Origin of the sequence: Sinorhizobium sp. KGO-5 (genome assembly GCF_036245905.1) — a bacterium.
Taxonomy (GTDB): Bacteria; Pseudomonadota; Alphaproteobacteria; order Rhizobiales; family Rhizobiaceae; genus Sinorhizobium; species Sinorhizobium meliloti_A.
Genome location: NZ_BDIZ01000001.1, coordinates 1151337 through 1204740 on the forward strand (window position 1 = coordinate 1151337; position 53404 = coordinate 1204740).

The 53404-nt window shown below is 62.1% G+C and carries 58 protein-coding genes, 1 tRNA gene and 5 pseudogenes (2 of these 64 only partly in view); 39 read left to right on the forward strand and 25 right to left on the reverse strand.

What is annotated here, in order from left to right:
* The 6 genes from BHD07_RS05405 to BHD07_RS05430 form a co-directional block, all read left to right on the forward strand.
* A protein-coding gene (locus BHD07_RS05405) for an ABC transporter permease subunit (protein WP_338278279.1) crosses the window boundary here: on the forward strand, positions 1-526 show its 3' portion. The gene continues 479 nt to the left of window position 1, outside the view; 526 of the gene's 1005 nt are visible here — the last part of the coding sequence; its start codon lies beyond the left edge, outside the window; the stop codon is at positions 524-526.
* 10 nt (positions 527-536) lie between these two features.
* Complete coding sequence (locus tag BHD07_RS05410; RefSeq protein ID WP_018094283.1) at positions 537-1445, forward strand: ABC transporter permease subunit; 909 nt, start codon at positions 537-539, stop codon at positions 1443-1445.
* A 1-nt stretch (position 1446) separates the two neighbouring features.
* Entirely contained in the window at positions 1447-2301 is an 855-nt protein-coding gene (locus BHD07_RS05415) for an ABC transporter ATP-binding protein (RefSeq protein ID WP_018094284.1), read from the forward strand.
* Positions 2298-3125, forward strand: coding sequence for a dipeptide ABC transporter ATP-binding protein (locus BHD07_RS05420; RefSeq protein ID WP_018094285.1), 828 nt, complete (start codon positions 2298-2300; stop codon positions 3123-3125). The genes BHD07_RS05415 and BHD07_RS05420 overlap by 4 nt, the downstream gene beginning before the upstream one ends.
* Before the next feature lie 64 nt (positions 3126-3189).
* A complete protein-coding gene (locus BHD07_RS05425; protein ID WP_338278282.1) occupies positions 3190-3534 on the forward strand; it encodes a RidA family protein in 345 nt (114 codons plus the stop codon).
* Between the two features lie 410 nt (positions 3535-3944).
* Entirely contained in the window at positions 3945-5075 is a 1131-nt protein-coding gene (locus BHD07_RS05430) for an AI-2E family transporter (protein ID WP_338278284.1), read from the forward strand.
* Between the two features lie 247 nt (positions 5076-5322).
* Here BHD07_RS05430 and rsiB2 read toward each other — a convergent pair whose 3' ends face one another.
* On the reverse strand, positions 5323-6120 hold the full coding sequence (gene rsiB2, locus BHD07_RS05435; RefSeq protein WP_018094288.1) for a PhyR-type response regulator RsiB2: 798 nt from the start codon (positions 6118-6120) through the stop codon (positions 5323-5325).
* Positions 6121-6367: 247 nt separating this feature from the next.
* Between rsiB2 and BHD07_RS05440 the strand changes: the two genes are divergently transcribed.
* Positions 6368-6556 carry a NepR family anti-sigma factor gene (locus tag BHD07_RS05440; RefSeq protein WP_018094289.1) on the forward strand — a complete coding sequence of 63 codons (189 nt, stop codon included), beginning with the start codon at positions 6368-6370 and terminating at the stop codon, positions 6554-6556.
* A gap of 77 nt (positions 6557-6633) precedes the next feature.
* On the opposite strand, the gene BHD07_RS05445 is transcribed toward BHD07_RS05440, so the two are convergent.
* On the reverse strand, positions 6634-6882 hold the full coding sequence (locus tag BHD07_RS05445; protein ID WP_003527142.1) for a YMGG-like glycine zipper-containing protein: 249 nt from the start codon (positions 6880-6882) through the stop codon (positions 6634-6636).
* 172 nt (positions 6883-7054) lie between these two features.
* On the opposite strand from BHD07_RS05445, the gene BHD07_RS05450 reads away from it, so the two are divergent.
* From BHD07_RS05450 to BHD07_RS05460, 3 genes are all read left to right on the forward strand, one after another.
* Positions 7055-7444 carry a hypothetical protein gene (locus tag BHD07_RS05450; protein WP_234819184.1) on the forward strand — a complete coding sequence of 130 codons (390 nt, stop codon included), beginning with the start codon at positions 7055-7057 and terminating at the stop codon, positions 7442-7444.
* Positions 7445-7590: 146 nt separating this feature from the next.
* A complete protein-coding gene (locus BHD07_RS05455) occupies positions 7591-7755 on the forward strand; it encodes a DUF1328 domain-containing protein (RefSeq protein ID WP_003527150.1) in 165 nt (54 codons plus the stop codon).
* Positions 7756-7995: 240 nt separating this feature from the next.
* Positions 7996-9249 (forward strand): NAD(P)/FAD-dependent oxidoreductase, encoded by a 1254-nt coding sequence (locus BHD07_RS05460; RefSeq protein WP_100669483.1) that lies wholly within the window; start codon positions 7996-7998, stop codon positions 9247-9249.
* A gap of 157 nt (positions 9250-9406) precedes the next feature.
* On the opposite strand, the gene BHD07_RS05465 is transcribed toward BHD07_RS05460, so the two are convergent.
* The 4 genes from BHD07_RS05465 to BHD07_RS05480 form a co-directional block, all read right to left on the reverse strand.
* The gene (locus BHD07_RS05465) at positions 9407-10366 is read right to left on the reverse strand and encodes a substrate-binding domain-containing protein (protein WP_338278293.1); all 960 of its coding nucleotides are present in this window, start codon (positions 10364-10366) and stop codon (positions 9407-9409) included.
* Positions 10367-10396: 30 nt separating this feature from the next.
* The gene (locus tag BHD07_RS05470; RefSeq protein ID WP_338278294.1) at positions 10397-11440 is read right to left on the reverse strand and encodes an ABC transporter permease; all 1044 of its coding nucleotides are present in this window, start codon (positions 11438-11440) and stop codon (positions 10397-10399) included.
* Entirely contained in the window at positions 11437-12204 is a 768-nt protein-coding gene (locus BHD07_RS05475; protein ID WP_100669477.1) for an ATP-binding cassette domain-containing protein, read from the reverse strand. Before BHD07_RS05475 ends, BHD07_RS05470 begins: the two co-directional genes overlap by 4 nt.
* Before the next feature lie 137 nt (positions 12205-12341).
* Positions 12342-13685: a M20 family metallopeptidase gene (locus tag BHD07_RS05480; RefSeq protein ID WP_338278295.1), complete on the reverse strand. Its 1344-nt coding sequence runs from the start codon at positions 13683-13685 to the stop codon at positions 12342-12344.
* Positions 13686-14114: 429 nt separating this feature from the next.
* Between BHD07_RS05480 and BHD07_RS05485 the strand changes: the two genes are divergently transcribed.
* Positions 14115-14363 carry a hypothetical protein gene (locus tag BHD07_RS05485; RefSeq protein WP_018094292.1) on the forward strand — a complete coding sequence of 83 codons (249 nt, stop codon included), beginning with the start codon at positions 14115-14117 and terminating at the stop codon, positions 14361-14363.
* Positions 14364-14387: 24 nt separating this feature from the next.
* Here BHD07_RS05485 and BHD07_RS05490 read toward each other — a convergent pair whose 3' ends face one another.
* Positions 14388-14957 carry an MgtC/SapB family protein gene (locus BHD07_RS05490; protein WP_100669473.1) on the reverse strand — a complete coding sequence of 190 codons (570 nt, stop codon included), beginning with the start codon at positions 14955-14957 and terminating at the stop codon, positions 14388-14390.
* A gap of 125 nt (positions 14958-15082) precedes the next feature.
* Positions 15083-15505 carry a hypothetical protein gene (locus BHD07_RS05495; protein ID WP_338278298.1) on the reverse strand — a complete coding sequence of 141 codons (423 nt, stop codon included), beginning with the start codon at positions 15503-15505 and terminating at the stop codon, positions 15083-15085.
* Between the two features lie 304 nt (positions 15506-15809).
* Between BHD07_RS05495 and BHD07_RS05500 the strand changes: the two genes are divergently transcribed.
* Both BHD07_RS05500 and BHD07_RS05505 read left to right on the forward strand, forming a co-directional pair.
* A complete protein-coding gene (locus BHD07_RS05500; protein WP_338278300.1) occupies positions 15810-16466 on the forward strand; it encodes a hypothetical protein in 657 nt (218 codons plus the stop codon).
* Between the two features lie 199 nt (positions 16467-16665).
* A complete protein-coding gene (locus BHD07_RS05505; RefSeq protein ID WP_018094296.1) occupies positions 16666-17031 on the forward strand; it encodes a hypothetical protein in 366 nt (121 codons plus the stop codon).
* On the opposite strand, the gene BHD07_RS05510 is transcribed toward BHD07_RS05505, so the two are convergent.
* Together BHD07_RS05510 and BHD07_RS05515 are read right to left on the reverse strand one after the other, a co-directional pair.
* Positions 17015-17302, reverse strand: coding sequence for a hypothetical protein (locus BHD07_RS05510; protein ID WP_338278302.1), 288 nt, complete (start codon positions 17300-17302; stop codon positions 17015-17017). The genes BHD07_RS05505 and BHD07_RS05510 overlap by 17 nt on opposite strands.
* Positions 17303-17309: 7 nt before the next feature.
* A complete protein-coding gene (locus BHD07_RS05515; RefSeq protein ID WP_275596720.1) occupies positions 17310-18122 on the reverse strand; it encodes a DUF899 domain-containing protein in 813 nt (270 codons plus the stop codon).
* A 121-nt stretch (positions 18123-18243) separates the two neighbouring features.
* On the opposite strand from BHD07_RS05515, the gene BHD07_RS05520 reads away from it, so the two are divergent.
* From BHD07_RS05520 to BHD07_RS05530, 3 genes are all read left to right on the forward strand, one after another.
* The gene (locus tag BHD07_RS05520) at positions 18244-19467 is read left to right on the forward strand and encodes a helix-turn-helix domain-containing protein (RefSeq protein ID WP_338278304.1); all 1224 of its coding nucleotides are present in this window, start codon (positions 18244-18246) and stop codon (positions 19465-19467) included.
* Between the two features lie 34 nt (positions 19468-19501).
* Entirely contained in the window at positions 19502-20146 is a 645-nt protein-coding gene (locus tag BHD07_RS05525; protein ID WP_275596718.1) for a Vgb family protein, read from the forward strand.
* A gap of 270 nt (positions 20147-20416) precedes the next feature.
* Entirely contained in the window at positions 20417-20785 is a 369-nt protein-coding gene (locus tag BHD07_RS05530; RefSeq protein ID WP_100669463.1) for a DUF1236 domain-containing protein, read from the forward strand.
* 12 nt (positions 20786-20797) lie between these two features.
* Here BHD07_RS05530 and BHD07_RS05535 read toward each other — a convergent pair whose 3' ends face one another.
* The 3 genes and pseudogenes from BHD07_RS05535 to BHD07_RS05545 form a co-directional block, all read right to left on the reverse strand.
* A complete protein-coding gene (locus tag BHD07_RS05535) occupies positions 20798-20980 on the reverse strand; it encodes a hypothetical protein (RefSeq protein ID WP_275596717.1) in 183 nt (60 codons plus the stop codon).
* A gap of 171 nt (positions 20981-21151) precedes the next feature.
* Positions 21152-22573 carry a chromate efflux transporter gene (gene chrA, locus BHD07_RS05540; protein WP_275596716.1) on the reverse strand — a complete coding sequence of 474 codons (1422 nt, stop codon included), beginning with the start codon at positions 22571-22573 and terminating at the stop codon, positions 21152-21154.
* Between the two features lies 1 nt (position 22574).
* A pseudogene (locus BHD07_RS05545) lies at positions 22575-22766 on the reverse strand (chromate resistance protein ChrB domain-containing protein); the annotation flags it as partial.
* Between the two features lie 4 nt (positions 22767-22770).
* Between BHD07_RS05545 and BHD07_RS05550 the strand changes: the two are divergent.
* The 3 genes and pseudogenes from BHD07_RS05550 to BHD07_RS05560 all read left to right on the forward strand — a co-directional run.
* Positions 22771-22872 (forward strand): annotated as a pseudogene (locus BHD07_RS05550) (LysR family transcriptional regulator); the annotation flags it as partial.
* A gap of 204 nt (positions 22873-23076) precedes the next feature.
* Positions 23077-24585 (forward strand): ATPase domain-containing protein, encoded by a 1509-nt coding sequence (locus BHD07_RS05555; protein ID WP_338278310.1) that lies wholly within the window; start codon positions 23077-23079, stop codon positions 24583-24585.
* On the forward strand, positions 24569-26614 hold the full coding sequence (locus tag BHD07_RS05560) for an ATP-binding protein (protein WP_338279323.1): 2046 nt from the start codon (positions 24569-24571) through the stop codon (positions 26612-26614). The genes BHD07_RS05555 and BHD07_RS05560 overlap by 17 nt, the downstream gene beginning before the upstream one ends.
* A 190-nt stretch (positions 26615-26804) precedes the next feature.
* On the opposite strand, the gene BHD07_RS05565 is transcribed toward BHD07_RS05560, so the two are convergent.
* Positions 26805-27389, reverse strand: coding sequence for a helix-turn-helix domain-containing protein (locus BHD07_RS05565; RefSeq protein WP_338278312.1), 585 nt, complete (start codon positions 27387-27389; stop codon positions 26805-26807).
* A gap of 161 nt (positions 27390-27550) precedes the next feature.
* Between BHD07_RS05565 and BHD07_RS05570 the strand changes: the two genes are divergently transcribed.
* The 4 genes from BHD07_RS05570 to BHD07_RS05585 are packed head-to-tail and all read left to right on the forward strand — an operon-like array spanning position 27551 to position 29343.
* Complete coding sequence (locus BHD07_RS05570; protein WP_338278314.1) at positions 27551-28036, forward strand: fasciclin domain-containing protein; 486 nt, start codon at positions 27551-27553, stop codon at positions 28034-28036.
* A gap of 29 nt (positions 28037-28065) precedes the next feature.
* Positions 28066-28290: a DUF378 domain-containing protein gene (locus BHD07_RS05575; protein ID WP_338278317.1), complete on the forward strand. Its 225-nt coding sequence runs from the start codon at positions 28066-28068 to the stop codon at positions 28288-28290.
* 58 nt (positions 28291-28348) lie between these two features.
* A complete protein-coding gene (locus tag BHD07_RS05580; RefSeq protein WP_338279325.1) occupies positions 28349-28837 on the forward strand; it encodes a TspO/MBR family protein in 489 nt (162 codons plus the stop codon).
* A complete protein-coding gene (locus BHD07_RS05585; protein WP_324762975.1) occupies positions 28834-29343 on the forward strand; it encodes a hypothetical protein in 510 nt (169 codons plus the stop codon). Before BHD07_RS05580 ends, BHD07_RS05585 begins: the two co-directional genes overlap by 4 nt.
* A 694-nt stretch (positions 29344-30037) precedes the next feature.
* Here BHD07_RS05585 and BHD07_RS05590 read toward each other — a convergent pair.
* On the reverse strand, positions 30038-30949 hold the full coding sequence (locus BHD07_RS05590; RefSeq protein WP_324762977.1) for an AraC family transcriptional regulator: 912 nt from the start codon (positions 30947-30949) through the stop codon (positions 30038-30040).
* A gap of 93 nt (positions 30950-31042) precedes the next feature.
* Between BHD07_RS05590 and BHD07_RS05595 the strand changes: the two genes are divergently transcribed.
* The 6 genes and pseudogenes from BHD07_RS05595 (at position 31043) to BHD07_RS05620 (ending at position 34866) form a co-directional block, all read left to right on the forward strand.
* The gene (locus BHD07_RS05595) at positions 31043-31870 is read left to right on the forward strand and encodes an oxidoreductase (protein WP_324762978.1); all 828 of its coding nucleotides are present in this window, start codon (positions 31043-31045) and stop codon (positions 31868-31870) included.
* Between the two features lie 55 nt (positions 31871-31925).
* Positions 31926-32516 carry a TetR/AcrR family transcriptional regulator gene (locus tag BHD07_RS05600; RefSeq protein ID WP_100669451.1) on the forward strand — a complete coding sequence of 197 codons (591 nt, stop codon included), beginning with the start codon at positions 31926-31928 and terminating at the stop codon, positions 32514-32516.
* 69 nt (positions 32517-32585) lie between these two features.
* Positions 32586-33212 carry a hypothetical protein gene (locus tag BHD07_RS05605; protein WP_338278321.1) on the forward strand — a complete coding sequence of 209 codons (627 nt, stop codon included), beginning with the start codon at positions 32586-32588 and terminating at the stop codon, positions 33210-33212.
* Positions 33213-33320: 108 nt separating this feature from the next.
* Positions 33321-33548: pseudogene (locus BHD07_RS05610) on the forward strand (cytochrome b/b6 domain-containing protein); the annotation flags it as partial.
* A 295-nt stretch (positions 33549-33843) separates the two neighbouring features.
* Positions 33844-34431 (forward strand): DUF308 domain-containing protein, encoded by a 588-nt coding sequence (locus BHD07_RS05615; protein WP_338278323.1) that lies wholly within the window; start codon positions 33844-33846, stop codon positions 34429-34431.
* A gap of 138 nt (positions 34432-34569) precedes the next feature.
* Positions 34570-34866 carry a chorismate mutase gene (locus tag BHD07_RS05620; protein WP_100669445.1) on the forward strand — a complete coding sequence of 99 codons (297 nt, stop codon included), beginning with the start codon at positions 34570-34572 and terminating at the stop codon, positions 34864-34866.
* A 41-nt stretch (positions 34867-34907) separates the two neighbouring features.
* Here BHD07_RS05620 and BHD07_RS05625 read toward each other — a convergent pair.
* Positions 34908-35201: pseudogene (locus BHD07_RS05625) on the reverse strand (LysR substrate-binding domain-containing protein); the annotation flags it as partial.
* Between BHD07_RS05625 and BHD07_RS05630 the strand changes: the two are divergent.
* Positions 35196-35548, forward strand: a pseudogene (locus tag BHD07_RS05630) (SDR family NAD(P)-dependent oxidoreductase); the annotation flags it as partial. The pseudogenes BHD07_RS05625 and BHD07_RS05630 sit on opposite strands and share 6 nt — an antisense overlap.
* On the opposite strand, the gene BHD07_RS05635 reads toward BHD07_RS05630, so the two are convergent.
* The gene (locus tag BHD07_RS05635; protein WP_338278326.1) at positions 35458-35799 is read right to left on the reverse strand and encodes a DUF6538 domain-containing protein; all 342 of its coding nucleotides are present in this window, start codon (positions 35797-35799) and stop codon (positions 35458-35460) included. The pseudogene BHD07_RS05630 and the gene BHD07_RS05635 overlap by 91 nt on opposite strands.
* 158 nt (positions 35800-35957) lie before the next feature.
* Positions 35958-36031: transfer RNA gene (locus tag BHD07_RS05640), tRNA-Gln, on the reverse strand.
* Between the two features lie 317 nt (positions 36032-36348).
* Here BHD07_RS05640 and BHD07_RS05645 point away from each other — a divergent pair.
* Genes BHD07_RS05645 through BHD07_RS05655 form a run of 3 tightly spaced genes read left to right on the forward strand, consistent with a single transcriptional unit; the run spans position 36349 to position 39075 of the window.
* Positions 36349-37953, forward strand: coding sequence for a Ppx/GppA phosphatase family protein (locus BHD07_RS05645; RefSeq protein WP_198516606.1), 1605 nt, complete (start codon positions 36349-36351; stop codon positions 37951-37953).
* Positions 37950-38687 carry an RlmE family RNA methyltransferase gene (locus tag BHD07_RS05650; RefSeq protein WP_100669377.1) on the forward strand — a complete coding sequence of 246 codons (738 nt, stop codon included), beginning with the start codon at positions 37950-37952 and terminating at the stop codon, positions 38685-38687. The genes BHD07_RS05645 and BHD07_RS05650 overlap by 4 nt, the downstream gene beginning before the upstream one ends.
* A 4-nt stretch (positions 38688-38691) precedes the next feature.
* Entirely contained in the window at positions 38692-39075 is a 384-nt protein-coding gene (locus BHD07_RS05655) for a VOC family protein (RefSeq protein WP_100669375.1), read from the forward strand.
* An 80-nt stretch (positions 39076-39155) separates the two neighbouring features.
* On the opposite strand, the gene BHD07_RS05660 is transcribed toward BHD07_RS05655, so the two are convergent.
* Positions 39156-40568: a DHA2 family efflux MFS transporter permease subunit gene (locus BHD07_RS05660; protein WP_100669373.1), complete on the reverse strand. Its 1413-nt coding sequence runs from the start codon at positions 40566-40568 to the stop codon at positions 39156-39158.
* Between the two features lie 253 nt (positions 40569-40821).
* Between BHD07_RS05660 and BHD07_RS05665 the strand changes: the two genes are divergently transcribed.
* The 4 genes from BHD07_RS05665 to BHD07_RS05680 all read left to right on the forward strand — a co-directional run bounded on the left by BHD07_RS05665 (position 40822) and on the right by BHD07_RS05680 (position 44961).
* A complete protein-coding gene (locus BHD07_RS05665; RefSeq protein WP_100669371.1) occupies positions 40822-41802 on the forward strand; it encodes an MBL fold metallo-hydrolase in 981 nt (326 codons plus the stop codon).
* A 190-nt stretch (positions 41803-41992) separates the two neighbouring features.
* Positions 41993-43495, forward strand: coding sequence for an IMP dehydrogenase (guaB, locus tag BHD07_RS05670; protein ID WP_018094312.1), 1503 nt, complete (start codon positions 41993-41995; stop codon positions 43493-43495).
* Between the two features lie 59 nt (positions 43496-43554).
* Positions 43555-43971: an MAPEG family protein gene (locus tag BHD07_RS05675; RefSeq protein ID WP_100669369.1), complete on the forward strand. Its 417-nt coding sequence runs from the start codon at positions 43555-43557 to the stop codon at positions 43969-43971.
* Between the two features lie 114 nt (positions 43972-44085).
* Positions 44086-44961 carry a dienelactone hydrolase family protein gene (locus tag BHD07_RS05680; RefSeq protein WP_100669367.1) on the forward strand — a complete coding sequence of 292 codons (876 nt, stop codon included), beginning with the start codon at positions 44086-44088 and terminating at the stop codon, positions 44959-44961.
* On the opposite strand, the gene oxyR is transcribed toward BHD07_RS05680, so the two are convergent.
* The gene (gene oxyR, locus BHD07_RS05685; protein WP_198516571.1) at positions 44962-45915 is read right to left on the reverse strand and encodes a hydrogen peroxide-inducible genes activator OxyR; all 954 of its coding nucleotides are present in this window, start codon (positions 45913-45915) and stop codon (positions 44962-44964) included. It abuts the gene before it with no gap.
* A 174-nt stretch (positions 45916-46089) separates the two neighbouring features.
* On the opposite strand from oxyR, the gene katA reads away from it, so the two are divergent.
* Positions 46090-47574, forward strand: a complete 1485-nt coding sequence (gene katA, locus BHD07_RS05690) for a catalase KatA (RefSeq protein ID WP_100669365.1) — start codon at positions 46090-46092, stop codon at positions 47572-47574.
* 81 nt (positions 47575-47655) lie between these two features.
* On the opposite strand, the gene BHD07_RS05695 is transcribed toward katA, so the two are convergent.
* Positions 47656-48606 (reverse strand): LysR substrate-binding domain-containing protein, encoded by a 951-nt coding sequence (locus BHD07_RS05695; protein WP_003527211.1) that lies wholly within the window; start codon positions 48604-48606, stop codon positions 47656-47658.
* Between the two features lie 210 nt (positions 48607-48816).
* On the opposite strand from BHD07_RS05695, the gene BHD07_RS05700 reads away from it, so the two are divergent.
* Positions 48817-49113, forward strand: a complete 297-nt coding sequence (locus BHD07_RS05700; RefSeq protein ID WP_018094318.1) for a DUF1127 domain-containing protein — start codon at positions 48817-48819, stop codon at positions 49111-49113.
* Between the two features lie 360 nt (positions 49114-49473).
* On the opposite strand, the gene BHD07_RS05705 is transcribed toward BHD07_RS05700, so the two are convergent.
* From BHD07_RS05705 to BHD07_RS05720, 4 genes are all read right to left on the reverse strand, one after another.
* Positions 49474-50307 (reverse strand): DUF937 domain-containing protein, encoded by an 834-nt coding sequence (locus BHD07_RS05705; protein WP_338278341.1) that lies wholly within the window; start codon positions 50305-50307, stop codon positions 49474-49476.
* A gap of 140 nt (positions 50308-50447) precedes the next feature.
* Positions 50448-51821: a glutamate--cysteine ligase gene (locus BHD07_RS05710; protein WP_338278343.1), complete on the reverse strand. Its 1374-nt coding sequence runs from the start codon at positions 51819-51821 to the stop codon at positions 50448-50450.
* Between the two features lie 135 nt (positions 51822-51956).
* Complete coding sequence (locus BHD07_RS05715; RefSeq protein WP_324762990.1) at positions 51957-52694, reverse strand: 16S rRNA (uracil(1498)-N(3))-methyltransferase; 738 nt, start codon at positions 52692-52694, stop codon at positions 51957-51959.
* A gap of 16 nt (positions 52695-52710) precedes the next feature.
* Positions 52711-53404: the final stretch of an inorganic phosphate transporter gene (locus BHD07_RS05720; RefSeq protein ID WP_338278346.1), read on the reverse strand. 812 nt of this gene lie beyond the right edge of the window; the window shows 694 of its 1506 coding nt (coding positions 813-1506); its start codon lies beyond the right edge, outside the window — the gene reads right to left on this strand; it ends in the stop codon at positions 52711-52713.

The window sequence follows — 53404 nt, forward strand, 5'->3', positions numbered from 1 at the left end:
GCAGTGGACGCCGGTGTCCGGGCGTATCTCGTTGATGTTCTTCTTCCCGTCGGTCACCGGCTTCATGCTGATCGACTCGCTATTGTCCGGCCAGGAAGGGGCGTTCCAGTCGGCCTTCAATCACCTCATCCTGCCGACGATCGTTCTCGGCACCATTCCGCTCGCCGTCATTGCGCGCCAGACCCGCTCTGCAATGCTTGAAGTGCTTTCCGAGGACTATGTGCGCACGGCACGTGCCAAGGGGCTCTCCACCTTCCGTGTGGTCGGCATTCATGCGCTCCGCAATGCGATGATCCCTGTCGTCACCACCATCGGCCTGCAGGTCGGTGTGATGCTGGCGGGCGCGATCCTGACGGAGACGATCTTCTCCTGGCCGGGGATCGGCAAGTGGATGGTCGATTCGGTCTTCCGGCGCGACTATGCCGTCATACAGGGCGGGCTTCTGATCATAGCCGCGGTCATCATGCTGGTGAACCTCGCCGTTGATCTGCTCTACGGCCTGATCAACCCCCGCATCCGGCACTGAGGAGAGCGATATGACCGAAGTTACCGCGACAACCGCCATATCGACCGATCCGACGCGCCGGGCGCGTCTCGCCGAATTCTGGTACTATTTCTCGGAGAACCGCGGCGCCGTTATCGGCCTGTTCTTCTTCCTGTTCCTGGTGCTGCTCGCCATCTTCGCTCCGCTGGTGGCACCCCATAACCCGACCATCCAGTTCCGCGAGGCGGTGCTGCTCCCGCCCGTCTGGCAGGAAGGCGGCCGCGCGACTTTCCTGCTCGGGACCGACGCCGTGGGCCGCGATATGCTCTCCCGTCTCATCTACGGCACACGTTTCTCGCTCTTCGTGGGCGTCATCGTGACGGTTCTGTCCCTGACGGGCGGAATCCTCGTCGGCGTCATCGCCGGCTATTTCCGCGGGTGGATCGACACGGTCATCATGCGGATCATGGACATCATCCTGGCCTTCCCGTCGCTCCTGCTGGCGCTCGTCCTGGTTGCGGTGCTGGGGCCGGGCCTCACCAATGCGATGATCGCGATCGCGCTGGTTTTCCAGCCGCATTTCGTCCGCCTGACGCGGGCGGCGGTGATGACGGAGAAAACGCGCGACTACGTCGTGGCGGCGAAGGTCGCCGGAGCCGGACATGCGAGGCTGATGTTCAAGACCATCCTGCCGAACTGCATGGCCCCGCTCATCGTCCAGGCGACGCTCTCGTTTTCGAGTGCGATCCTCGATGCGGCGGCACTCGGCTTCCTGGGTATGGGTGCGCAGCCGCCGACGCCGGAATGGGGAACGATGCTGGCGGAAGCACGCGAATTCATCCTCCGTGCCTGGTGGGTCGTGACGCTTCCCGGCCTCGCTATCCTCGTGACCGTTCTGGCAATCAATCTGATGGGCGACGGCCTGCGCGACGCGCTCGACCCCAAGCTGAAGAGGTCCTGACATGGCGCTTCTCGAAATCGAAAACCTCGTCGTCGAATTCCAGACGGCGTCCGGGCCGTTCCGAGCCGTCGACGGCGTCTCGCTCAAGGTGCATGAGGGCGAGGTCCTGGCGATCGTCGGGGAATCGGGCTCCGGCAAATCCGTGTCCATGCTTGCCGCCATGGGGCTTCTGCCCTGGACCGCCAAGGTGACCGCGGACAAGCTCGCCTTCAACGGACGGGATCTTTTGAAGATGCCGGCCTCCGACCGTCGCAAGATCGTCGGCAAGGACATTGCGATGATCTTTCAGGAGCCCATCGCCAGCCTCAATCCGTGCTTCACGGTCGGTTTCCAGATCGAGGAAGTGCTGCGCATACATATGGGTCTCGACCGGGCAGCGCGGCGCAAGCGCGCGATCGAGCTGTTCGATGCGGTCGGCATTCCCGACCCCGCCGAGCGCCTCGGGCACTTTCCGCACCAGATGTCGGGCGGGCAGTGCCAGCGCGTGATGATCGCCATCGCGCTTGCCTGCAACCCGAAACTGCTCATCGCGGACGAGCCGACGACCGCACTGGACGTGACGATCCAGAAGCAGATCCTCGATCTCCTGATGAAGCTGCAGCAGGAATACCGCATGGGCCTCATCATGATCACCCATAACATGGGCGTCGTAGCGGAGACGGCGGATCGCGTCATCGTGCAGTACAAGGGCCGGAAGATCGAAGAGGCGGATGTCCTTTCGCTGTTCGAGTCGCCGAAGAGCAATTATACCCGCGCGCTTCTCTCGGCCTTGCCGGAGAATGCGACGGGAGACCGGTTGCCGACGATTTCCGAACTTTTCAATGAGCAACAGATGCTCGAGGGAGCTGCTCGATGACCCATGTTCTCGAAGCCCGCAACCTGGTGCGCGACTATCATATTCCCGGAAACCTGTTCCGTGCGGCGCGCACCGTTCATGCGCTGAAGGGCGTAAGCTTCACGGTCGACGAGGGCAAGACGCTCGCGATCGTGGGCGAAAGCGGCTGCGGCAAGTCTACGCTCGGACGCATCATCACGCTCATCGACCCGGCGACGGCGGGCGAGCTGTCGATCGACGGCAAGACGGTCGACATCGCGCGCGAGGGGCTGACGGCGGAGATGCGCCGCAAGGTTCAGATCGTCTTTCAGAACCCTTACGGCTCCCTCAATCCTCGCCAGAAGATCGGCGATATTCTCGCGGAACCGCTCATCATCAACACCAAGGTTCCGGCAGGCGAACGCCGAGAGCGGGCAATGGCGATGTTGAAGAAGGTCGGCCTCGAGGAGAAGCACTACAATCGCTATCCGCACATGTTCTCCGGCGGCCAGCGGCAGCGCATCGCGATTGCCCGTGCGCTGATGCTCAATCCCAAGCTTCTGGTTCTGGATGAGCCGGTTTCGGCGCTCGACCTCTCCGTACAGGCGCAGGTTCTGAACCTGCTCGCCGATCTGCAGGACGAATTCAAGCTCACCTATGTCTTCATCAGTCACGATCTGTCGGTGGTGCGCTACATCGCCGATGACGTAATGGTGATGTATTACGGCGAAGCGGTCGAGTATGGCAGCCGGGACGCGGTATTCTCCGACCCGCAGCACGATTATACGAAGACGTTGTTCGCGGCGACGCCGCGGGCGGATGTCGCCAGCATCAAGGCCCGGCTCGCCCGGAAGAATGCCGCCTGAGCGGAAATACGTATCACCCAAATGCCGGCAGACCGTTGTTCGGCCCAACACCAGGATGAGGATTATGGAAATCAAGCGTTTCGAAAGCGGCTCGAGGATGAGCCAGGCCGTGGTCTACAACAACACGGTCTATCTCGCCGGCCAGGTCGGCAATGCCGGCGACGACGTCGTCACCCAGACGAAGCAGGCACTGGCGGAGGTCGATCGTCTGCTGGCGCTCGCAGGCACGGACAAGACGCGCATTCTTTCCACGACCGTCTGGCTCGCCGACATGGCGGACTTCGCCAAGATGAACTCGGTCTGGGACGCCTGGGTGCCTCAGGGGGACGCGCCGGCGCGCGCGACCGGCGAAGCGAAACTCGCAACCCCGGAATATCTCGTGGAAGTCATCGTGACGGCAGCTCTCTAAGCCGTTTCACGCAAGCAGACATACGCTCCACTTTCCCCGCCGTCGGCCCCTGGGCCGGCGGCGTTTTGCTGCCGTCCTTACACGCTTGTCGCGCAGGAACGATTTCCGCAGTTGCGGCGTTTATGGGTGCGTTCCGCAAGGAGGATGAGACATGCTCTACCGGGTGCCACGACCCGTCGTGACGTGCCGGTATTCGGCATGGATCTCTTCCCGCGCACGCCGAAGGGCGTGGCCTATACATTGCTGATCATCATCGGTGGGCCTGGCCTGCTTTCCGCCACGCTTCACCTGTCCCGCTTGAGCGACATTGAGCAAGGCTTCGCGGGGGCATCCGCGGTGGAGTGCGCCACCTCCGTCCCGCATTCGCGAACGAGCTGTTCGCCGCATGAGCGTTTGAGAGGTAGGTGCCGATGGACATAGTCGGGCGGACGACGGCCGAGCGTCGACGAAAGCGCGAAGCGGAGAGGGAAATCGCGCTAGCCGAGGCATCGGCGATCGTCGCCCGAAAACGCGACAGCATCGATCTCGCCGGCGCGTGGAGCGTCATTGGACTGTTCGTGATCGCCTGCGCGACAGTCGTCTATGCGATGGAAGCGATCCTCCTGCCGATCACGCTCGCCGTCGTCATCGGCATCGTTCTCGGCCGTGCTGCCGATGAACTGGCCCGGTTCGGGCTGCCGCCCATGTTCGGCGGCCTTTTGCTGGCACTTTGCTTTCTGCTTGGCCTGTCATACCTGGTCAATGCCATCCTCTGGCCGATCACCGAGGTCGCGCGCGAGGCGCCGCGGCTGGTCGAAGGCCTCATGGAGCGGATACTGCCCTATCTGCAGCGCTTCGAATGGATAAACGTAGCGCTTGCCCGCGGCAGCGGAGAAGAGGCTTTCGCCGACGTCATCGTCAAGAATGCGGGACCGCTGATCGGCGGCGCGGCGGCAAGCCTGACGCCCGCTTTGGTGCAGACCCTGATCTTCCTGGCCGCCCTTGTGCTCTTCCTGCTGGGGCGCGTTCAGTTGCGCAGCACGATCATTCTCGCTTTTCCCAGCCGCGAAGGTCGCCTGAGCGCGATCCGGATCATGAACGCCCTGGAGGATGCGCTTACGCATTATTTCTCGACCGCCAGCCTGATCTATCTGGCGCTGGGCTTCATAACCATGGTCATTGCGCTGGTCGGCGGATTGGCGATGCCCCCGCTTTGGGGGCTGTTCGCCTTCGTCTCGAGTTTCATTCCCTATCTCGGGGTCACCTTCATGACCCTCTCTTTGCTCGTCGGCGGGCTGATGACGCATGATGCGCTCATCGTGGCCATCGCCCCGGCGGTCGCCTTCTTCACCGTTCACCTCGCCATGGAAAATCTGCTGGTGCCCGCCATCCTCGGCCAACGCTTCGATATCAACCCGTTCCTGGTCTTCGTCGCGATCATTTTCTGGACGTGGATGTGGGGTGCTGTCGGGGCGCTCCTCGCCTTTCCGCTTTCGCTGATCGCGATGATCATATTCGAGCAGACCCTGCTGCCGCAGCCGGAGCGCCAGTTGCCGGGCTGATCCTTCATGCGCGCGTCTCATAAGACGCGCGGCGCTGTAGGAAAATGTTCGGAGGACTGCAATCTCTCCTCACCTCATCCCTGTGACGAGCACAGGAATGAGGGAACCAAACAAGCGGCGGCGGGTGGCCCGAATCTCAACAGGCCTTAGAGCACTTCCAGGAAAAGCGTGTAACGGCTTTCCGTCCGGAAGCGCGTTGGACCAAAGGGTTGGAGCATTTCAGCGTTTCCATGAAACATGAAGTGCTCTAGCTCGCTCCGGCCTGCGCATGTTCGTCGAAGAAAAGAGCCTGACTGATCAGCGCCTTCACGGTTTCCGGGTTGAAGGGTTTGGTCACCAGAAAGGCCGGCTCGGGTTTCTTGCCGGTCAGTAGCCGTTCGGGAAAGGCGGTGATGAAGATGACCGGTACGGCCGCCTGCGTCAGGATGTCGTTGACCGCGTCTATGCCCGAACTGCCGTCGGCCAGCTGGATATCCGCGAGCACCATTTTCGGCGATGTCTGGTGATAGAGATCAAGCGCCTCGCGGCGCGTGCGGGCGATGCCGGTGACCCGGTGACCGAGGCTCGTTACCATGTCCTCGATGTCCAACGCGATGAGAGGCTCATCCTCGATGATCATCACGTCGGTCGCGATCTGGCGCGAAATCTCCTCCGAGGCGCTGGTCAGCAGCTTGCCGAAGGCGCCGTGGTCCAGCCCCATGATTTCCGCTGCCTCGCCGGTCGAGAAACCCTCAAGGGCGACGAGAAGGAATGCCTGCCTCTGGGGCGGCGCGATGAGGGAGAGATTGGAAGCCGCCTTCTGCTCCCATGCGAAAGGCGAAGCGAGCTGAGTTCGGTCGATCTTGAGTTTTCCGAACAGGGAACAGAACAGCTTGTAAAGACCGATGCGATCGTTCGACGCGGCCGGGAAAAGCCCCAGATCGTCGATCAGCGCTTCGAGCACGGCAGAGACATAGGCATCGCCGGCTGCCTGCGAGCCGGTGACGGCACGGGCGTAACGCCGAAGATAGGGGAGGTGGGGCGCAATCCTTGTGGAAAGTGGCATTTAGACCTTCCTAAACTATTGTGCATATCTTGCCGACGGCGCAAGCAGGATACCTCAAATGTTTTGAGCACGTATTCCGGTTTATGGAAAGCCTTGAGAAACGATCGCGGCAAATGAATTGGGCGACCGGCTGCTGCGACCTTGGATGGGATTGGCTGAAGCTTATTCCGACAGGCACGAAAAGCGCCGCATCAGGGTACCGCGGATCTGAAATGGCGCGGAACTGCAGCCCGCACGGAACGGGAAGATGAAGAAGTCCTCAAAGAAAGGCGCCGTGCCAGCGGGGATCGACCGCGCCGAGACGACGCAACCTCACGGTCAAATCGCTTCGAAGCTGAAGGCGCTCTACCAGGCGGTGGAGAACGAACCCGTGCCGCAGCACTTTCTGGACCTTCTGCACCGTCTGGATGAGGCCGAAGAACGACCGCGTGAGTGACGCCGCAGCTTTCACGCTGGCGGCCACCGACAAAACGAGCCGCGCCGGCAGGAGCGCGGCTCGGAGAGCTATCCGTATCAGCAGCGCGCCGTGTAGCGGCGGCCGTAGCGGTCGCGATAGACGCAATAGCCGGGCTCGTTCGCACGACCGATAAGGGCACCGGCGACACCGCCGACAGCGGCACCTACCGCAGCTCCCCTGACATCATTGGATATGGCACCGCCGATGATACCGCCGGAGGCAGCGCCGATTGCCGCACCTCGTTCCGTTTGCGTGCAGGCAGCCAAGGGAAGGATCAGGCTTGCGACGACGAGTAACTTCTTCATGACGCGTTCCTATTCAGGGTTGACACAGAACTGCTGGAGATGCCGAGCATAGTCTTCGTTGGAAATGCGCACCGAGGCATGGCTGGAGCCGCTGCGATGCTCATCTGAGCGTCGGTCCCCACTGGAGGGGTGGTCACAACAGGCGCCGCCAAGGCTTGCATTCCCATCTCCCATGGATGCCGCCGCCGCGGCGCTTGTTATTGTCGCCAAAACGCCGATTGGCGCCTTTTGTTCCGCGCGCGATGACGCCGGCGCGCATGCCTGTTGCCGGAGGGACACGGAGCGGTCGTCATTTATGCGACTGGCGTTCGGCACGTTCCAGAGTTTCGAGCAGCGCCTGGATCCGCTTGTTGTACTTTTCCTCGGAGTGCCGCTGAAGGTCGCGCATCGTCCTGCCGATATGGAGATTCCGATCACGCAGATCGGCCTGATAACGGCCCGCATCGTTTACGGTCTTCCAGATATGTCGCGATGGTATCTTCATTGTCTTCCTGGAGATTCTTTCAATCCGAACAACGCCAAGCGCTTTCGAAGGTTCCTCTCGCTTGCACGCGAAATATAAGTTCCGTTCTATTTGCGGTTCTCTTGGTTAATCAATGCTTTCTGAACCGGGCAGACACCCTCGCACCGCGCAGCCACGGCCGGCCCGGGAACAAAGGCGAGCCGACACGCGTTTCGATTTCGATAACGCAGACAAGGAGATAGCAGATGCTCTATTACGCTCTCGTGTTCCTGATCGTCGCGATCATCGCCGGCGTCCTCGGCTTCGGCGGAATTGCCGGCGCTTCGGCGGGAATTGCGCAAGTCCTGTTCTTCCTGTTCCTCATATTCCTCGTGATCTCGCTCGTAGCGGGTCTCATCCGCCGAACGTGAGCCTCCAGGCGGGGCCTGCCGCCCGCAAAATTGGTGCCGATCGAAAAAGGGGTGGAGCTCTCGTCTCCACCCCTTTCCAGTTGTGGCGTGACGCTCTGTTCCCTTGCCCTGTCGGGTCCGCTTGGCTATTCATGCGAATATCCGCCGCGCATGTCAGGACACCATCTCCCATGAAATCCCTGGAAGTTGTCGTCGTGAAGTGACGCGGCACGGCGGCATGACGGATAGGAGCATCTGCACATGAAGACGGACGTAGTGGTTCTCGGTGCCGGCATTGTCGGCATTTCCAGCGCGATCCATCTGGCTAGGCTTGGAAAGTCGGTGGTGCTTCTGGATCGGCGCGGCGCCGGGGAGGAAACGTCCTTCGGCAATGCAGGCCTGATACAGCGCGAGGGCGTCTTCCCCTACGGCTTCCCGCACAATTTCGGAGCGCTTTTCCGTTACGCCCTGAACAACACGATCGACGCCAGCTATCACTTCCGTGCGCTGCCCAGTCTCGTGCCGTTCCTCGCGCGCTACTGGTGGCACTCGGGCTTCACCCAGCACCAGAAGATAGCCCATCTTTATGCACCGCTTATCGAACATTCGATTGCGGAACACCAGGACCTGATCGACGCGTCCGGCGCCGGCGACCTCATTCGCAAGGATGGTTGGATGAAGGTTTTCCGCACCGAAAAGGAGCGGGACGCGGCCTATAAGGACGCAGAACGGCTTTCCGCCGGGTTCGGAGTCAATCACCAGAAGCTTTCGACCAGCGAGCTGAAGACGATCGAACCATCCATCCAGGTCGAACTCGCCGGCGGCCTGCGCTGGACGGATCCGTGGTCGATCCGCGATCCGCACAGCCTGAACAAGGCATATCTCGCCTACTTCCAGTCGCTCGGCGGCCGGCTCGTTTCCGGCGATGCCGCGACACTGGAGCACATTCTGGAAGGGGCGGGCTGGCGTGTCGCCACACCGGACGGCCCGTTGGAGGCGCGGGAGGTCGTCGTCGCGCTCGGGCCGTGGGCCGATACGGTGACGCGAAAGCTCGGCTACCATTTCCCGCTCGCCGTGAAGCGCGGCTACCACATGCATTACGGCGCCCGGGAGGGCGCTCAACTCAACAACTGGGTGCTCGACGCCGAGAAGGGATATTTCCTGGCGCCGATGCTGCGCGGTATCCGGCTGACGACCGGCGCCGAGTTCGCACTGCGCGATGCGCCGAAAACGCCGGTGCAGCTGACGCGGGCAGAGCGGGTCGCTCGCGAATTCTTCCCGCTCGCCGAGCGGCGCGACGAGGAGCCGTGGATGGGCGCGCGGCCCTGCACGCCCGACATGATGCCCGTTATCGGCAAGGCTCCGCGACACGAAGGCCTCTGGTTCGCCTTCGGCCACGCGCATCACGGCATGACGCTAGGGCCGGTCACCGGCCGCGCGCTGGCACAGGCGATGACGGGTGAGAAGCCCGTGATCGACATCGCGCCGTATCGGCCGGAGCGCTTCCTCGCATAGAGGATGAGGAGGAGTGTGTTCGATGGTCTTCGCTTTAGCCGAGCCAAAACCATCGTGATCTGGAGTGCCCTTTGTGCCTCCGACTGGACCACGGGCTCACCAAAGGCATAAGACGGGGGCGAGATTGTCGGCCCCCGCCTGTCGCCTGAACTTTCGATCAGATGCAATTTCCCTTGTAGAGGTATTTGGCGACGTCCGGCTCGGCGATGTTCGCCTTGGTCGCGGTTACGGTGCCGGTGCCTATCGGCGTCTCGACGGGCTCGCCTTTGACGGCAGCGACGGCCTGCTTGAAGCCAATATAACCCATCTCGAAGGGCTGCTGGATGACGAGAGCGTCGAGCAGACCTTCGTTCAGGGCCTCGATCTCGGCATCGTCGGCATCCACTGCGACGGCGACGACGCTGTCGGCGGTGTCGGTTGAACGAATGCCGCCGGCGACGCCGATCGCCGGGTTGTTGGACTGTGATACGACGCCGATGAGGTCGGGATGGGCGCTCATAAGCGACACGAAGGCCTGCTGCGCCTTCGGTATGTCTTCACTGGCAAACTGATTTCCGATGTAGGTAAGGTTCGGATGATTTTTGATCTCTTCCTCGAAGCCCCTGATCCGGGCATCGACGGTGGAGATGCCGGGAATGCTGTTGATCTGCGCCACCTTGCCGGGCTTTCCTTCCAGTGCTTTCGCCAGCGCCTTGGCGGTTTCCCGGCCGACACTTTCATTGTCGGTGCCGACCACGGCAGCCAGTACAGACGGGTCATCAAGGGTGGTGTCGACGGCAACGATCTTGGCACCGTTGGCCGCCGCCTCCATAAGCGGCGCGATCAGTGCGGTCGAGCTCGTCGGATCGAGCACGATGGCGGAAGGACTCGTCGCCATGACGGAGTTCAATACGGGGATTTGTTCGGAAGCTGAGTAAGTCGGGGCGGCCTGGATGTTGACCTTCACGCCTAGCTCCTCAGCGGCGGCGCGGGCGCCGCAGGCGATGGCCTCATGGAAGCCGCTGTTCCGCTGGCCGAGAACCAGCGACACGCTGATGTCGTCCGAAGCCGCGGCGACTGTTGCCGACAGCGTGGTGGCGGCAAGCAGGAAAGCAAGTCTCTTGGTCATCTTCGTCATTGTGTTCCCTCTTGTGGTTGTGGTTGGAGGTCAGGAGGAGCGGGAGCGGCGTCGGTACTGGTCGAGCAGCACGGCCGCGAGAAGGACGATGCCCACGGCGACTTCCTGCCAGAAGCTCGGCAGGCCGACGATGATCAGGCCCGAAGCCAGGACGACAGGGATGAACACCCCGGCTGCCGTACCGTACATGGAGCCGACGCCGCCGAAGAGGCTTGCGCCACCGAGGACGACAGCCGTGATCGCCTTCAGATTGTCCATGGCATGGCCCGAAATCGTCGTGGACGAGAAGCGGGCGAGGGTGAGATAGCCGGCCAAGCCGGCACAAACGCCGGAAATCACATAGATCGATACGATATGCCGATCGACCTTGATGCCGGCGCGGCGCGCGCCTTGCTCGTTGGATCCGACTGCATAGGTATAGAGGCCGAAGCGGGTCATATGCAGAGCGATGCCGGCGATGGCCGTAAAGACGCAGGCGATCAGCACGATGACCGGAATGCCCCCGAGACGGCCGATGCCGATCGAGGTAACGATTGATCGAGGCACCCCGGTCAGGTCGACGCCGCCGGTCATCAGCCGGGCCAACCCGAGCGCGATGCCCATGCTGGCAAGTGTGACGATCAGCGGCGTAAGCCGGGCTCTGGCGATGAGGAGGCCGTTGACGAGCCCCCAGATCGCTCCGGAGGCAAGCGACACGACAAGCCCGAGCACCGGCACCCAGGACGCATCCGAGCCAGTTGCACGCATGGCGATCAGCGACGCGACGCTTGAGAAGACAAGCACGGCGCCAACCGACAGATCGATACCGGAGGCGATGATGACATAGGTCATGCCCACGGCGAGGATCATCATCATCGAAGCCTCGATCGCCATGTTCCGCAGGTTGATACCGCTCAGAAACGCGGCGGGCGCCATGACCGTGAAGATCGCTATGATGATGATAAGCGAACCGAAGATCATCAGTTCCGGACCGTCCAACAGCCGGCGGATCAGGGGCTTTGGCGGCGAAGTGTCATGCAGCATGGAAGGCTGGTCCTTGGTCGTCGTGTGGTCGGATGCGGTTTCGACGGTCATGCCGCGGCTCCTTCGCGTTCGAGGGCGCCGGTCATCGCTGCGACGAGCTCGTCGGAGGTAACCGCACCGGTGGCATAGGTCGCAACGCGACGACCGTGGCGAAGCACGGTGACGCGGTCCGACACCGCAAGGACATCCGGCATGCTGTGGCTGATGAGCACGACGGAGATGCCGGTGTCTCGAACGCGGCGGATGAGGTCGAGCACGTTGCGCGTCTGCGCAACGCCGAGCGCTGCGGTCGGTTCGTCCATGAACACCACCCGTTTCGCCCACATCAGCGCGCGTGCAACCGCGATGCCCTGACGCTGTCCGCCGGAGAAATTGGCGACGGCCGCGCGCAGGTCGGGAACGCGCACGCCCAGACGGGTAAAGGACTCTTGGGCCCTGCGCCGCATCAGCGTCTTGTCGAGAAAGCCGAGGCGGCCCATCAGTCCGGGGGCGGCGATCTCGCGGCCGAGATAGAGGTTCTGCACCGCATTGAGATCGACCGCCAGCGATAGGTCCTGGTAAACGGTTTCGATGCCGTGTGTGCGTGCGTCGAGCGGGCTGTCGAAATGGACCGGCTTTCCATCGACAAGGATCTCGCCGCTGTCCGGCTGGAGCACGCCGGAAAGAATCTTGGTCAAGGTCGATTTGCCGGCACCGTTGTCGCCGATGAGGGCGACGATTTCGCCCTCATGGACATCGAAACTTGCGCCTTGCATGGCGCGCATCTGCCCGAAGCTTTTTTCGATATTGCGAGCAGCGAGGATCGGGGTTGTCATGGCAGTCTCCAGACTAGAAAAGCGATCATGGTTCGTCGGGCTCCAACAACGTTCAGGTGCGCGTTGCACGGTCGGCGCCACCCGACGGTGCTTTCCGCTCGCCTCCATGGCGGGTGTCGGTTCGAAAGCAGCAGCAGTCAGTTGGCGAGTCCACACCACTCGACGATGGCGCGGGCATAGATGCGGGCGCATTCTCGCCATTCGCGCATGTTGATGCGTTCATCGACAGCATGAGCGTAGCGGATGTTCCCGGGGCCGAGCACGATCGCTGGAATGCCCTGAGCCTGAAGGAAGGACGCATCGCTTACGGCATTGAAGGAAGCGGTTTTGGCCCGCCCTGGGGGGAGGGCACCCAGCACTGCGGAACGGGCCTCGACGAGCACGTCTATAAGTGGGTGATCCGTCGGAACGTCTGCAGCAGGCCAGTGGCTGCGCCAGGTGAATCTCGGCGGGTTGTCGCGAAGCCAGGGGTCGAGTTGGGCCGCGTGGTGCACATGGCGCTCGATTTCAGCCTTCACCGCCTCGGGGTCTTCTTGCGGCGCGTACCAGACGAGGTAGCCGACATAGGCATGGTCGGCCATGTAGCCGACGCTCGGAACACCGACATCGCCGTGGAACACGCCCGGCACGAGCGAAAACAGCCCCGGCGGAAAGGCCGGATGGCGTTTGCTGATACCCCACTCCTGTTCGAGATCCTGTAGCGCTTGCACGACCTTGATCAGTTTCTCGACGGCGTTGACGCCGGCGCTCGAGCCTTCGCCGCCGGCGCGGATAGCGGCCCCGCGGTTGCCGGCATGGGTGCCATGACCCTTGACCGAAATTTCAAGGTTGAAGTTGCCGGCCGAGACGGGAGCGATCGTCAGCGGCTCGGGTTGGGAGGAGGGTTCGGCAACGATGGCCGCATCGGCCCGGAAGCCGGCTTTGATCACGGCTGTCGTGCCGTTTTCGTGGTCCATCGTCTCTTCGCCGACGACGGCATGGACCTGCAGGTCGCCCTTCAGCAGGACGCCGGCCTCCTTGAGCGCCGCGATGGCGAGACAGGCAGCGGCAAGGCCGCCCTTCATGTCGGTGGACCCGAGAGCGAAGAGCTCCTCTCCGCGCCGTACCGGCTTCCACGGATCTCCGGAAATCCAGGCTTCGGGCTTGAACGGAGCGACCGTGTCGACATGGCCGTTGAAGAGCAGGGAGCGCCCGCCGCCGGTGCCCTTCAATACTGCCGCCAGATTGACCCGCTGCGGATCGACTGCGATGTCATGGAGTTCGAAGCCGAGGTTGAAGAGATAGGCGCCGATGAGGCGCGTACAGGCCGTCTCTCCGCCGATCACGGTTTCACAGGCAATGCCGGGAAAGCCCGGATTGATGCTGTTGACCGACACAAGCTGCTCAAGAAGGTGCTCCGCGCCGGGGGCGAGGCGGGCAATCGCGTCGTCGATGCGTTGAGAAAGTGCAGAAGCCTGCACGCCTATTTTGGGTGAGTGCATATCCGGTCCCAAGTTTTCGTTCCCGCAGGCCGTTTCTTGTTCTCGGCCGGCGCCAGGAGGCTTGCCGGCCGCTCGCCCTAGGCGCGGTCCTGTCGAATGAAAAATTGCGCAATTGTCAGACATCTGTCAACAAAAAATATGAGCGACCGATCTCAGGAACGCGCAAACGGGCGCTGCGTTAAGCCGGCCGGGCCTGCCTCGGCTGCAACGGCAAGTGATTTATTCGGGCGGAGACGAAAGCTAAGGTGAATGTCAGTTGTCTTACAACAAGGTGATTTGAGGCCGCGCCTTTATGAGGAGAGGCGATCGTCATAGCTTTTTTTGTTCTGGCGCCGGAACCAACCTGGTCTTCGCGTGTTTCTCCTCCGGCTGACCGCGAGAGTCGGCCGGCTTGGGCTTTGCCCGGCCGCGGGAGGAGTTTCAAACACGATGAGCAAGCACACGGTGGAGTTTGCCGGCGAGGCTGTCGGTGCGCTGATCCCGGAGAACGGCCGATTGCGGTTCATGGCCGTGAAATTCAGCGTCTGGTCCCTGGAAGGCCAGTTGTTCGCGACGCCGGACGAAGCCCGTAAGGCCGTTGCTGTCATTCATGGCCTGAAGGAGGGTAGGTCGGTCTTCGACAACCGTCCGCTCCCCTTGGGTGGGTATCAGACAACCCCAATTTCCGAACTGCGCTGATCGGGCGGCCATTGGCGGCTCCGATCATCGTTCGCGCACATCGACCCGGTCTCGTGGCCGGTCTTCTCCTGGATCTTCATTCTTCTGCGACGTAGCGTCCGCGTCGAACTCGTCCGGCGCCTTCCACTGCAACGCCACCTCCAGCCGGCCGAGGACAAAGAGCACGACGAGGCTCGCAATGGCGGCGAAGGCCGCTATCAGCCAGAAGCCGAACCCAACCCCGAGACCGACGGCGCCGGCAAGCCACATGCCAGCGCCGGTCGTCAGGCCCTTCACCTCACCCTTCGAAAAGACGATCATGCCGGCGGCGAGAAAGGCCACTCCCGCGGTTACGGCTTCCACGACGCGAATGGGATCGATGCGCACCTCGGGGCCGGAAAGGCTTTTCATGTGCACGCTTTCGATGGCGACCACCGCGAAGATCGCGGAGGCGAGGCTGACGAGAATGTGGGTCCTGAGCCCGGCCGGCCGCTGCCGCTTTTCACGCTCGACGCCGATCATTGCACCGAGCAGGATGGCGCCGAAGAGCCGCGCGAATATCACTGAATAAGGTGTTTGGGTATCGACAAGGATGTCGTTAAAGACTTCGTTCATGAAAGACGAACGCGCTCCGTCACTCGACCGCTCGGGGCGGATCTGATTGCAGAAGTGCGGGATGGCGCGGCAAAGCGCGTCATCCCGCTCGACTTCATCCCGCTCGACAAGAGGCGTTCGTCGATCTACTGCGCAGGAGTGCTCTGCGGCTGGGCCGGCGTGGCAGGTGCTGCCGGTGCAGCGGGCGTCTCGGGCGCTGCGGGGGTCTGGGTCTCAGGTGCTGCCGGTGCCGTCGTTCCGGCGGGCGGCGTCGCCTGGTCCGTAGGTGCGGTCTGATCCGTAGGCGCGGCAGCCGGCGGGGTGGCGTCGGGAGTCGTCTCGGATTGGCTCGGCGCGACCGGCTCGTTCTCGGCGTCCCTTGTCAGCTCTGCCGGCAGCCAGGCGATCAGCGCGAGTATCAGGCCAGCAAGAATGATGACCAGCAAAGGCCAACTGCTACGGCGCGATCTGGTCACGGGCGCTTCCGGGTCCCGCGGCGTCGGTTGGCCGGTGGCAGGATCGAGCGGCGGTTTCTCCCGCAATTCTTCGTGCTGGTTCATGACGTACATCCTTTCTCTCCGTCACCCCGCCTGCAAATCGCCTTTGCATAGATCCCCAAATCAGCATGACCTAAGGGGAGGGGTTCCGTACCACCGCAAGTAAATTGCGGCCTCATCGCGCCCCGGTAGGCACACGACGCAACGATTAACGTCCGAAAACCTGCAAGGTTCCGTTGTGTTCGGAACCGTGCCGCCCGTCTCCGGCAACCTCGCCGGGAGATCCGCAACCGCCGGTCGCGTCTTGTCATAAAACTGTCACAAAGGCAGCTGACCGTCCCCGGTGGCATGGCTGGGGCTGTTGCGGAGGATCGAGATGGATGTCGAAGGCATCACCACGGCCAAAGCCCTGACACGCGACAGGCGAATACAGGGTGATTTCCACTACGCCCTTCTCGTCATCTGCTCCTGCATCGTGCTGTTGACGTCGATGGTCATCGCCGATCGGCTTTTCGGCATCGACTACTACGACCTCGTACGCGACCCCAACGCGATTGCCGGGCAGCCGAAGTATTTCGGGCTGGTCTCCAATCTCGGCGTCATTCTCTGGTTTACGGGAGGGATTGCGGCTCTCCAGGCCTATTGGTCCGGCGCAGGCTTCGGCGCGCCGCATCTGCGACGCACGCTTCTCGCCGGCGGGCTCTTTTCCGGCTTGATGGGCATCGACGATCTCCTGATGCTTCACGAGGCGATTGCCACGGCGGGCGTCCCGGAGCCGCTTGTCCTTGTTCCCCATATGCTGTTGCTGGCGACGCTCTGTTATCACGCCTGGTTTGTCCGCCGGGATATTCAGTGGGTCCTTCTTGCCGCCGCCGTCGCCTCGCTCGGCTGTTCCTTCCTGGTGGACGCGGTCTCGGAGCACTTCGCCGGACTGGTTTTCGTCGAGGAGGGCTTCAAGATCCTCGGCATCATGTTCCTGGCCGTCTTCCTCAGCCTCACGAGCCATGCGGCACTGAAAACGAAGCGCCGCTGAAACGCAGCCGCTAGGGGGAATGCGGGCCTGTTGCAGGAGCTTCCAAATCTGCTAGATCATAACGACCTTGGGCCGCGTCGGCCTAAAGTCACGAGCATGCTCGATTCGAACAGGTTGTGAAGCGGGATTCGGGCTGAAAAGCGCACACACTTTTCCTCGTCCCGCTCTACACCATCCTCTGGGATAGGGGCTGAAGACGATGCAGATGGCGAGATTGGCTTGCACTGGTCTGATCCTTGCCGTGTCGGGGGCTGAAAGGCTCCATGCCGAACCGCTTTATACGGTGGCCGACCTTGGAGCCGCGCTTGGCAGATGCTGGACTCCGCCGCAAGGCTTCACGGATTCCTTCGTCACCCTTAGGTTCGGGTTCCGCGGCGACGGTACGTTGATGGGCCCGCCCCGGCCGACTGCGATCAAGGTGAACGGCGACGAAAAGCAGCGGCAGGCATTCGTGACCGCCGCCACCGAGGCGCTGCAGAATTGCGTGCCGCTGGAATTTTCGAAATCACTCTCCGACGAGATCGCAGGCAACGTGTTCACGTTGCAGTTCAAGTCGGCGGAGTGATCCGCGGAAGCGCCGGATCAGCAGCTGGCGCTTCCCGTCTTGCGGAAATCAGCTTCAGCCATGGCGCCAGGTGAAAAACCGACATCAGCAAATACATGCTACTCATTCCGTTCAGCAGCGAAGCGCCCTGTCTCGAAGCGCCCTGTATCGATGAGCAGATATCCGCATCGCCGCCGGCGGCCAGAAGCGCCATAACCGCGAAAGTCGGTGCGGCGGCGAAGCCCAGCCAGTCGCCGAGGCTTCGCACGACGGTACCCGTTGCGAGCCGCATCGGACGGTCACCTTTGGGCATATTCGTCGTGGCGGCGCCACCAGATGCCGTTCTCGTTGCGTCCGAGGGGAGCCCGGTCGAGCCACTGATACATGCCCCATAGCCCATCCAGTCCACGCGCATAGCTGGAATAGGTGTGATAGACGATTCCGTCCTCGAGCGCGAAGGCGCTGACGCCGGGCCTGTCGCGTGTATAGGTGGCGACGTCGGTTCCCGTCATGGCTGCGATCTGTGCGACCGGCCCCTCGCTGCCGCTCGGGTCCCAATCCCGGACTGTCCTGCCCGCGAGCGGCTCAGATGCCGGTTGTTCGGGGATTGGCGGCTCGCGGCGAAAATTATACTCGATGCCGCCCTCGCGCTGTTGTTGTTCGGTGAACCAGACGCAGAAATCGCGGTTGAAGTCGCCATCGTCCGAAGAAGCCCAGGGGAAGCTCCATCCCAGCCGCTGCTTATAGGCCTTGAGCTTCGCAAGCGGCGCGCGCGAAACCGCGGAGAAGGCGACGTCGTGGTTTTCGAGATGAGCGACGATCCCGTTGAACCCATCGGCGATCGCAGAGCAGGACGGGCAGCCGGCCGTATAGTCGGGGCCGAACATGAAATGATAGACGAGGAGTTGCGAGCGCCCCTTGAAGAGGTCGCGCAGCGAGGCCTCGCCCTCGTCGGTTTCGAACCGGTACGCCTTGTCGATCCGTACCCAAGGCAATTCCCGGCGCCACCGCGCCAGCTCGTCGCTTCGCCGCGTCAGGTTCTTTTCGGCCTCGAGCAGGTCGAGCCGCGCTGCCAGCCATTCTTCCCGTGTTCCGATTGCATGTGCCGTCATCATTCTTCTCCTTTGGCCATTTGTCGTCGTACATTGCCCGGGGGCGGGCTGCTCGACCGACAGGAACCCAGACTAGGGCCGGAGATCGAATGGTGAGAGTGACAAGTGTGACGGGATTTCGATGGACTCGCTGATCACCGCTGCGGCACGGGCGCTCGCGGCCGGCGATCTCCTCGGCGTACTGAACCGCGTGGCTTTGCGCGACGACGCGCATGCGCTCGCGCTTCGGGGCATTGCGATGGCGCAGCTCGGAGATTTCGGCCGGGCGAAGACTCTTCTCAGAAGCGCTGCGCATGCCTTCGGCCAGAGACAGGCGGTGGCGCGCGCGCGCTGCATCGTCGCCGAGGCCGAGATTGCGCTCGTCTCGCGGGATCTCGGCTGGCCCACGAAAACGCTCGAAGCGGCGAGGTCGACGCTCGAAGCGCATGGCGATCACGTCAATGCAGCGCATGCGCGCAATCTCGAGGCCCGGCGCCTGCTTCTCATCGGCCGCCTGGACGAGGCAGAACGCGCGCTTGCAGAGCTGGACTCCGGCATGACGCTCCCCCCGGCGACGCGGGCGGCCCGCGAACTCGTCGTCGCCGGCATCGCCATACGGCGTCTGCAGGCGAAAGCCGCGCGGATAGCGCTCGCCCGAGCCGAACGCGCCGCGCGCGAAGCCAATATCCCGGCACTGACGGCCGAGGTCGAAAGCGCATCGCTCGTGCTCGATGCGCCCGTCGCGCGCCTGATCGGCAGCGGTGGCGAGCGCTCTCTCCTCATCGAGGAAGTGGAAACGCTGCTCGCGTCGGGAGCGCTCGTGGTGGATGCCTGCCGCAATGTGGTGCGGGACGAAAGGCTGGTCGTCTCGCTCGCCACGCGCCCGGTGCTCTTCGCGCTTGCCCGCGCGCTCGGCGAAGCCTGGCCGGCAGACGTGCCGAGAGCCACGCTCCTCGCACGCGCCTTCCGGGCGAGACATGCGGACGAATCGCACCGCGCCCGGTTGCGCGTGGAGATCGGACGGCTCCGCACGGAACTTCGTGCGCTGGCGCAGGTGTGGGCGACGAAACAGGGCTTTGTGCTTTCGCCGCGCCGCGCGGGCGAGGTCGTCGTGTTGACGCCACCGGTAGAAGAGCAGCATGCGGGGGTCCTTGCCCTGCTGGCCGACGGAGAGTCGTGGTCGAGCTCGGCACTGGCGATTGCGCTCGGGGCGAGCCCGCGCACCGTGCAGCGCGCACTCGAGCAGCTTGCGTCGGCCGGCAAGGTACAGTCCTTCGGCCGCGGACGGGCGCTTCGCTGGATGACCCCGCCCGTCCCGGGCTTCCCGACAGTCTTGTTACTCCCGGGCCCGCTACCGAGCGACTAGGATGCGAGGCACCTACAGCGACGAGGATGGAAAAATGAAACGATCGAAAGCCGAAATTCTCCAGGAGTACGGACCTTTCCCGAATACCGAGCAGGTGGCCGGCGTCACCTTCGACGGCAGGCACGTCTGGTTCGCGTCCGGCGACAGGCTGAACGCCCTGGATCCGGAGAGCGGCAAGACGGTGCGCTCGATCGATGTCGCCGCACATGCGGGAACGGCCTACGACGGTCGGCATCTGTTCCAGATTGCGGAAGATCGTATCCAGAAGATCGATCCGGAGACCGGCCGCGTGCTTGCCACCATTCCGGCGCCTGCCGAGGGCGGCGATTCAGGCCTGGCCTGGGCGGAAGGAACGCTTTGGGTGGGCCATTATCGAGGGCGAAAGATCCACCAGGTGGATCCCGACACCGGGAAGATTCTCCGCACCATCGAATCCAACCGGGTCGTCACCGGCGTCACCTGGGTCGATGGCGAGCTCTGGCATGCCACATGGGAAGGCGACGAGAGCGACTTGAGACGCCTTGACCCGGAAACGGGAGAAGTCCTCGAAACGCTCGAAATGCCCCCGGGTGCAGGCGTTTCCGGCCTTGAATCCGATGGCGGCGATCGCTTTTTCTGTGGCGGAGGAAGCAGCGGGAAGGTGAGGGCCGTGCGCAGGCCAAGCCGGGTTTCCGCATAGAGGGTCACGGAGATGGGCGGCAATGAAGGTCCCAGAGCGTTTAGAAGGGACAATCGCGTTGACTCTGGGACCTTCAGACGACGTGGACGGCTGACGAGGATGCCGCGTGGTCGTCTCAGAGCGATATGCGTCACAAGGAGCAGCGTGCAATGGTTCTAGGACCTTTAACCTTCCCGTGTAGGACCAAGGTCCGATACCGCCAACACGCCGGAACAAAGCTCGCGGCAGGCGATTCTTCACGAGAAGGGATTCGTAGCTGGAGTAGCTCTCATGACAATTGTCCTCGTCAAGAGCTCCGTTGCATTGGGTGTTGCGGTTTTCTTGACCGCGGCTCCTGTCCAAGCGCAAAGCACAAACGAAATCGGCGCTGCCGGTACGACGGTGGTCGCTGCCGCAGGACCCGTCGAGGGTGCAGCGATCGACCCACCGCCGCCAGGCGTGACGCAATACGTCGAACTGCAGCCGCTTCCGCAACGGCCGCTTGTGCTGCAGGAGCAGATATCCGTTGGCAAGCCGGTGCCTGAAACAGTCTTTCTCAATACGGTTCCGGCCGACAGGCGCTATGGCTTTGCGGTGGTCAACGAGAAGCGCGTCATCGCGGATGTGAAGAGCCGCACCGTCGTGCAGGTGGTCAAATAGGCGCGGCGAGCGCTAGAGCGCCCCGCCGGTGACCGGGTTCACTTCGGGTTTCTCACTCGTGTCCTTTGCCCCGGGAGGCTGGACCGTTGGTGGTGCGATCGACTCCTCGTCCCGGTGCTTCTTTCGGTTTGCCGGCTGACGAATATCGGCTGGTTCAGACTGTTCTGGGGTCGCATTGGTATCCTTGGTACTCATCGTCTTCTCCTTTCGGCAGAATGAAAACGGGCCAGCCGCGGCGGGGTTCCTGATGCCGGGCGCCTGGGTACGGCGATTATAGCGACGTCTTCGAGGAAGCGGTCGGCTCAGTATTCCTCAGGTGGTTTGCAATTTCGGAACTGCAGCACGAGCAGCACGTCATAGTTCGCGTTACAGGAGCTGGATCCACTCCATGAACAATCCATAGACAAGGCCGATGAGGGAGCAGCCGGCTAAGACTGTCAGCATGCCGATTTTGAACCGGAACACCGCGACCATCGCGCCGACGGTCAGAAGGAGAGAGGCCAGGTTCACGGAACTCAAAACCGGCACATCGACCGTCATGCCGAATCCGCGCGCTTCATAGAGTTCGCGAAAGAGCACGTGCAGCGCGAACCAGACCGCCAGATTCAGGATGACCCCGACGACCGCCGCGGTGATTGCCGCCAGCGCGGCGGACAGCGCCCTGTTGCTGCGCATCGTTTCCATGAACGGCGCGCCGAGGAAAATCCAGAGAAAGCAGGGCACGAAAGTCACCCAGGTCGTGAGCAGCGCGCCCAGCGTGCCAGCGAGCAACGGATGAAACAGACCGGGGTCGCGGTAGGCGCCCATGAAGCCCACGAACTGGGTGACCATGATCAACGGGCCTGGCGTTGTCTCAGCCATGCCGAGGCCGTCCAACATCTCGCCGGGCTTCAGCCAATGATAGTGCTCGACGGCTTGTTGAGCGACATAGGAGAGAACCGCATAGGCGCCGCCAAAGGTGACCATCGCCATCTTCGAAAAGAAGATCGAGATGTCGGTAAAGACATTGCCTGGGCCAAAAAACGCGGCAAGTGCAAGCACCGGAGCGAACCACAAAAAGAGAGCGACACCGGCAACCTTGATCGACCAACTAATTGGGGGGCGTGCATGGGGCGGAATCTCTTCGCCAAGCGCGGTCTCGATATCAGCGACTTGCCTGCTGCCGACTTTTCCGTGTCCGTTGCCCGCCTGAAAGGCAGCCCAGCCGGCTCTACCGCCGACAAAGCCGATGAGACCCGCAGCGAGGACGACCAGTGGGAAGGGGGCGCGGAACAGGAAAAGCGCGATGAATGCCCCGGCAGCAAGCGCTACCATGGCGCTGTTCCTGAGCGCCCGACGGCCGATACGAAGAACCGCTTCGAGCACGATCGCCAGAACCGCGGCTTTCAATCCGAAGAACAGCGCCTGAACGGCGCCGACATTTCCGAAGAGGGCGTAGATCCAGCTCAGCACCATGATGGCAACGGCGCCGGGGAGCACGAATAGGGCCCCTGCAACCAGACCACCCTTGGTCTTGTGCATGAGCCAGCCGATATAAATCGCAAGCTGCTGCGCCTCCGGCCCTGGCAATAGAGTGCAATAGTTCAGCGCATGCAGAAATCGGGTCTCGCCGATCCAGCGCTTCTCCTCGACAATGATGCGATGCATCATCGCAATCTGCCCGGCTGGGCCACCGAAGCTCAAAGCCGCCACGCGTGCCCAGACCCGGAGCGCCTCGCCAAAGGAAATACCGTGGCTCAAAGACTGACCTTGAGCGGATGTGGTCGTGTTCTTCGCAGTTTCGGTCAATTCACGCTCCCTTCTTCGGCGACAGCCATTGTGTATCTCATCAGTCGCGTCACGGCACCACGATAGAAGGCGTCGTACGGAAGTAAGCCTGCCTCAACTTGTTCATTGTCGCCCGCGTTCATGCGCGACAGCCCCAGCGAGCGGCGAGAAGGCCCGGTGCTTGCGGAGAAAGATCGAGGCGAGCCGCGTCGGCGCCGGATTACCCTGACATCAAGGTGGAGCTCTACAGCGACAACGGGATGCGCAACATCGTGGAGAAGCGCTTCGATGCCGGCGTTCGTTTGGGAGAGAGCGTAGACCCGCCAAGGACCTGCTGCGGCGTCACTTCACCTGCTGCCACTCTCGAACCGACCGCTCTGCCTCAGGCTCAACGGACGCTCACAACCGCTCGCCGCCCCGGCTGAGTTTGGCTGCGATGGCGGAACGAATCTCCTGGCTTCAACGTCTTCCCCTCTAGGAAACCAGCGCGTTTACTCTACTTCATAGGCCGCCATGGAGGATGTATGACAGACAGTTCAAGTGCAAAAGCGAAGACCGGGGTGGAGGGCCTCGACGACATTCTGTCCGGCGGGCTCTCACGCCGCCACGTCTTCCTGCTCGAAGGGGCTCCCGGTTCGGGGAAGACGACGGTCGCATTGCAGTTCCTCCTCGAAGGCGCCAGCATTGGCGAGCGCTGTCTCTACATTACGCTTTCGGAAACCGAGGAGGAACTGCGCGACAGTGCCCTCTCGCATGGGAAGGACATCGGCGATCAGGTCGAGATTTTCGAGCTCGTTCCACCGGAAAGCCTTCTTGATGCCGACCAGCAGCAAAGCCTCCTGTACTCCTCCGACCTGGAGCTCGGGGAGACTACAAAGCTTATCTTCGAAGCCTTCGAGCGGGTGAAGCCCCATCGGGTGGTGATCGACAGCCTCTCGGAAATCCGGCTGCTGGCCCAGAGTTCGCTGCGCTACCGCCGCCAGATCCTTGCGCTGAAGCACTTTTTCTCGCGCTCGGACGCAACAGTTCTGCTTCTCGACGACATGACCTCCGACGCCATGGACAAGACTGTCCATAGCGTGGTGCATGGTGTCATCCACCTTGAGCAGCTTGCTCCGGACTACGGGTCTGAGCGTCGCCGGTTGCGGGTTCTCAAATATCGGGGGCAGGCGTTCCGCGGTGGCTATCATGACTTCATCATCAAGACCGGCGGCGTGGCGGTCTTCCCGCGGCTGCGCGCCTCGGAGCACAGGTCGGGCTTTCAGCGGACCGTACTGGCGAGCGGCATCAGTGAATTCGACGATCTCCTCGGCGGCGGTATCGCACGCGGCTCCAGCACCTTGCTGATCGGCCCTGCCGGCACCGGCAAGAGCCTGTTTGCACTTCAGTTCGTAGAGGCTGCGATCCGGCGCGGCGAGCGGGCGGCGATCTTCGTCTTCGACGAGGAACTGGGGCTGCTGTTTGCCCGCACGAAGGAGATGGGGCTCGACCTGGAGGCCCTGCGCGAGGAGGGCCTGATCCACATCGAACAGCTCGACGCCGCCGAACTGTCACCCGGCGAGTTCGCACAGCGCGTAAGGGACAGGGTAGCCAGTTTCGACGCCAAGACAGTCGTCATTGACAGCATCAACGGCTATCAGGCTGCGATGCCTGAGGAGAATGCACTTATCCTGCACATGCATGAGCTGCTGCAATATTTGAACAGGCAGGGTGCCAACACCTTCATCACCGTCGCGCAGCACGGCCTCGTCGGCGACATGAAGTCGCCGGTGGACGTGACGTACCTTGCAGATACAGTCATCCTGCTGCGCTACTTCGAGGCGGAGGGTCGGGTTCGCCGGGCAATCTCGGTGATCAAGAAGCGCACCGGACAACACGAGGATACGATCCGCGAATACAAGATCGGAACAAAGGGGTTGACGCTCGGCGAACCCCTTTCCGGGTTCCAGGGAGTCCTGCGTGGTGTTCCTGTTTTCGTGGGAGACCGACAGCCCCTTTTGCAAACACTTGACGAGGATGGCACCCATTCCTGAGCGAGATGTGTTTGGCCTGATCCACGCCCCGCTGGGCCGCGACGGGCAGATTGCGGCGGCGTTGCTGCAGGAAGCGGGCTTGGTTGCGAAAATTGCCTCGACCCTGGACGCGCTGGTGGCGGACTTGAACGAGAACGCCGCCTTCGCCGTGATGACGGAAGAGGCGTTGCGGTCGGTCGACCTGCGTCCGCTTGTCTCGTGGATCGAGACGCAGCCGAGTTGGTCCGACCTTCCCTTCATTATACTCACCACGCGCGGCGGCGGTCCTGAGCGAAACCCAGCCGCCGCCCGACTATCGGAAGTCCTCGGCAATGTCAGTTTCGTCGAGCGGCCCTTCCACCCGACGACATTCATCAGCGTCGCGCGTTCCGCGATGCGCGCGCGACGCCGGCAATACGAGGCGAGTGCCCGTATGGAGGCACTGGACGAAGGGGAACGCCGCCTTCAAACGGCGCTGCAGGCCGGCCGCCTCGGGGCCTGGGAACTCGATCTCGCCACAAACGGCTTGACCACCTCGCCCACCTGCAGGGAAATCTTCGGCCGCGCGCCGGAGGACGGCTTCACCTACGAGGACTTGCTGCAAGCGATCCACCCGGATGACCTGGCACGCATGACGGAGGCGGTGCGCAACACGATTGAAACGGGGGCCGACTACGCCATCGCCTACCGGACTGTCTGGCCTGACGGCTCTGTGCACGGCGCTGAAATCCGCGCGCAACTTCACCGGGACCGCACCGGGCGGCCGATCAAGCTGGTCGGGGTCTCAGCCGACATAACCGAGCGCCTGCAGGCCGAAGAACAGCAGCGGCATCTCAACGAGATGCTCGAGGAACGCGTGGCGGAGCGGACGCGCGAGCTGCAAGAGGCGCACAGACTCGTGCTGGCGGAGGTCAGTCAGCGGGAACGGGCAGAGGAGCAGCTTCGCCACGCGCAGAAGATGGAAGCGATCGGCCAGCTCACCGGCGGAGTGGCGCACGACTTCAACAATCTCCTGATGGCGGTGCTCGGCAACCTTGAACTCATCCGAAAGCATGTTGCCGGCGATGCGAAGGCTACGCGGCTGATCGACGGAGCCTTGCAGGGCGCACAGCGCGGCGCGTCGCTCACCCAGCGGCTGCTTGCCTTCGCCCGCAGGCAGGACCTTCAGGTGGGCCCGGTAAACCTCGCCGGACTCGTGACAGAGATGGAGGATCTTTTGCAGCGCTCGGTCGGATCGCGGATCGCCATAGAGGTGGCCGTTCCGGAGCACCTCCCGCCCGTGTCGGCCGATGCCAACCAGGTGGAGCTCGCCCTCCTCAACCTGGCCGTCAATGCCCGCGACGCGATGCCGGATGGCGGAACGATCCGGATCGAGCTGAAGGAAGCGGAGCAGCCGGCGGTATCGGAATCCCTTGCACCCGGACGCTATGTCCTCCTGTCGGTTATCGACCAGGGCCAAGGCATGGACGCAGCAACTCTAGAGAAGGCGATCGAGCCGTTCTTTTCCACCAAGGAACTCGGCAAGGGTACAGGCCTTGGTCTTTCCATGGTTCACGGACTGGCCTTGCAGTTGGACGGCCGGTTGAAGCTGACAAGCGCCCTTGGTCAGGGGACCACTGCGGAACTATGGATTCCGGTGTCGACATCTGAGAGTCACGAAAAAAAGCAGGAGGTCGCGGCAGTAGGCCCTCGGAATGAAGCCGGCCCCAAGCGGATCCTTCTCGTCGACGACGACGTCCTGATTGCCATGAGTTCGGCTGACATGCTGGCTGACCTCGGCCACGAGGTCGTGGAGGCCTATTCAGGAAAGGAGGCGCTCGCCTTGATTGATGGCGGCGCCACCTTCGACCTGTTAATCACGGACTACTCGATGCCGGGCATGACGGGAGCGGAACTGGCGAAAGCGGCGCGTGACCGTATGCCGGGGTTACCCATCGTGCTGGCCTCTGGCTACGCGGACTTACCGTCGGGCGTGGAAATCGACGTGGCCAGGTTGCCAAAGCCGTATTCCCAGGACCAACTGGCTCACATGCTTGGAAAGCTATTGTAGCTTCTCGACAGTACGAACTGTCACAGGCGTGACCTTTATGGCCTGAGTCGGTGCCATGCTTGCGGCTCGCGCACCGCAACAGCTCCTTGGGATCGCCTGTCCATAGCAGACCGGCAGCTTTCGGCCTCCGTGAATCCTTATGTTGGCAATGCATGGGGATGAGTTTCTGGAGTATTCAGTCGACGGCCGCCTATGAAGAAGTCACAACGATAGCCGTTGACATTCCCTTGCCTTCACGGCGGTAACTGTGCGGAACGCTAGAGTCAAAATACATAGCGTCCCCCGTATCCAGCGCTGCCTCCTTACCATCCACATTGACTATAAGCCGACCGCTGAGCACGTAGATGAATTCGGCGCTGCCATGTTGATGCGGCTCTGACGGCGGCGCATCGACCGGAAACTCGGCGTAGAACGACTCCATGCGGCGGTCGGAAGCGGGATAGTCCAGGCTTTCGAATAGAAAGGCGGGGGTCTTTTCGCCCGGCGGGCTTGGAAGTTTGAGACGCTGCCGCTTTCGGACGACCGCGATGAGCGGCTCCTCCTTGTCGACATTGAAGAAGTGATCGAGGCCGACGCCGAAAACCATGGCGATCCGAAGCAGCGTGGGCAGCGTTGGAAACATCTGCCCCCGCTCGATCTTTGAGAGCATCGCAGGCGAGAGCCCCGTGTGCCCGGCCAACTGCACCAACCCCAGCTTCTTTCTCAGACGCAGTGCCTTGATGCGAGGGCCGATTGCGTAGCGCTGGAGCTCATTGGACAGCGTGTCAGAGAGCACGTCTCAAACTCCTTTTCATGTCGTGAAACTATCACAACGAGAATTATCTTCACAAGAGAATTTGCGTTCTTCTCACGAAAATTTGAGTAGAAAGAAAAATCGTTTGCTCCACATGAAAAGGTGCGGTGCATTTCGCACCCCCTGATCGAGAGGAGATTGCCATGAAGTTGAGAAGCCTTTTGTTCGCGGCAGCGATCACGCTCGGAAGCAGCGTCAGCGCGTTCGCCGCGGAGAAGGACGTCGTCGACACCGCCATTGCGGCGGGTCAATTCGAGACGCTGGCTGCAGCGCTCGAGGCGGCAGGTCTGGTCGCCACTCTCAAAGGGACTGGTCCGTTCACGGTCTTTGCTCCCACCGATGAAGCTTTCGCCAAGTTGCCGGCCGGTACCGTCGAAAACCTGCTGAAGCCGGAGAACAAGCAAAAGCTTACTGCCATCCTCACCTACCATGTGGTCGCGGGGAAGGTGATGGCCGCGGACGTGGCCGGTCTCGACCAAGCGAAGTCGGTAAATGGCAAAATGATCGACATCGAAGTCGAGGGCTCCACCGTAAAGGTCAACGACGCCGCCGTCACTGCTGCCGACATTGCTGCCTCGAACGGGGTCATCCACGTCATCGACGAGGTGATCATGCCGCCGGAGGGCTGACCTTTCATCCCTCGACCTGGAGAAGAACCATGAAGTTAATCAACGTTTTCACTCTCATCCTCCTGATCGTAGGTGGCCTGAACTGGGGGCTGGTCGGATTATTCAGCTTCGACCTCGTGGCCGCGATCTTTGGGGCTGGCTCGGGGCTCGCCCGGATCGTTTACATCCTGGTGGGGCTGTCGGCCGCCTGGCAGATCATCCCCCTCTTGTCTACGATGGGCTCCGGCAATTTCGCTGCCGGGCAGAACCGATAGGACTTGGAAGGGACCCGCTTTCCTCGTCGGCGGCTCCCTCCATCTTTTGCCGATGGACATGTCCTCCCTCCTTCTGCTGGCCGTCTTCGAGGTTGCGAGCTTTGCTGCGGCGGCTCCCGGCGTGATCTTCAGGCCGGGCGCCTGGTACCAGCAGCTCGACAAGCCAAGATGGCGCCCGCCCGATTGGCTGTTCGCTCCGGTCTGGACCGTTCTCTATGCATCGATCGGACTGTCGGGCTGGCTCGTACTGATTGAGGAAGGCATTGCCGGCGCAGCACTGCCTCTAGGTGTCTATGCAGTACAACTTCTGCTCAATGCCGCGTGGACGCCGATCTTTTTTGGACTTCACCGACCTGGGCTGGCCATGGTGGAGATCATCTTGCTTTGGGCCGCGATCTTCGCGACCATTATAGTGTTTTACCCCGTGAATGCGGTAGCTGCTTTGCTGCTTGCTCCTTACCTCGCCTGGGTGAGTTTTGCGGTGGCACTTAACATGTCGATCTGGCGGCGCAACCGCTCGAAGCCAATGTTGCAGGGCGCCCGATGAGAACCCGATGGATCCTCGTGAATGATCGGATGCAGCAAGGCTACCGGTACGCTCTCGTTGCACCCGTTGGCCGTGACTTTCATCCCGATTTCCAGCCAGACTTGACACCCGCCGAGATGCTTGCGCTCGGCGTGTTCGGTGGCAAATACATGACCGACTGCCGTAACGAATTCCCCAACAGCTGGTTTGCAGAGGCCCGGCTGTCGCCGCTTCGCAAAGACCCATCACTCAACTGGTTCGGTGTCGACGCCAGCCAACCGCTCAGCGTCTGGCGAGCCAAGGGATGGATACATTCCGACGATCCGCGTGGCTGGTTCCAGTGGTACTGTCGGTATCACCAAGGACGTCGCATGCCCGGCGAGGACGAGAGACAGATCGCCCGTTGGAAAGCTATTCGCCGCCATGTCGCTCAGCTTCGCCGAGCCTGCGAGCCTGGGGATTGCTGGTGCCGGCCGCGTCAGCGCCAGGCTCTGCTGCATTGGGCATATGACAGCCGTTCGATTTGACTTTTATGCCGGTGCTCAAAAACGCCCGGAGCCTCTGCATTTTTCACAAGGTGGTCACCCGCCACACGACTGGGCGACGATCATGCGATCGATGCTGTCTGTCTCGCATGGCATCTGCGGGGTGTCGCCAAATCCGATCAACGGCTTTAAATAAAAGCTTTGAAATTCCCTCTGTTTTCCCATAGCGAGCGACCGTGGATGCCACTTTTGTGCCCTGGCTTTGGGCATCAGTCAACACGGGTCTGAAGCGGAAATAATTTCCGCTTTCGGGCTGAAGTTTACGCTACCGCGGCCACCGCGCGGATGGCCGCTTCGCGCTCCATTACAGCCGTTCCGACATCCGCTGCCAGTCCCCAGGAGCGGACATCCAACTCACACGGCAGTGTTAGGAGCGTTATCGTCAAGGACGTCCTCCCGGTCGGGCTAGGTCTTCTCCCTGTTGTAACCTAGAGGTAAACCCCCAGGAGGTACCCCTGCCGATGGTGCTCTCGCACCTGCTATCCTGCCGAGCCTGTCGCTTGCTCGATACGGAAAAACCAGGGAAGTCGCAGAGGCGGTCGCCTTCCTCGCCGGCCCCGGTGCTGCCTGGGGCATTCTCGTCAACGGCGGCATCAGCGCCTGAGCATTGACATGAAGCGGAGCTCTGTGGCCTCTTGCGCCACCGGCCGGCCTGCGGAGTCCTCAGAGGCGACCGTCAAACCTGTTCTCCTAGGTGATGCTGGACCCACTTCACCTCTTCCGATGCGGTTCGCCCGAAATGCCGTTTGAAGTCGCGGCTGAATTGCGCCGGGCTGACATAGCCAACTGAAGCCGCCACCTCCGCGATTGTTCCTGTCTGGCGGGCGATCATCAGCCTTGCCTCATGGAGCCGCAGAGCTTTGACATATTGCATCGGACTTGAGCCCGTTAGGTCTTTGAAATGAACGTGGTACGAAGGGACGCTCATTCCCACGGCTTTGGCGAGATCCGCGACAGCAATTTCGCCTGCGTAATTGTCCCGTAGCCAAGCCACGCTCTCGACCAGCTTTCCCGACGTCCCTTTCCGCTGCAGGGCCGCGATCACTGCGCCACCTTGCGGGCCCGACATGACCCGGTAATGCAGTTCACGCAGGATGGAGTCTCCAAGTACGGCGACCTCGACCGGGCTTCCGAGTGCCATCAGCAAGCGCTGCAGGACGTCTTCTGTACTGCTATCCATTCTGCTGGAGTAGAGCCCCCTCGGCCTGGTGGTTACGGGATTGGCGAGTTTTTCGAGCTGCATGGCGATCTCAGCCGCCATCTGCATGTTGAACTCCAGATAGATTGCCAGCAGTGGCCGCTGTGGACTGGCCGTAGACGTCATCCGGAAGGGAACGGGCACCGAGACGGCAAGGTAGTGGTCCTCGTCGTAGAGGTAGATTTCCCCACCTAGCATGCCATGTTTGCTCCCCTGCAATACGAACACAGCGCCTGGCTTATAAAGAACGGGAATGTCGTTGAGCACCGCCTCCGTGCGCAGGATCCGCACACAATGGAGCGCTGTTTTGTTATACCCGAGGCGGGGTGCGAGTTGCCCGGCGAGTGCTATGAGCCGGTCATGTCCTGATAGCTGTTTTTCTTCATTCATAGGATTTGGCAAGAATCTGAAATAATCCGCAATCGAATTCGCTAAATTTCCAGATTATCTGTCACATCAACGGTTAATCAAGGAGTTTCAGAAATGTCGCAAAAGACCTTCTTTATCACGGGGGCGAACTCGGGCTTTGGACTGGCAATTGCCACTGCCGCAATCGAGGCTGGCCATAAGGTTGTCGGGACCGTCCGCTCTGAAGCTTCGCGCGAAGCTTTGGCAAAGAGCCTTCCGCCGCTTCACCCGGTCCTTTGCGACGTCACCTATTTCGATCGCATCCCCGCCGTGGTTCAGCAAGCGGAGGACGATCACGGTCCAGTCGATGTGCTGATCAACAATGCGGGATACGGGCACGAGGGTGTACTCGAGGAATCGCCCATCGAAGAGATGCGCCGCCAGTTCGACGTGAATGTGTTCGGCGCCGTCGCGGTGGCCAAGGCGTTTCTTCCGAGGTTCCGGGAGCGCCGCAGCGGCTTTATCGTCAACGTCACCTCGATGGGCGGCATGATCACCATGCCCGGCATCGCCTATTACTGCGGCAGCAAGTTTGCACTGCAGGGCATTTCGGAGGTCATGCGCTCGGAAATGGCGCCGTTCGGCGTCCACGTGACGACGCTTTGCCCCGGCTCGTTTCGAACAGACTGGGCAGGTCGATCCATGATCCGCACGGAACGTTCCATTGCGGATTACGATAGCCTGTTTGATCCGATCCGCGAGGCGCGTCAGGCCGTGAGCGGCAAGCAGCTCGGCAATCCGCAAAAGCTGGCCGCTGCGGTTCTGACCCTCATCGAGTCCGACAATCCCCCGCCGCAACTTCTTCTTGGCAGCGATGCGCTGAGGCATGTGACGGCACGGATTGAGCGTCTGCAACAGGAAGTCGAGGCGTGGAAAGATGTGACGGTCTCGACCGACGGCTGACGCGAGGCGATATTCTGTTCTTGACCGTCTGCCTACTAGAAGGTAGAAAGGCGGCATGAGCAATCTTTCTACGACCTCCGACGACATCCTGGCTTCCGCTCGAAATCTTCTCATGAGCGGCGGCTACAATGGCTTCAGCTACGCCGATATCTCAGAGGTGGTCGGGATTCGTAAGGCTAGTATTCACCACCATTTTCCCAGCAAGGTCGATTTGGTGCGTGAGCTGGTCAAGCGATACCGCGAAGATGGCCAGGCAACCGTGGCAGTCCTTGAGCGGAACGTTCCGGATGCATTCGACATCCTCAAGGTTTATGCAAACCACTGGGCCAAATGCATTGAGGATGCTAGCAGGCCGTACTGCGTCTGTGCGCTGCTTGCCAGCGAGCTGCCGTCTCTGCCGCCGGAGGTCGCAAAGGAGGTGACGGCATTCTTCCGCTTCATCTCTACTTGGCTGGCGACAGTGATGGAGCGTGGCTCCAGGCAAGGGACCCTCACCCTCGCCAGCGAGCCTCACGTCGAAGCCGAAGCATTTCTGGCGACGGTTTATGGGGCGATGCTGTCGGCCAGAGCCTACGGGAAACCGGAAGTATTCTCGATGATACTCGAACCTGCTCTCCATCGTCTTACGCCCACAGTCTCTCACTGATCCTGCGGTCGCTACGCTCCTCAGGCATAATCGCATCCAACGAAACTACCAACTAGTAGGAAGAATAAAATGAAGACGTTTTTCGCTACCCTAGCTCTCGGCCTGACGGGCATCCTTTCCATGACAGCCTTTGCGGCACCCGCCCATGCCGAGGATAAGAAAGCCGTGCCGATCCACGTGCGCGGCAGCATCGTCACCTATGCGGGCTCCACACTGAGGGTGAAAACCCGCGAGGGTGAGACTGTCGACGTCGCGTTTGCCGACGACTGGAAGGTCGCGAGTGTCGCGGAAGCCAAGGTGACCGACATCAAGCCGGGCGATTTTGTCGGCATCGCATCCTTGCCAAAGGCGGGCGGTGGCGATGGCGCACTCGAAGTCCTGATCTTCCCTCCGGCGATGAAAGGCCTTGGCGAGGGCAGCTACGGCTGGGATCTCAAGCCCGACAGCAGCATGACGAATGCGACGGTCGCGGATGCGGTCAAAGGCGTCGATGGCCGGACCGTTACCGTGACCTATCACGGCAAGGAAAAGAAGATCGCCATTCCGGACGGCACGCCTGTCGTGACCATTGCTGCGGCGGCCAAGGGCGATCTTGTGCCTGGCGCCGTCGTCTTCATCACTGCCGAAAAGGCTGCAACCGGCCCCATCGCCCATCAGGTGGTTGTCGGCAAGAATGGCGTGGTTCCGCCCATGTAAGCCACGCCGTCGCTGGCCGGAGCCGCCGCCCCACTGCTCCGGCCGGCGACTACAGGTCGATGCTGCTTTCTCCGCAGCCGTGAGATGTCACTGACGAAAGACGCTGAGATGAGCGCACAAGCTTCCAATGACAATATCCGCTCTCCCCGGACGGTCTTCATCCGCCGGCACTCGATTGTGACACGGCTCACGCACTGGCTGAACGTGCTCTGCCTAAGTTTCCTTCTCTTGAGCGGGCTGCAGATCTTCAACGCTCACCCTGAACTCTACTGGGGTCACTACGGTGCGAATGGCGATCCTGCGATATTGACAGGCCGAGATCAGCCAAACGAATTCAATCCTCTCTGATCCGGACGGCCGATGGGTCGCAAAGCATCAAGGAGCGATCAACGAGGCGTTCGAGAAACGTGGACGCTCGGAGAACAGCCAGGGTGCTGGGGCAACGATCGCGTCCCACAATACTCAGCATGATGGTGCGATGCCAGACGATGCATCCGCGAAACTCTCCGGCGAAAGCGATCGGATCGGCCGACTTGAGTGGGACGAGTACACCCCATTTGGTGAGCATGTCTGCTTCTTGTGAAAAACGCACGCCAGCAATTTCATCAATCAAAGATAGGGATAGAAACCAATGTCGAACGAACAGAAAGCCAGTGCCACGCGCGGCAATGACCAATGGCTCAAGCAGTATTACTTTACCCGGGCGGCGTTCTCGGTGCTGTGGGTTGCGGCTGCACTGACCGCCGGACAGCAGTCATTTGCAGTGGCTGCCGCCCTGCTGATCATCTATCCGGCTTGGGATGCAGCCGCTAACGTCGTTGATGCGGCGAGGAGCGGTGGCTTTGCGGTGAACCGCAGCCAGGTGATCAACGTCACAGCGAGCTCGATTATGACTATTGCGGTGATCCTGGCGCTGATGATGAACATGAACTGGGTCCTCGGCGCCTTCGGCCTATGGGCCATCTTTTCGGGGCTGCTGCAGCTTGGGACTGCAGTTCGTCGTTGGAAAACAAACGGCGGTCAGTGGGCGATGATATTGAGCGGTGGCCAATCGGCGTTAGCGGGCGCGCTCTTTATCTTTCAAGCGCAAATGCCGCAGGAGCCTTCTATCTCCACGGTCACGGGCTACGCTGGTGTCGGGGCATTCTACTTCCTGGTTTCGGCGATATGGCTGAGTGTTTCGGTCTCGCGTCGCGGTATGCGCAGAGCAGAACTGTGAGGTGCCGTAGCTCGGTGGTGTATGAGCGTAAGGCGACCATCTGAAAGCCAGAGTTATCGAGAGCGCAGTATTATACTTTCGATGTCCCATTTCTTCAGGCCCACGTCGTGCCTGTCAGAGCACTTTGGAAGAACTCAAATGACGACACATGATACGGCAGAGCAACTTGCGTCCTACCGAAAGACCATCGACAACCTGGATTCAGCTCTCCTTCATATCCTGGCCGAACGCTTTCGCTGTACCGAGCAAGTCGGCCAGTTAAAAGCGGCACAGGCGATGCCGGCGACAGATGATGAGCGGGAGCGACGGCAAATGGATCGACTAAAGAACATCGCCGATGATGTCGGATTGAGGGAGCACTTCGTCGAAAGCCTGATGAAACTGATCGTGGGTGCTGTCGTGGAACGGCACAAGGAGATTGCGGCCGAGAGGTAGACATCTTGGAGATTCGGCAGGCTTGATCGCCTCCGGCTCGCTCATCTTGCTGTCACACTCACGAGATGGTCCGATACGGTGGAAATGAAGGCCCGAAGCCTCTGAAGACGTCGTAGGTCTCGATGATATCCCATCCAGATGTCTCGCGCGGGCGGCGACTTGGGCAGTTCCATTCTGCGGATGCCTGCGATCTGATCGCCGACCACGCGGGGCAGAACAGCGATCCCGACGCCCTGCCTACACATGCGCCCCTGGACGTTGCGGTTGTTTGATCGAAGGACGGGTCTCGCGTTGGGCAAACTCTGGATGAGCCAAGCGATATCTGGGACCTGCCCGTCCTGCGACGTTCCGGTGGAACATTCGTCAACATGTCGTCCGGCGCAGGCATCGCGGGCAGTGGCGGCGGCGGATATTACAATGCCGCAAAGTTTGCCGTGGAAGGAATTTCCGAAGCCCTCGCCGGAGAGCTGAAGCCCTTCGGCGTCCGCGTGTTGATCGTCGAGCCCGGACCGTTTCGTACCGATTTCCTTGGCGTTCGATCACTATGGTGGCCAACGAAATGCCGGAATATGCAGCGAGCTCGCGCAGGCACTATCGCGAAACCAACGACGGCAACCAGGCGGGCGATCCCGACAAGGCAATCGCGGTGATCCTAAAGGCGGTCGATGCCGATAATGCTCCGTCGCGCTCGTGTGCGCAGAGTTTCTGGAGCTGCTCCTTGGACATCGGTTCCTTCTGTTTCAACTTCAGCTCGGCCATCAGCATGTTGAGCTTCCGACCGATCGCCTGTGCCTTCTTATGGTCGGAACAGTGAAGGCTGAGTGAAAGACGGCTGCCCGGTCGGCACCGCGCAAACGACATGGGGACGCGTGCCCGCCAATAAAAGATGTTGCCGCGGCGAATGAGATTTTCGACGTCGTGGCGGACTGCCATGGGTATCTTGCCCTTGCCTGCCACTGGCGAGGCCGCCGCGCATATTTCGCGTGGGCATCACCTGTGGGCTACAGTTCTGGGCATCAGGTCGCCAATAATGCCAAAACGATATCCGGCACGACTGGAAAATCAAGGAATCAAGGGGATTTAGCGAGAATTGGCTGGGGAACCTGGATTCGAACCAGGACTAACGGAGTCAGAGTCCGCTGGTCTACCGTTAACCTATTCCCCAAGGCCGCTGGCGGTGTGTTGCCGCCGCGTCGGTGTGGCGGGCTTATAAACAAAAGAACGCCCGATGCAAATACCTTTTGCCAAAAAAATGCGGCCGGGCTGTGTCCTTCTGGTTTTGGTTTGAGCCTCGATAAGGGTCTCGTCCTTGGTCGGTCTTCGGCAACCGGAAGGGGAAGGGCGGTCGGGTTCGCCGGCTCCGCTATGGTTCCAAAAAAAGTTTGGCGAAAGGAGACGGCGCTGGTACAGTCGCGCCAACGCAAAATCGAGAGAGCGCCTTGAGCGGCCGTCAGGCTTCGCGCGGCGCCATGGTTGAGACAAGTGAAAGACCCCGATCACGGCGATAAGCCGTCTGAATCCGGGGCGTCGGCAGCAGGCCGCAGCGAGGGGCGCATGGGCGCGTCGCGGGGCGGCAAGGGCAAGCGGCGGCGGCGCAAGCCGTCCGGTTCCCCGTCTGCAATTGCCAGCGGATCCGGTCCGTCCGGAGAAGCAGGGCGTCCCGCAGCACTGAACGAGCCGGAGCCGTCGCGCAAGCGCAAACGGCGCCGGCGTTCGAAATCAGCAAGACCGCAAGATCAGTCCGCTGCCTCCGGTGCAAGCGCGCCGGCGTCGGATGCGGCCCTCAGCGACAAGAGGGGCGCCCAAAAGCGCAACAGGAAGGCGCGCCATCGGCGCGGCCTTCAGGGGCGGCCGCTTGCTTCCGCGAGCAACCCGACGACAAACCTGCGGCCGGGAGGCCGGCCGGGCGAGCGGTCCGGCGATGCTCCGCGGCCGCGGAGCGGCGAAGCCGCCGCGCAGCAGCAGGCGCGTCCGGAGAGGCTCGGTGCACCATTTGTCGCGCCGGGCGAGCCGCCGGCACCGCTTTATGCGGCCCTCGATCTCGGCACCAACAATTGCCGGCTGCTCATCGCGCAGCCGACCCGGCCGGGCCAGTTCCGTGTGGTCGATGCGTTTTCTCGAATCGTCCGGTTGGGCGAGGGGCTCGGCGCCAGCGGGCGGCTTTCGGAGGACGCGATGGAGCGCTCGGTCGAAGCGCTCAAGGTCTGTGCCGCCAAGCTCGGTGCCCGCTCGATCCGCCGGCGCCGGCTGATCGCGACCGAGGCTGCGCGTGCGGCTGCCAACGGCGAAGCCTTCATGAACCGCGTCGCCGAGGAAACGGGTCTCGAACTCGAGATCATCGATCGCGAGACGGAGGCACGGCTTGCTGTGTCCGGCTGCTCGTCGCTCGTCGACCGCGAAACCCGGTCCGTCGTGCTCTTCGATATCGGCGGCGGCTCGTCGGAAATTGCGGTCATCCGGATCGGCGAAAATCGCTCGAGCCGGCTTGCCAATCACATTACCCACTGGACTTCGCTGCCCGTGGGCGTCGTCACCCTTTCCGAGCGCCACGGCGGCGAGCATGTGACGCCCCAGAGTTTCGAGGTGATGGTGCGCGAGGTCGAGGCCATGCTTGCCGGCTTCGAGAGCCCCTCCGTCGACGCGCTGGCAAGCGGCTCCTATGGCGGCGGCTTCCACCTGATCGGAACGTCGGGAACCGTGACGACGCTTGCCGGCGTGCATCTCGACCTGCCGCGCTACGACCGCCGCCGCGTGGACGGCCTCTGGCTTTCCGATGACGAGGTCTCGGCCATGCAGGCGCGCCTCCTCTCCTGGGATTTCGCCGCACGTGCCGCCAACCCTTGCATCGGTCCGGACCGGGCCGATCTGGTGCTTGCCGGCTGCGCGATCCTCGAGGCGATCCGCCGCCGCTGGCCGTCGAGCCGCATGCGTGTCGCCGATCGCGGGCTTCGCGAAGGGCTGCTGACCGATATGATGGCAGATGACGGGGCCTGGCGCCGGGGGCGTCCGCGCCGTCATCAGCGCAGCTTCGGTTCTCCGCAGGCGGGCGAGGAACGGGTAAAGCGCCACGAAGGAACCGAGGCATGACGAAATCCCCGATCGGCGGCAATCGCAGCGGCCGCAAGCTCGGACAAAAGGTCAAGAAGGGCAAGCTGAAGGCGTCTTCGCGCCGCTGGATCGAGCGCCACATCAACGACCCCTATGTTCAGCGGGCGCAGCTTGAAGGCTACCGCGCAAGAGCGGCGTTCAAGCTCCTGGAGATCGACGAGAAGCACAAGATTCTTGCTGGCGCCAAGCGCATCATAGATCTGGGCGCGGCACCCGGAAGCTGGTCTCAGATCGCCGCCAAGGTGACGAACTCGACCGATGCCGATCCGCGGGTTGCGGCGATCGACTTCCTCGAAATGGATCCGATCCCGGGCGTCCGCTTCCTGCAGATGGATTTCCTGGATCCCGAGGCGCCGGAAAAGCTGAAGCAGGCGATCGGCGGAGCTCCGGACATCGTCCTGTCCGATATGGCGGCGCCGACCACGGGCCATCGCCAGACCGACCATATCAGAACCATGCATCTCTGCGAGGTGGCGGCGCATTTCGCCGTCGAGGTACTCGCGGAAGGCGGACATTTTCTGGCGAAGACCTTCCAGGGCGGCACCGAGCGCGACCTCCTGAACATGCTGAAGCAGAACTTCCGTCAGGTCGTCCATGTGAAGCCGGCGTCCTCCCGTGCCGAATCGGTCGAGATGTTTCTGCTCGCCAAGGGTTTCAAGGGTCGCCATGCGCTCGAGAGCGACGAGCCGGCAGAGGGTGCTGCGGAGGAATAGTGCCATGCTGCTATATGTGACCCTCGGCTCCAACGACCTCGAAAGGGCGGGCGCTTTCTACGACACGGCGCTTGCGCCCCTCGGCCTCAAGCGCCGCAAGGAGGATGAGGTGGAGATTGGTTACGGCGCGGAGGGTGATTTCCGCTGCCGGCTTTGGGTGGTGACCCCGTTCAATCGCAAGGCCGCGACCATCGGCAACGGCTCGATGGTGGCACTCGAGGCGCAAAGCCGCGCGGCGGTGGACGCCTTCCATGCCGCGGCGCTCGCCGGTGGCGGCACCGATGAAGGCGCGCCGGGGCTGCGTCCCTTCCACGCAAATTTTTATGCGGCTTACGTCCGTGACCCGGACGGCAACAAGCTTTCGGCGGTCTGCGAGCGGCCGGAATAGGCGTTATGCGGCTTGCCTGAAAGGGCAATGGGCGGAGCTTTTCTCCCTGAGAGCGCTGCCCGGTCGGAGCCTCCAGCAGATCATTTGCCGGCAGCCGTCGTTTCCACTTCCCGCACGGCCAGCCGATGCCCCGAGACGGAGGCGCCGGCATTCTTCGCCATGGCGACGAAGGGAATTGCCGCCAGAAGATTGGCGATGGCAATGATCATGAAGGCGACGTGGAAGTCTTCGAGCTCGAGCGGCCTGCCGCTGAGCGCCGTCTGGAATTCGAGAATGGCGCCTGCGACTGCGACCCCCAATGCGAGACTGATCTGCTGCAGCACGGCGCTCATCGACGTCGCCTTGCTGGCGTCGGCATCGTCGATGTCGGCGAAAGAGAGTGCGTTGACGCCGGTGAAGAAGAACGAGCGGGCGAAGCCGGCGATCAGCAGGACGGAGATCAACAGGAGATAGGGCGTCGCCGGCGTGAAGAAGCCGTTCGCGAAAGTCGTGACGGCCGCAATCACGGCGGCGATGAGCAGCGTCGTGCGGAAGCCGGCGAAAGCGAACACGCGGCGCGCGAGAAACTTCGTGGTGATGGCGCCGACGGCGCCGACGAAGGTGATGAGGCCCGATTGGAACGGGCTGAGACCGAAGCCGACCTGGAGCATCAGCGGCATAAGGAAAGGCACTGCGCCGACGGAGATGCGGAAGATCGTGCCGCCGATCGACGCGGCGCGGAAGGCACCGTCGCGGAAGAGCTTGAGATCGAGCACGGGCGCCGGATGCCGGCGCGCATGGAAGATGTAGAGGAGCGAGGCGGCGACGCCGGCCGACACGGAAGCGATACCGATCGCCGGCGGCAGGGCCGGCAGGCTGATGACCGAAAGCCCGAAGACCACGCCCGCGGCGGCAATGCCTCCGAGCAGGAAACCGATGATATCCACCGGGGGCGGATTTCGCCGCTCCATCTCGGGCAGGTAGATGCCGGAGAGAAAATACCCGACAATCCCAACCGGCACGTTGATCAGGAAGATCCAGTGCCAGGAGAAGTAGGTCGTGATGAAGCCGCCGAGCGGCGGGCCCGCGAGCGGTCCGACCAGTGCGGGTATCGTCAGCAAAGCCATTGCCGAGACAAGCTCGCTGCGCGGCGCACTGCGCACGAGGACGAGCCGCGCGACCGGCGTCATCATGGCGCCGCCCATGCCCTGCAGGAAGCGCGCAAGGACGAAGGCGAAGAGGCTATCCGCCACCGCGCAGAAGAGGGAGCCCGCGATGAAGACGAGGATCGCCGCGCGAAAGATGCGCTTGGCGCCGAACCGGTCCGCCATCCAGCCGCTCAGGGGAATGAAGATCGCCAGCGCCACCATATAGGAGGTCAGTGCGAGCTTCAGCGTGATCGGCCCGACGCCCATATCGCGCGCGATTGCCGGCAGCGATGTCGAAATAACGGTTGAATCCATCTGCTCCATGAAGAGAGCGACGGCGAGGATCAACGGGACGATGCGGTTCATGAAAGGCGCCTTGGGGCTGTCACTGCGGGCGTTAGCCCCATTGGTTCTTAATTCGAAATCGATTTGAGGACAAAATCATCAGAAACTCGAGCGCGCTGGTCGCCGGTAAGCGGTTCCGATGGCTTTGTCGGGGCGAAACCGGAGATTGAAGATCACATGCGTGTGATCCGTCCTGTCCATTTCTGTCAAGGCACTACTTTTCGCCTGTGATCACCGGCGCGCGGGCAGTGCCGGTCAACAGGAGGGAATGACGATGGCTTTTCAATTGAAGCGGCGGACGCTGTTCGCGGCAGGCGCGGGCGCATTGGCGGCACCAAGTCTGCTGGCAGGCATTGCCGGTGCTCAGGAAACGACGGAAAAAGGCGGCACGGCGATGAGTGCGGACTTCAAAACTTTGAAACTCGGAAGTTTCAAGGTGACGGTGATCAGCGACGGGACGCGCGCCGCGGACAAGCCGCACGAGATCTTCGGCACCAATCAGCCTGCGGAGTCGGTCTCCAAACTTCTGGAACAGAATTTCCTGCCGACCAGCGGCTTCGTCAACGGCTTTTCCCCGGTTCTGGTCGATACCGGATCCGAGGTCGTTCTCTTCGACACCGGGCTTGGCGAGGGAGGTCGCGAGGCGGGCACGGGCAAGCTTGCGGAAGGCCTGAAAGCTGCCGGTTATGCTCCGGAACAGGTGACGGTCGTCGTCATCACCCACATGCACGGCGACCACATCGGCGGCCTGACGGAGGGTGGAAAGCCCGCTTTTGCCAATGCGCGCTATGTAACCGGGCAGGTCGAGTACGATTTCTGGAAGGACGGCGCCCGCGTCGGCACGCCTGCCGAAAACGGGCACAAGGCGGTGCTGGCGAAGGTCGTGCCGCTGTCGGAAAAGATCACCTTTGTCGCGGATGGCGGGGAGGTCGTCCCCGGCATCTCTGCGATGGCTGCGTTCGGTCATTCTCCGGGGCATATGATCTATCGGCTCGAATCCGACGGCAAGGCCATGATCCTGACCGCAGACACGGCGAACCACTATGTCCTGTCGCTGCAGCGGCCGGATTGGGAGGTTCGCTTCGACATGGACAAGGCGGCTGCCAGCGCGAGCAGAAAAAAGGTCTTCGACATGATCGCGACCGACCGGCTGCCCTTCATCGGCTATCATATGCCGTTTCCGTCCGTCGGCTTCGTCGAGAGCCATGATCAGGGCTATCGCTTCGTACCGGCGAGCTATCAGTTCGACATATGAAGAGGCGGCTTGCTGCACTGCGACAACAATTCGCCGGGGCCCATAAGATTTGGGGCCCTTGGCTATTTTCATTCCGGCATATCCGTGTTACCAGCCCTCGCCAACTTCCAAGAAAAGCCTTGAAGTCACCCGGTGGACAAGTCGCTGAGCGTCCCCGGGGATTTTTCGTTTATTTGAAGAGGAACTGGCCATGGCGCGCATCATCGAAACGGCAACCGGTCTGGAGGCATTGACCTTCGACGACGTTCTGCTCCAGCCAGGACATTCCGAGGTGATGCCGGGTCAGACGAATATCGCCACCCGCATCGCACAGGACATCGAACTCAATCTTCCGATCCTCTCGGCGGCCATGGATACAGTCACCGAGGCGCGGCTCGCGATCGCCATGGCTCAAGCCGGCGGCATCGGCGTCATTCACCGCAACCTGACGCCCGCCGAACAGGCGGAAGAAGTCCGGCAGGTCAAGAAGTTCGAAAGCGGCATGGTCGTCAATCCGGTGACGATCGGCCCGGATGCGACGCTTGCGGATGCTCTGGGCCTGATGAAGGCGCACGGCATTTCCGGCATTCCCGTCGTGGAAAACGGCGGCCTCGGCGGGCAGAAGCAGGGGCGCCTCGTCGGCATCCTCACCAACCGCGACGTCCGCTTCGCGTCCGATCCTTCCCAGAAAATCTACGAATTGATGACGCGGGAAAACCTTATCACGGTCAAGGAAAGCGTCGATCAGCAGGAGGCAAAGCGCCTTCTGCACAAGCACCGGATCGAGAAGCTCCTCGTGGTCGATCCCGAAGGACGCTGCGTCGGCCTGATCACGGTCAAGGACATCGAAAAGTCCCAGCTCAACCCGAACGCCGCCAAGGATGCGCAGGGCCGGCTTCGCGCCGCCGCCGCCGTCAGCGTCGGCGACGACGGTTTCGAGCGCGCCGAGCGGCTGATCGATGCCGGCGTCGACCTGATCGTCGTCGACACCGCCCACGGCCATTCGCAGCGCGTGCTCGATGCGGTGGCACGGGTGAAGAAGCTTTCCAACTCGGTGCGCATCATGGCGGGCAACGTCGCGACCGGGGACGGTACCAAGGCGCTGATCGACGCCGGCGCGGATGCGGTCAAGGTCGGCATCGGCCCCGGCTCGATCTGCACGACGCGCATCGTCGCCGGGGTCGGCGTGCCCCAGCTCGCCGCGATCATGGCGGCCGTCGAGGCCGCACAGGCCGCGGACATCCCGATTATCGCCGACGGCGGCATCAAATATTCGGGCGATGTCGCCAAGGCGATCGCCGCCGGCGCTTCGGCCGTGATGATCGGCTCGCTGCTCGCCGGAACCGAGGAGAGCCCTGGCGAGGTCTTCCTGTACCAGGGCCGGTCCTTCAAGGCCTATCGCGGCATGGGGTCCGTCGGCGCCATGGCGCGCGGCTCGGCCGACCGCTATTTCCAGGCGGAAGTCCGCGACACGCTGAAGCTCGTGCCGGAAGGCATCGAGGGGCAGGTGCCTTACAAGGGGCCGGTCTCCGGCGTCCTGCACCAGCTCGCCGGCGGCCTCCGCGCCTCCATGGGCTATGTCGGCGGGGCCACGATCAAGGATTACCAGGAGCGCGCCACCTTCGTTCGCATCTCCGGCGCCGGCCTCCGCGAGAGCCATGCCCATGACGTGACGATCACCCGCGAGAGCCCGAACTATCCGGGCGGCGCCTGATATCATCGGCGGGCGCCGTCCGGCGTCCGCCATGTCCATTGCTGACGCTGAGAGCATCGATGACAGGCTTCGAAATATTCTGGCCGATGGTGGCCCATGCCGCGCTTGTCTTTGCGCTTTATGCGCTCCTCTCCACGCGTCGGGCATCGCTCATCAGGTCGGGCGAGATCGACGCTTCCCTGTTCCGGGAAAACCGCGGCGAGCCGGGCGATAGCCTTATCGTGCGAAACAGCATAGCGAACCAGTTCGAGCTGCCGGTTCTCTTCCATCTCTGCTGCGTGCTGCTCTACATCACCGAGGCGGACAATCTCCTCTCGCTTGGTCTCGCCTGGCTTTTCGTGGCGCTCCGTTATGCTCACGCCTTCATCCACGTCACGAGCAATCGGCTTCGCTTTCGCCAGCCGCTGTTCATGGCAGGTTTCATCGTGCTCTTCGCGATGTGGACATGGCTTTCCGTCTGGATGGCGATGAGCTGAGGTAACGCAGTTTTGTAAGTCCGTGACCGTGCCGCTGACCTATCCTGTCGCCGGGTGGTCTGCTGCCGCCTGCTACAGCGACATTTGATCTGCCATAGCCCCAGGGAGAGCGTCATGAACAAGCCTGTCATCACCCAGGCGATGATCGATGCCTATGACGAATATACGCATCTCACTTTGGATCGCCGCCGTTTCATGGAGAGATTGACGGCGCTCGCGGGTACGGCTGCGGCTGCCGCCGCAATCGCGCCGATGCTGGCTGCCGATAGTGCCAAAGCCGAAGTGATTGCCGAGACGGACGAGCGCATCAAGGGAGAGGACATCACCTATCCCGGCGCCGACGGCGAAATGAAGGGATATCTCGTCAGACCCGCCGATGCGTCCGGCAAGCTTCCCGCCGTTATCGTCATTCACGAGAATCGTGGCCTGAACCCACACATAAGAGACGTTGCGCGCCGCATGGCGCTCGAAGGTTTCGTGGCGCTTGCGCCCGATTTCCTGTCGCCCGACGGTGGGACACCGGCCGACGAGGACAAGGCGCGGGAGATGATCAGCGCACTCGACGCAACCGAGACGAATGAGAATGCCGTCGCCACCGTGAGCTTTCTGAAAGGCCATGCGGAAAGCACCGGCAATGTCGGCGCGATCGGCTTTTGCTGGGGCGGCGGTCTCGTCAACAGGCTTGCCGTGAACGCACCCGATCTCAAGGCCGGCGTGGCCTATTACGGCGCCCAGGCGAAGGCCGAGGACGTGCCGAAGATCAAGGCGGCGCTGCTGCTGCATTATGCCGGGCTCGACGAGCGCATCAATGCCGGCATAGAGGCCTACCGCAAAGCGCTGACGGAAAACGGCAAGGACGTGACGATCCACGTCTATGAAGGTGTGAACCACGCTTTCAACAACGACACCTCGGCGGCGCGGTACAACAAGGAGGCGGCCGACCTCGCCTGGCAGCGGACCGTCGAATTCCTGAAGACGAAGCTGGCTTGATCATGCGGCTGGACGAGGCGCAGCTTTCGCCGCGCCCCGTCCGGCCGAGGCAGCGTCCCGTGAGATCTCCCGGGCGCAGGCCGATATGGCGTCTGCAAGCGCGTCCATGTCGCGCGGCCGCGGGTTGCTGCGCCGCCAGATGAGCCCGATCTCACGAGAGGGCTCCGGGGCGGCGAAGGGCAGGATCCGGATCGCGTTGCGTGCGGCTTCGCTCGGTATCGCGATCTCGGGGATGAGTGTCATTCCCATGCCGTTTGCCACCATCTGCAAAAGCGTTGCCATCGACGTGGCGCCGAAACTCAGGAGCTGCCGTTTGCCGGCCGTATTGCAGACGGCCAGCGCCTGATCACGCAGGCAATGGCCTTCTTCGAGCAACAGCAGCTGCGATATATCCACCTGCTCTTCCGTCATCGGCGACATGAGCACATGCCGGTCGTTCTCCGCCACGGCCATATAGAAGCGGTCGGAAAACAGCGGCCGGGTAACGATGCCGTCCGCGTCGACCGGCAGCGCCGCCACGACCGCATCCAGCCGGCCGTCGCCGAGATCGGCGATGAGCCGGTCGGTAAGCGACTCCTTGAGCTCGATTTCGATCGCCGGATACCGTTCGCGCAGGTAGGGAATGAGCCTCGGGACGAGATAGGGCGCGAGTGTCGGGATAACCCCGAGGCGGACCCGCCCCTCGAGAGTGCCCGTGTTTGTCCGGGCGCTCTCCTCCAATCTGCCGACATCCGCGAGGATGGAACGCACCTGCGCCAGCACTTCCTCGCCCTTAACGGTCAGGAAAACGCCGGCGCGGCTCCGTTCCACCAGCTTCACGCCCAGATGTTCTTCCATCTCCATGATCTGCGCAGAGAGCGCCGGCTGGCTGACATGGGTGAGTTCGGCCGCCTTGCCGAAGTGGCGAGTGGCCGCGAGGGCATCGAAGTAACGCATCTGCCTGAGTGTCAGCATGATAGGAAAATCTTATCGTAATCAGCAGGAAATACAATTGGAGATTATCGTCGCGGGGTGGGAGAAACCAGTGCCAAGGCATTCCATGCGCTGTGCCGATCGTGGCTGCTGTCGTTCAGCCGTCACGCTCTTCAGGAGCTTCGGAAGCCGAAATGTCGAAACAGGAGGGATGTGATGACAGATCGTCCGACGATCACCACCACCGCCGGGGCGCCGGTGCCGGACAACCAGAATTCGCTGACGGCAGGGCCGCGTGGCGGCATCATGCTGCAGGACTATCAGCTCATCGAGAAGCTGGCGCACCAGAACCGCGAGCGCATTCCGGAACGCGTCGTCCATGCCAAGGGCTGGGGTGCTTTCGGCACGCTGAAAATCACCGGCGACATCTCGCAATATACGAGAGCGAAGTGTCTCCAGCCCGGCGCCGAAACGCCGATGCTGGCCCGCTTCTCGACTGTCGCCGGCGAACAGGGCGCCGCCGACCACGAGCGCGACGTCCGCGGTTTCGCGCTTAAATTCTACACCGGGGAAGGCAACTGGGACCTCGTCGGCAACAATACGCCGGTCTTCTTCATTCGTGATCCCTACAAGTTCCCCGACTTCATCCACACGCAGAAGCGTCATCCGAAGACCAATCTGCGTTCCGCCACTGCCATGTGGGACTACTGGTCCCTGTCGCCGGAAAGCCTGCATCAGGTGACGATCCTGATGTCCGACCGCGGCCTCCCGCAGACGCCGATGCATATGAACGGCTACGGCTCGCACACCTATTCCTTCTGGAACGACGCGGGCGAACGCTACTGGGTCAAGTTCCACTTCAAGACCCAGCAGGGCCACCAGTTCTTCACGAACGAGGAAGGCGAAACGGTCATCGGTAAGACCCGCGAGGGCTATCAGGAGGCACTGTTCTACGCGATCGAGAACGGGGCTTTCCCGCGCTGGACGGTTCAGGTGCAGATCATGCCGGAGCTCGACGTGGAGAAGACGCCCTACAACCCGTTCGACCTGACCAAGGTCTGGCCGCACGCCGACTACCCGCCGATCGAGATCGGCGTGCTGGAGCTCAACCGCAACCCGGAAAACTATTTTGCCGAGATCGAGAACGCAGCCTTCTCGCCCTCCAATATCGTTCCCGGCATCGGCTTCTCGCCGGACAAGGTGCTGCAGGCCCGCATATTCTCCTACGCGGATGCCCACCGCTACCGCCTCGGCACGCATTACGAACACATCCCGGTCAACCAGCCGCGCTGCCCGGTTCACCACTACCATCGCGACGGTCAGATGAACACCTATGGCGGCATTCGCACCGGCAATCCGGACGCCTATTACGAGCCGAACTCCTTCAATGGACCGGCCGAACAGCCGCTGGCCAAGGAACCGCCGCTCAGAATAGACGGCGACATGTCCCGCTACGACCACCGCGTCGGCAATGACGACTACATTCAGGTGCGGGCGCTGTTCGACCTCTTCGACGAGGGGCAGAAGTCGCGCCTCTTCTCCAACATCGCGGCCGCCATGGGCGGCGTCCCGGGCGAGATCATCGAGCGGCAGCTCATTCATTTCGCCCGCGTCCACCCGGAATACGAGGCGGGCGTCCGCCGGGCGCTGAAGACCGCCCACGGCTACGAGGCGGACACGATCAGCACCGCGGCCGAGTAGTCCGGCGCCCGTTCCGGCAAGCGCGAAGGCCACGCCTCAGCAAGGCGTGGCCTTCGTCATTGGAGGAGATATGTAAGCGGCTCACCAGCCCGGCAGCATATGGCTCTGCCTGAGGCGCGGATAACGGGGATAGCCCTTGAGATCGCCTTCGAGATCGTCATTGACGGTGATCGGCGTGATGTTGTCCAGGCAGGCGGTAATGTGATTGGTGATCGCGTTCGACAGCGACGGTGAAAGGCCGGGGCGCTTCATGATGCCGATCTGCACCGGCGCCAGTGACGGGAAGCCGTCGGCCAGCGTCAGCACCTTCATGCCCGGTCGCAGTGCCGACTCCGGAAGGACGGAGACCGCCATGCCGGCGAGCACCGCGGCGGCAACGACGGTCGAGGACCAACTCGTGAACAGGATCTGATATTCCTTGCCGGTCGCATCGAGCGCCGCGCAGGCAGCCTGCCGCCACTGACAGTCGCGCCGGCCGACCGCAAGCGGGATTGGCGCATTCTCGGGCAGCGGATGATTGATGGAGCTTACCCAGCAGAGCGGCTCGGTTCGTACGACGTCGGAAGCCCGCGCACGCGGATTGTGGGTGACGAGCGCGATGTCGAGATCGCCCTTCGCCATTTTTTCCGCGAGGTCCACCGAAGGCTCGCAAATGATGTAGAGCTCGACGTTCGGATGCGTCTTGGCGAAGCGGACGATGATTTCGGGCATGTAGCGGTCCGCGTAGTCGTCCGGTGTGCCGATCCGCAGCGTGCCCTCGAGGCGGTTGTCGTCGAAGGAGGCGATCGCCTCATTGTTGAGGCGGATCATCCGGCGGGCAAAATTGAGGAGCCTGTCGCCCTCGACGGTCAGCCGGTTGCCCCGGCCGTCCTTCATGAAAAGCGGCTTGCCGATCCGCTCTTCCAGGCGTCGCATCTGCATCGATACGGCGGATTGAGTCTTGAAGACACGGTCGGCCGCCTTGGTGAAGCTGCCCGTGTCTGCGATTGCTACGAAGGTTTGCAGCTGGTCGATATCGAGCGGTGCGGACATGGCCGGAATACCTATAAGATTGTTTGATGAATATCATTAAAAACATTCGTTGGACTGATCAATAAGGATTTGCGAATGATAATCCGCAAACCACGTCAATCTTTCCGGCCAAAATAGTCGCCGGTTCGCCAAAAGTATTTCCGCCTGCCCCTGCGAACGACCTCCCCGCAGGGGACGGGTTTCTTCGTGCCCGCGAAAAGGAGTTCCGTCATGCGCACGACCCACCACGCCTCCGGTTTCGGCCTCGTTGCGAGCAGGCAGTCGCCTGCAGCCCGCACAACAGGCATCATCGGCGTGCTGACGGCCGTCTGGCGCCTTTATCGAAACCGCTGCCAGATTGCCCGCCTGCAGGATCTCGACGATCGCCAGTTGCTGGACATGGGTTTGAAACGCGAAGACCTGCACGAGGCGCTGACCTCGGCCTTCTTCGAAAACCCGGGCAGCTACCTGACGCGCGCCTCACGCAATCGGGCGAACCTCTTCTACAGGGGAGTGCGCCACGATTGACCCCTCATGGCGCGTCCCGCCGCCTCGGATGCGCCAGTGCGGCATGATCTGCGAAATCTTCGCCTCGCGCGGATCATGCCGCGAATTTCGGATCGTGCCGATGGCACGTCGTAAAAGTTCCCCGCAGGGTATGAGCCAATAGACCCTGCTCCTTGCCCGGTACATGCCAAGACGTGTACCGGGCTTTTTTGCGCGTCCGATAAGGCGCGGCGCGGTGCTCGGACGCAGCTTTCCTCACCGATTTATCGGCATGTTTCCAGTTTGGGATTAAATCATGGCGGAGACCAGTCGGGCGCGTGCCCGTCCCGCGGAGAGGGTTCGTCCTCGCATTAAACCCGAGGAGAGGCGCAATCCCGGCGGCTAGGCCTTGCCGCCCGAGCCGCCCTTGTAGCTCTCGAACAGCGCGTCGATGCTCTTCTGGTATTCCTTCTGCATCTCCAGCCCGCTGTCGAAGAGACTGTTCATCGCCTGCGAAAACTGGGCGAAGGCCGGGTTATCGGCCGGCGCTTTCTGCGCCGTGTCGGCGCCCCGCATCATCTCCGCATAGGCCTTGAAGAACGGATTGTCGGCGAAAAGATCGGCTGCTTTCGGCTTATCGCCGGCCTTGCCCGTTTCTCCCGGCTTGCCCATGCCGAAGAAGCCCTGCATCGCCTGGGTGAAAGGATTGTCGAAGGGGTTGGACTGCGGTTCGGGCTTCTTGGCGAGGCCTGTCGCCTCCATCCATTGCTTCATCAGCGTCATCATCGGATTGTCGGCGAGCCCACCGCTCATCTGCCCCGTGGTCTGTTTGAAGAGCCCGCCCATCAGCGTGCTCGCCATCACCGGCAGCATCTGCTTGTAGATCTCCTGGCCGATCCCCGTCATCTGTGCCGCCTGCGCCGCGATCGCGCGCGACATTTCCTTCGAGCCGAAAAGCTGGCCGAGAATGCCGTTGCCATCCGCGACACCCTGGGGTGTGAACGCCTGGCTCATGTCTTCGAAATACCGGGCGTAATTGCCGGTCGAGAGCGCCGTCAGCAGCGCGCCGAAGTCGTAGGGGTTCGTCGTATTGTACTTGAAGCCGGTGGAAAATGCGGGCATCAGCGCGGCCGTGGCTTTCGCCATCTGCTCCTGCGCGAGCCCGAATTGTTTCGCCATCAGTTCGATGGCGTGGCCGTTCTGCGCCTGCGCGAACATGTCAAAAAGCGGTGCCATTGGCGTTCCTTCCCGGGACGAGCGACGCATGTCCTTGCACTATAACGGGAATTGGAGGGCTGGAAACCGCTTTTTCTGAAGCGCCGGACAGGGGGCGGAAGGAGCATGTCGGCTGCGCTCCGTCCGGGTAGAGGGTCCGCTCAGTATTGGTAGTCGGCGAAAACCGGTTCGACCGATTCGTTCCAGCGGCCGTGATAGAGCGAGAGCATGTCTTCCGCGAGCGTCGCCTTCTTCGCCAGCACTTCGTCAAGCGGTGCCAGGAACTGGCTTTCGTCGATGCCGTCGCCGTTCAGCCGGTTGCGGCGCTTGAGACCGTTGCGCGAAATGGCGAGAACCTCGCGCGCGACATCGAAAAGCGACCTCGACCGGAATTCGGCCGCGAGCGCCTTTGCGGGCACGGCATCTCTGAGTGCCAGGACCTCTTCGTAACCCCAATCGCGGGTCAATTCCTCGGCCGCCGACAAGGCCTCGTCATCGTAGAGCAGGCCGACCCAGAACGCCGGCAGGGCGCAGATCCGCCGCCAGGGGCCGCCGTCTGCCCCGCGCATTTCCAGAAAACGCTTCAAACGGACGTCGGGAAAAAGAGTCGACAGATGATTGGTCCAGTCGCCCATCGTCGGCTGCCACTCGGCGATTTCGCCCTTCAGCGCCCCGTTCATGAACTGACGGAAGGTGACATGGGTGCAGTCATGGTAATGCCCGTCGCGGACGACGAAATACATGGGGACGTCGAGCGCCCATTCCACATAGTCGCTGAAGCCGAAGTCCGGCTTGAAGGCCGCCGGCAACAGGCCCGAGCGCCGGTTGTCGGTATCGCGCCAGATGTCGCCCCGCCAGGAAAGCAGCCCGTTCGGCTTGCCTTCGGTGAAGGGGGAGCTCGCAAAGAGGGCGGTGGCGAGCGGCTGCAGCTTCAGGGAGACCTGCATCTTCCGCCGCATGTCCTCTTCCGAGGAGAAGTCGAGGTTAACCTGGATCGTGCAGGTGCGATACATCATGTCGAGGCCCTTGCTGCCCACCTTGGGCATGTAGCGCGTCATGATGGCGTAGCGCGACTTCGGCATGCGCGGCGTCTCGGCGAAGCTCCATTTGGGGCTGCCGCCGATGCCGAGGAAACGGATGCCGAGCGGTTCGGCGATTTCCCGAAGCACGGCAAGGTGCTGGTTGGATTCCTTGCAGGTCTGATGGAGGTTCTCGAGCGGAGCGCCGGAAAGCTCGAATTGCCCGCCCGGCTCGAGCGAAATCGCTCCATTGCCCGAGGGCTCGGCAAGGCCGATGACATTCCCCTCGTCCACGATCGGCTCCCAGCCGTTCCTTTCGGCCATACCGTTCAGGAGCGCCTGGATGCTGGCCTCGCCGAAATAGGGCACCGGGCTGTTGTCCGCCTTGAAGAAGGCGAACTTCTCATGTTCGGTGCCGATCCGGAACTTTTCCTTCGGCTTCGATCCGGATGCCAGATAGGCGGTCAGTTCAGCGACAGAGGTAACCGGCGTCTGGTCGGTAGTGTCTCGGGCCATATTCGTCTTCTTTGCCTGGGCGGCTCCTGCGGGGTCAGCAGGATCGGATGGAGTGCTTGAACCGTAATCAAGTGCGGCGCAAGTCAATTTCTTTCAAGATGCCCTCAAAAAAACTAGGAGCAAGCGGATGACGCATCATCGCCAGTCGCCGAGCGTCGCCTGAATGACGGCCATCGCAGCCACTGCCGCGGTATCGGCGCGCAGGATGCGCGGCCCGAGAGGGATCGCCGTCACGAAGTCACGGCTCCGCAGCAGATCCCGCTCCGCCTCCGAAAAGCCGCCCTCCGGCCCGATCAGGAGCGCCAGCCGGCGTTCGGCAATTCCCTCGAGGATGGGCAGTGGATTCTGGCTGTCGTTTCCCTCGTCGCAGAAGACGATGCGCCGGTCGCGCGGCCAGTCCATGAGAAGGTCCTCGAGCTTGCGGGGTTCCTCGACTGCCGGGATGCCGAGCACGCCGCATTGCTCCGCCGCTTCGATGACGTTGGCGCGAACGCGTTCGAGGCTGCCGATCTTTCCCTGGACATGCTGGGTCATGACCGGCTGCAGCACGCCGGCGCCCATCTCCACCGCCTTCTGCACGAGATAATCGAGCCGCCCTACCTTGAGAGGCGCAAACAGGTAAACGAGATCGCAAGGGGCGGGCTGAGGGCGCGTCTGCTCGACCGCGACGAGAACCGCCTGCTTGCGCGAAGGCATGGCTATCTCCGCCCGCCATTCGCCGTCCCGGCCGTTGAAGACCAGAAGCGATGCGCCTTCACCCAGGCGCAGGACGTTGATGAGATAGTTGAACTGCTCCCTCGTGGCTTCGTGTTTCGCTCCGGCGTGGAGCGGGTTCTCGATGAACAGTCGCTGCATGCGGAAATTGGCGCGCATCGGTATCGGGTACCTTCTAGAGAAACAGACCGGAGAGGACGAGATAGAGAAAGGCCGAGAGCAGCGCCGACACGGGAACCGTGATGACCCAGGCGGCGACGATGGTCAGGAAGTGGGAGCGCCGCACCAGGCGCCGGCGGCGCACTTCCGCAAAGTTCGTCTCGCCCTTTTCCATGAATTCGGTCTGGCCCGTCTTGCGCCGGACATATTCGAGCCGCCGTTGCGAGTGACGCGTGTACCACTCGCGAAAGAAGCCGACGCCGAACACGGCGCCGACCGCCGTGTGGGTGGAACTGATCGGCAGGCCGAGAGCCGAGGCAAGCAGAACCGTCACGGCGGTTGCAAGCGCCACGCAGAAGGCGCGCATAGGGTTGAGACGCGTGATTTCCTCGCCGACGACGCGGATCAGCAGCGGACCGTAGAGCAGAAGACCCACCGAAATGCCGAGTGCGCCGATGAGGAGTACCCAGAAGGGGGCCTCCGAATCCGCGGTCGAGATCACGCCGTCGACAGCCGAGACGATCGCCGACAGCGGGCCGATGGCGTTCGATACGTCGTTTGCGCCATGGGCGAAGGAGAGCAGGGCGGCCGAGAAGATGAGCGGCAGGCGGAACAGCTTGCGAAGCGACTGGTTGCGGTTTTCGAGACCTTCCGACTGGCGGTGGATCCACGGCCTCGACACGATATAGCAAGCGATCCCGGCCAGTCCG

What these genes read in the sequence shown, in the direction of transcription:
- BHD07_RS05515 (WP_275596720.1), bottom strand. Translation starts at nt 18,122, where the DNA reads ATGACGGCACATGCAATCGGAACACGGGAAGAATGGCTGGCAGCGCGG.
- BHD07_RS05575 (WP_338278317.1), top strand. Translation starts at nt 28,066, where the DNA reads ATGAAGTTAATCAACGTTTTCACTCTCATCCTCCTGATCGTAGGTGGC.
- BHD07_RS05490 (WP_100669473.1), bottom strand. Translation starts at nt 14,957, where the DNA reads ATGAACGAAGTCTTTAACGACATCCTTGTCGATACCCAAACACCTTAT.
- BHD07_RS05570 (WP_338278314.1), top strand. Translation starts at nt 27,551, where the DNA reads ATGAAGTTGAGAAGCCTTTTGTTCGCGGCAGCGATCACGCTCGGAAGC.
- BHD07_RS05430 (WP_338278284.1), top strand. Translation starts at nt 3,945, where the DNA reads ATGGACATAGTCGGGCGGACGACGGCCGAGCGTCGACGAAAGCGCGAA.
- BHD07_RS05485 (WP_018094292.1), top strand. Translation starts at nt 14,115, where the DNA reads ATGAGCAAGCACACGGTGGAGTTTGCCGGCGAGGCTGTCGGTGCGCTG.
- BHD07_RS05465 (WP_338278293.1), bottom strand. Translation starts at nt 10,366, where the DNA reads ATGACGAAGATGACCAAGAGACTTGCTTTCCTGCTTGCCGCCACCACG.
- BHD07_RS05710 (WP_338278343.1), bottom strand. Translation starts at nt 51,821, where the DNA reads ATGGCCCGAGACACTACCGACCAGACGCCGGTTACCTCTGTCGCTGAA.
- BHD07_RS05495 (WP_338278298.1), bottom strand. Translation starts at nt 15,505, where the DNA reads ATGTACGTCATGAACCAGCACGAAGAATTGCGGGAGAAACCGCCGCTC.
- BHD07_RS05510 (WP_338278302.1), bottom strand. Translation starts at nt 17,302, where the DNA reads ATGCGGCTCGCAACGGGTACCGTCGTGCGAAGCCTCGGCGACTGGCTG.
- BHD07_RS05445 (WP_003527142.1), bottom strand. Translation starts at nt 6,882, where the DNA reads ATGAAGAAGTTACTCGTCGTCGCAAGCCTGATCCTTCCCTTGGCTGCC.
- BHD07_RS05700 (WP_018094318.1), top strand. Translation starts at nt 48,817, where the DNA reads ATGCGCACGACCCACCACGCCTCCGGTTTCGGCCTCGTTGCGAGCAGG.
- BHD07_RS05560 (WP_338279323.1), top strand. Translation starts at nt 24,569, where the DNA reads ATGGCACCCATTCCTGAGCGAGATGTGTTTGGCCTGATCCACGCCCCG.
- BHD07_RS05425 (WP_338278282.1), top strand. Translation starts at nt 3,190, where the DNA reads ATGGAAATCAAGCGTTTCGAAAGCGGCTCGAGGATGAGCCAGGCCGTG.
- rsiB2 (WP_018094288.1), bottom strand. Translation starts at nt 6,120, where the DNA reads ATGCCACTTTCCACAAGGATTGCGCCCCACCTCCCCTATCTTCGGCGT.
- BHD07_RS05500 (WP_338278300.1), top strand. Translation starts at nt 15,810, where the DNA reads ATGGATGTCGAAGGCATCACCACGGCCAAAGCCCTGACACGCGACAGG.
- katA (WP_100669365.1), top strand. Translation starts at nt 46,090, where the DNA reads ATGACAGATCGTCCGACGATCACCACCACCGCCGGGGCGCCGGTGCCG.
- BHD07_RS05620 (WP_100669445.1), top strand. Translation starts at nt 34,570, where the DNA reads ATGACGACACATGATACGGCAGAGCAACTTGCGTCCTACCGAAAGACC.
- BHD07_RS05695 (WP_003527211.1), bottom strand. Translation starts at nt 48,606, where the DNA reads ATGTCCGCACCGCTCGATATCGACCAGCTGCAAACCTTCGTAGCAATC.
- BHD07_RS05680 (WP_100669367.1), top strand. Translation starts at nt 44,086, where the DNA reads ATGAACAAGCCTGTCATCACCCAGGCGATGATCGATGCCTATGACGAA.
- BHD07_RS05615 (WP_338278323.1), top strand. Translation starts at nt 33,844, where the DNA reads ATGTCGAACGAACAGAAAGCCAGTGCCACGCGCGGCAATGACCAATGG.
- BHD07_RS05450 (WP_234819184.1), top strand. Translation starts at nt 7,055, where the DNA reads ATGGATGCCGCCGCCGCGGCGCTTGTTATTGTCGCCAAAACGCCGATT.
- BHD07_RS05535 (WP_275596717.1), bottom strand. Translation starts at nt 20,980, where the DNA reads ATGAGTACCAAGGATACCAATGCGACCCCAGAACAGTCTGAACCAGCC.
- BHD07_RS05520 (WP_338278304.1), top strand. Translation starts at nt 18,244, where the DNA reads ATGGACTCGCTGATCACCGCTGCGGCACGGGCGCTCGCGGCCGGCGAT.
- BHD07_RS05460 (WP_100669483.1), top strand. Translation starts at nt 7,996, where the DNA reads ATGAAGACGGACGTAGTGGTTCTCGGTGCCGGCATTGTCGGCATTTCC.
- BHD07_RS05470 (WP_338278294.1), bottom strand. Translation starts at nt 11,440, where the DNA reads ATGACCGTCGAAACCGCATCCGACCACACGACGACCAAGGACCAGCCT.
- BHD07_RS05675 (WP_100669369.1), top strand. Translation starts at nt 43,555, where the DNA reads ATGACAGGCTTCGAAATATTCTGGCCGATGGTGGCCCATGCCGCGCTT.
- BHD07_RS05595 (WP_324762978.1), top strand. Translation starts at nt 31,043, where the DNA reads ATGTCGCAAAAGACCTTCTTTATCACGGGGGCGAACTCGGGCTTTGGA.
- BHD07_RS05475 (WP_100669477.1), bottom strand. Translation starts at nt 12,204, where the DNA reads ATGACAACCCCGATCCTCGCTGCTCGCAATATCGAAAAAAGCTTCGGG.
- BHD07_RS05505 (WP_018094296.1), top strand. Translation starts at nt 16,666, where the DNA reads ATGCAGATGGCGAGATTGGCTTGCACTGGTCTGATCCTTGCCGTGTCG.
- BHD07_RS05655 (WP_100669375.1), top strand. Translation starts at nt 38,692, where the DNA reads ATGCTGCTATATGTGACCCTCGGCTCCAACGACCTCGAAAGGGCGGGC.
- BHD07_RS05410 (WP_018094283.1), top strand. Translation starts at nt 537, where the DNA reads ATGACCGAAGTTACCGCGACAACCGCCATATCGACCGATCCGACGCGC.
- BHD07_RS05580 (WP_338279325.1), top strand. Translation starts at nt 28,349, where the DNA reads ATGTCCTCCCTCCTTCTGCTGGCCGTCTTCGAGGTTGCGAGCTTTGCT.
- BHD07_RS05715 (WP_324762990.1), bottom strand. Translation starts at nt 52,694, where the DNA reads ATGCGCGCCAATTTCCGCATGCAGCGACTGTTCATCGAGAACCCGCTC.
- BHD07_RS05480 (WP_338278295.1), bottom strand. Translation starts at nt 13,685, where the DNA reads ATGCACTCACCCAAAATAGGCGTGCAGGCTTCTGCACTTTCTCAACGC.
- oxyR (WP_198516571.1), bottom strand. Translation starts at nt 45,915, where the DNA reads ATGCTGACACTCAGGCAGATGCGTTACTTCGATGCCCTCGCGGCCACT.
- BHD07_RS05660 (WP_100669373.1), bottom strand. Translation starts at nt 40,568, where the DNA reads ATGAACCGCATCGTCCCGTTGATCCTCGCCGTCGCTCTCTTCATGGAG.
- BHD07_RS05635 (WP_338278326.1), bottom strand. Translation starts at nt 35,799, where the DNA reads ATGGCAGTCCGCCACGACGTCGAAAATCTCATTCGCCGCGGCAACATC.
- BHD07_RS05665 (WP_100669371.1), top strand. Translation starts at nt 40,822, where the DNA reads ATGGCTTTTCAATTGAAGCGGCGGACGCTGTTCGCGGCAGGCGCGGGC.
- BHD07_RS05590 (WP_324762977.1), bottom strand. Translation starts at nt 30,949, where the DNA reads ATGAATGAAGAAAAACAGCTATCAGGACATGACCGGCTCATAGCACTC.
- BHD07_RS05585 (WP_324762975.1), top strand. Translation starts at nt 28,834, where the DNA reads ATGAGAACCCGATGGATCCTCGTGAATGATCGGATGCAGCAAGGCTAC.
- BHD07_RS05650 (WP_100669377.1), top strand. Translation starts at nt 37,950, where the DNA reads ATGACGAAATCCCCGATCGGCGGCAATCGCAGCGGCCGCAAGCTCGGA.
- BHD07_RS05530 (WP_100669463.1), top strand. Translation starts at nt 20,417, where the DNA reads ATGACAATTGTCCTCGTCAAGAGCTCCGTTGCATTGGGTGTTGCGGTT.
- BHD07_RS05600 (WP_100669451.1), top strand. Translation starts at nt 31,926, where the DNA reads ATGAGCAATCTTTCTACGACCTCCGACGACATCCTGGCTTCCGCTCGA.
- BHD07_RS05415 (WP_018094284.1), top strand. Translation starts at nt 1,447, where the DNA reads ATGGCGCTTCTCGAAATCGAAAACCTCGTCGTCGAATTCCAGACGGCG.
- BHD07_RS05525 (WP_275596718.1), top strand. Translation starts at nt 19,502, where the DNA reads ATGAAACGATCGAAAGCCGAAATTCTCCAGGAGTACGGACCTTTCCCG.
- BHD07_RS05420 (WP_018094285.1), top strand. Translation starts at nt 2,298, where the DNA reads ATGACCCATGTTCTCGAAGCCCGCAACCTGGTGCGCGACTATCATATT.
- guaB (WP_018094312.1), top strand. Translation starts at nt 41,993, where the DNA reads ATGGCGCGCATCATCGAAACGGCAACCGGTCTGGAGGCATTGACCTTC.
- BHD07_RS05440 (WP_018094289.1), top strand. Translation starts at nt 6,368, where the DNA reads ATGAAGAAGTCCTCAAAGAAAGGCGCCGTGCCAGCGGGGATCGACCGC.
- BHD07_RS05705 (WP_338278341.1), bottom strand. Translation starts at nt 50,307, where the DNA reads ATGGCACCGCTTTTTGACATGTTCGCGCAGGCGCAGAACGGCCACGCC.
- BHD07_RS05605 (WP_338278321.1), top strand. Translation starts at nt 32,586, where the DNA reads ATGAAGACGTTTTTCGCTACCCTAGCTCTCGGCCTGACGGGCATCCTT.
- BHD07_RS05455 (WP_003527150.1), top strand. Translation starts at nt 7,591, where the DNA reads ATGCTCTATTACGCTCTCGTGTTCCTGATCGTCGCGATCATCGCCGGC.
- BHD07_RS05555 (WP_338278310.1), top strand. Translation starts at nt 23,077, where the DNA reads ATGACAGACAGTTCAAGTGCAAAAGCGAAGACCGGGGTGGAGGGCCTC.